This is a genomic window from Afipia clevelandensis ATCC 49720 (genome assembly GCF_000336555.1).
GTDB lineage: Bacteria > Pseudomonadota > Alphaproteobacteria > Rhizobiales > Xanthobacteraceae > Afipia > Afipia clevelandensis.
In genome coordinates, this window is sequence record NZ_KB375281.1 from 3,727,107 (window position 1) to 3,781,816 (window position 54,710).

Sequence of the window (54,710 nt, forward strand, 5' to 3'; positions counted from 1 at the left end):
GGCCGTCGGCGGACGCGGAACGCTGATCGGCGCGGCGCTCGGTGCGGTGGTCGTGAACTACGCCAAGACCGTCTTCACCTCCGGCGTTCTGGCGCCCTACTGGCTGTTCATGCTGGGCGCGCTGTTCATTCTGGTGACGCTGCTGCTGCCGAAGGGCATTGTCGGCACGGTCAAGGACTGGTGGGCCGGGCGGCGGGATCAGCTTGCGGCGGATGAAGCCAGCGCCGCGGCGGAAGACGGCGTGACCAAGCCGGGCCTTAAACCCGGTCTCGCGGAGTAAGGCACATGAACGTCATGGATACCCGCGCCACCTCCGCCATGCTCTATCTCGACGGTGTGCATGTGTCGTTCGACGGCTTTCATGCCATCAACAACCTGTCGCTGACCATTGCACCCGGAGAGATGCGCGCCATCATCGGCCCCAACGGGGCCGGCAAGACCACGATGATGGACATCATCACCGGCAAGACCAGGCCGGACGAGGGTGATGTTCTGTTCGACGGCAAGGTCGATCTGACCCGGCTGGACGAAACGCAGATTGCCGAACTCGGCATCGGCCGAAAATTCCAGAAGCCGACGGTGTTCGAGAGCCAGACGATCGAGGACAATCTCCTGCTGGCGCTGAACGTCGATCACAAGGTGCGCGGTACGCTGTTCTGGCGCGAAACACCGGACGAAAGCGAGCGGATCGAGCGTGTGCTGGAAACCATCCGGTTGAAGGATTCCCGAAACCGTCTCGCGGGCGCGCTGTCGCACGGCCAGAAGCAGTGGTTGGAGATCGGCATGTTGCTGGCACAGGACCCCAAACTCTTGCTGGTCGACGAGCCGGTGGCGGGCATGACCGATGTGGAGACGCATCAGACCGCCGAACTGCTGAAAGAGATCAACAAGGAAAAGACGGTGGTGGTTGTCGAGCACGACATGACATTCGTGCGCGAGCTCGGGGTTCGCGTCACCTGTCTGCATGAAGGCTCGGTTCTGGCGGAAGGCACGCTCGATCAGGTTTCGTCGAACGAGCGCGTCATCGAAGTGTATCTGGGGCGCTAACGCATGATCCCGAAAAGTGGGTACCGGTTTTCGGGCAAGATCATGCGCAGAAAGAAAATGTCATGCTGAGCGTCAACAACATCACTCTCTACTACGGCGCGGCGCAGGCCTTGCGCGGCGTCTCGCTGACCGCGGAGCCGGGCAAGGTGACCTGTGTGCTCGGCCGTAACGGCGTCGGCAAGACGAGCCTGCTTCGCGCCATGGTCGGGCAATATCCGATCAGGGATGGTTCGATCACCTTCGACGGTGCCGACCTCGGTCCCCTGAAGCCTTATGAGCGCGCGCGCAAGGGGATCGGCTTTGTGCCGCAGGGCCGCGAGATCTTTCCGCTGCTGACGGTGGAGGAAAACCTCAAGACCGGTTTCGGTCCCCTCAAGCGCGATGACCGCACCATTCCGGATGACGTGTTCTCGCTGTTTCCGGTGCTGAACACCATGCTGGGGCGGCGCGGCGGCGATCTTTCGGGCGGTCAGCAACAGCAGTTGGCCATCGGCCGCGCGCTGGTGATGCGGCCAAAACTGCTGCTGCTCGACGAGCCGACCGAAGGCATCCAGCCGTCGATCATCAAGGATATCGGCCGCGCCATTTCCTATCTGCGCAGCCTGGGCACGATGGCGATCGTGCTGGTCGAACAATATCTCGACTTTGCCTGCGAGCTCGGCGACAATTTCGCGGTGATGGATCGCGGCGCGGTGAAATATACCTGCGACCGCAGCAATCTCGATCCCGCCGAGATCAGCCGGCAAATGGCGCTCTGACGGGACAACCATCGGCCGGGGCGGATGCAAAGCGGAATCATATCGTCGGCGGAGACCTTCGCGGCCAACCGGGCGGTTGGCGCTGTCAAATTTGACGTCCATCTGAAGGATGGCGCGACGCGGCGGCGCCAGCTTCATGAGTCGGGCTCGCTCCGCGTGCGATTTCCCTCGCCCGAGCAGCAGGGCCTGTCAGCGGTGTTCGTGAACACGGCAGGCGGCGTTGCCGGTGGCGACCGCTTCGATATCGACATCGCCGCGGAAGACGGTGCGCATCTGACGGTCACGACGGCTGCGGCCGAGAAGGTCTATCGCTCGCATGGACCGGAGGCGCAGGTGAATATCGCGCTACGCGCAGGACATGATGCGCGCCTGGCATGGCTGCCGCAGGAAACCATCGTGTTCGATCAGGCCCGCGTCGCGCGCCGGATTGACATTGATCTGTCGTCCTCGGCATCGCTGCTGCTCTGTGAAATCGTGGTGTTTGGCCGCGCCGCCATGGGCGAGGTCATGGCGCGAGGGAGTTTCACCGACCGCTGGCGGATGCGGGTTGGCGGCAAGCTGGCATTCGCGGAAACGGTGCGGCTCACCGGCGATATCGCGGAAAAGCTGGCGCGCCGCGCGGTCGCCAACGGCGGTGTCGCCGTCGGCACGGCGCTGATCGTGCCGGGCGATGAGGCCATTGTTGAGCGTGTTCGCGAAGCATCGGATGCATTCGGTACGGACGTCGGCATCTCCGCGTGGAACGGATTTGCAATGGCGCGCTTCTGCGCACAAGATGCGGCAAAGCTCCGCGCCGATATGATGAAAGTGCTGGAACGTGTGAGTCCGTCGGGCCTGCCAAGGCTGTGGCTCAACTAGTTCTGGTTTAACGAAACTCCGCTCAACTGGACTTCAGACACCGGATAATGCCCGCATGAATTTGTCTCCCCGCGAAAAAGACAAGCTCCTGGTTTCCATGGCCGCCATTGTCGCGCGGCGGCGCCTCGAGCGCGGCGTGAAACTCAACCATCCCGAAGCGATTGCGATCATCTCCGACTTCATCATCGAGGGCGCGCGCGACGGCCGCACGGTCGCCGATCTGATGAAGGCCGGGGCGGAAGTCATCACGCGCGAGCAATGCATGGACGGCATCGCCGAGATGATTCACGACATTCAGGTCGAGGCGACGTTTCCCGATGGAACGAAGCTGGTCACCGTTCACGAACCCATCCGATAAGGACGTTACATGATCCCCGGTGAACTCTTCATCAAGGACGGCGACATCGAACTCAACGCCGGCCGCAAGACGGTGACGCTGACGGTCGCCAATACAGGCGACCGGCCGATTCAGGTTGGCTCGCATTACCATTTCTTCGAGACCAATCCCGCGCTCAAGTTCGACCGCAAGAAAGCGCGCGGCATGCGACTCGACATCGCGGCAGGGACAGCCGTGCGCTTCGAGCCGGGGCAGACGCGCGAGGTCCATCTCGTCGCGCTCGCCGGCAAGCGGACGATCTACGGTTTCCGCGGCGATGTGATGGGCAAGCTGTGAGCGGCATCATTTTCAATTCAGGGGCATTATAATGGCCACCAAAATTTCCCGCTCCGTCTATGCGGACATGTTCGGGCCCACCACGGGCGACAAGGTCCGGCTTGCCGACACCGATCTTATTATCGAGGTGGAGAAAGATTTCACCATCTACGGCGAAGAGGTGAAATTCGGCGGCGGCAAGGTGATCCGCGATGGCATGGGTCAAAGCCAGATCACCAACAGGCAGGGCGCGGCCGATACGGTCATCACCAATGCGCTGATTGTCGATCACTGGGGCATCGTCAAGGCGGACGTTGCCATCAAGGATGGCCTGATTTCGGCAATCGGCAAGGCGGGCAATCCGGATATCCAGCCCGGCGTGACCATCGTGATCGGCCCCGGCACCGACATCATCGCAGGCGAAGGCAAGATTCTCACCGCTGGCGGCTTTGACTCGCACATCCATTTCATCTGTCCGCAGCAGATCGAGCACGCACTGATGAGCGGCGTCACCTCCATGCTCGGCGGCGGCACCGGCCCGTCGCACGGCACCTTCGCCACGACCTGCACGCCGGGGCCATGGCACATCGCCAGGATGATTCAGTCGTTCGATGCGTTTCCGGTCAACCTCGGCATTTCCGGCAAGGGCAACGCCTCGCGGCCCGCCGCGTTGATCGAGATGATCAAGGCCGGCGCCTGCGCGCTGAAGCTGCATGAGGACTGGGGCACGACGCCAGCGGCCATCGACAACTGTCTCTCGGTCGCCGACGATCACGACATTCAGGTGATGCTGCACTCGGACACGCTGAACGAGTCCGGCTTTGTCGAGGATACGATCAAGGCGTTCAAGGGCCGCACCATTCATGCCTTCCACACCGAAGGCGCGGGCGGCGGACATGCGCCGGACATCATCAAGGTCGCGGGCCTGAAGAACGTGCTGCCGTCGTCCACCAATCCAACGCGGCCGTTCACCCGCAACACCATCGACGAGCATCTCGACATGCTGATGGTCTGCCACCATCTCGATCCGTCGATCGCGGAGGATCTGGCGTTTGCCGAAAGCCGCATCCGCAAGGAGACCATCGCGGCGGAGGACATCCTTCACGATCTCGGCGCGCTCTCGATGCTGTCGTCGGATTCGCAGGCGATGGGCCGCCTCGGCGAAGTCATCATCCGCACCTGGCAAACCGCCGACAAGATGAAGAAGCAGCGCGGCGCGTTGCCGGAAGACAAGGGCAAAGATAACGACAACTTCCGCGTGAAGCGCTATATCGCGAAATACACCATCAATCCGGCGATCGCCCATGGCGTGTCGAAGCTGATCGGTTCGGTCGAGAAGGGCAAGATGGCAGACCTCGTATTGTGGTCGCCGGCGTTCTTCGGCGTGAAGCCGGATTGCATCGTCAAGGGTGGGTCGATCGTGGCCGCGCCGATGGGCGATCCGAACGCCTCGATCCCGACTCCGCAGCCGGTGCACTACCAGCCGATGTTCGGCGCTTACGGCAAGGCGCGGACGGCGTCGTCGGTCGTGTTTACGTCCAAGGCTGCTGTCACCTCGGGACTGGGCAAGAAACTCGGCATCGACAAGAAGCTCTATGCTGTTTCAAACACCCGTAGCCGCATTTCCAAGAAAAGCATGATCCATAACGGCGCCACACCGGACATCGAGGTCGATCCCGAGACATACGAGGTGCGCGCCGACGGCGAATTGCTGACCTGCGCGCCCGCCGAGGTGTTGCCCATGGCGCAGCGCTATTTCATGTACTAGGGTCCCCCGACCTCAAGAAACAGCCGGGAGGATATCTTGATTTACGTTGTTGCGACCCTGACCATCAAGCCTGAGACACGCGCGGACATGATTGCCGCGGCGAAAGCCTGCATTGCCGAAACCCGCAAGGAGCCAGGCAATATCGCTTACGATCTGCATGAGAGCGTGACCGATCCGACCAAGCTCGTGTTCGTCGAGCAGTGGGAAAACGCCGAGGCGCTGGTGCCGCATCGCTCCATGGAACACATGAAGACGTTTGGCCGCGTCGTGGTGAAGTGCCTCGCTGCGCCTCCGAAGATCGAAGTCATCACGCCGGCAAATGTGGAAGTGCGATGATCTACGTCGTCGCTACGACCAAGGTGAAGCCTGAGCACCGCGCGGCCTATGTCGCCGGTGCGAAGGACTGCATCGCAGAGACCCGCAAGGAGCCGGGCTGTGTCGCCTACGATCTTCATGGCAGCGTGTCCGATCCGGATACGTTCGTGTTCGTCGAGCGCTGGGAGAGTCACGACCATCTCGCCGCGCACCGCCTGACGCCGCATCTGAAGGCGTGGCGCGCTCTCTCGGGGCCGTTCAAGGCATCGCCAACCAATATCGAAGTCATCATTGGCGGCGAAGTGCAGAAGCTGACATCATGATCCGCGCCACGCAGGTCCGCCCGCAGGTTCGCTGGACCGAGGCCGCCGCCGATACGGTGGTGCTCGACTTCGACGACCGGCATCGCCGCCGCATGGCGATGACCGGCACGCGCGGGCTGGAATTCCTGCTGGACCTGGAAGAAGCTGTCGCGCTGCGCGGCGGCGATGGGCTGGTGCTGGAAGACGGGCGGCTGATCGAAGTGGTCGCCGCGCCCGAGCCTCTGGTGGAAATCCGCGGCGCCGATCTGCATCATCTGGTGCGGATCGCCTGGCATCTCGGCAACCGTCATCTGCCGACACAGATCGTCGGCAAGGGCCTGCGGATTCGCCGCGATCATGTGATCGAGGACATGGTGCGCGGGCTTGGCGCGCGCGTCATCGTCATCGAAGCCCCGTTCGATCCCGAAGGCGGCGCCTATGCCGGTGGCGGTCATGCCGGGCATGGCCATCATGATCACGGTCACGCGCGTCATGGTCACGATCATGCTCACCACGATCATGGTCATGACAAGCATGACCACGATCATCATCACGGTCACAGCCATGCTCATGACCACGGGCACTGATCGCGATCCGCTGGATCTTCACGCCGACGCCGATGAGTCGGCTGCGCTGTTCCGCCTGATGACCTGGCTGTCGCCGTCGTTCCCGGTCGGCGCTTTTTCCTATTCCAGTGGAATCGAGTGGGCCGTCGAGGCCGGCGATATCACCGACGCGATGACGCTGCAGGACTGGCTTGCAGCCATGCTGCTGGACGGCGCCGGTTTCTGCGACGGAACACTGCTGTGCCATGCCTATCGCGCGGCTGCCGATGGGGACGGAAAAGCGCTGACCGATGTTGCGGAACTTGCAGCGGCGTTCGTGCCCTCGCGGGAGCGGCATCTGGAAACCACCGCGCAGGGACGGGCCTTTGTCGACATGGCACGCTCGGCCTGGCATTGCGACGCGCTCGACCTTCTGGCGTCACACGTCACCGGCCCGGTGACTTATCCGGTCGCGGTGGGCGTGACAGCAGCGGGGCACCGGATTCCTGTCGGACCGACGCTGCATGCGTTCTTGCACGCAACGACATCGAACTGGATTTCTGCCGGCGTCCGCCTCATTCCGCTGGGACAGACCGACAGCCAGCGCACGCTGGCGGCGCTGGAGCCTGTTATCGCCGCGACGGCGGAGAAATCGCTGGATGCCTCGCTTGAAGATCTTGGCAGCGCCACGTTCCGCGCCGACCTCGCAAGCATGCGCCACGAGACGCAATACACCCGGCTGTTCCGGTCCTGAGAAAGGTTTTGTGATGAGCACCAGCATGAACGGCCCGCTTCGCGTCGGCATCGGCGGCCCGGTCGGATCGGGCAAGACGGCGCTGATGGATTTGCTCTGCAAGTCGATGCGCGAGCACTACGACATCGCGGCGATCACCAACGATATCTATACCAAATGGGACGCGGAATTCCTGGTCCGCTCCGGCTCGCTGACGCCCGATCGCATCGCGGGCGTCGAAACCGGCGGCTGTCCTCACACCGCGATCCGCGAGGATGCCTCGATGAATCTCGCCGCGGTTGCCGACATGCGGATGAAATTTCCCGATCTCGATCTGGTGCTGATCGAATCCGGCGGCGACAATCTCGCCGCGACCTTCTCGCCCGAACTGGCGGACCTGACCATTTACGTGATCGACGTTGCCGCGGGTGACAAGATTCCCTCCAAGGGCGGCCCCGGCATCACGCGCTCGGATCTTCTCGTCATCAACAAGATTGACCTCGCGCCGCATGTCGGGGCGTCCCTCGAGAAGATGGATACCGATGCCAAGCGGATGCGCGGCGAACGCCCGTTCGTGATGACCAACCTGAAAAAGAATCAGGGACTGGATCGCATCATCAGCTTCATCGAAGCCAAGGGCGGGCTCCGGAGCGCGCGTCCGGCTGCCGCGCGTGGCAAGGCCGGCTGACGGAACCTGGCATCCCGGTATGATTCTCTATGGAGGCAGGCAGGAACGCAGGCCCGGTGAGGGTGTTAGTCCTGCATGAAGCAATCATCGTTCGACACATCAGGCAGGGATTATCCGGGCAGGGATTATAGCGGCGTCTTTCTGGGCGCGATCCTGCTTGGGATTCTGGTGGTGGTAACCAGTCTGGCGATGACCGCGCCATAGGCGTTGGCGGTCGCGCGTGTTTACCATGACCGCCGACAGGTATATTTTCCGGGTCGCGGGAACCATCTCAAGGCATTTACATTAATCCAATCGCGGCGCATTCCGCGCCGGCTGTTGCCCCGACGAACTGGGCAGAAACAGAGTATCATGACCGCCAGTTCGGACGTTGCGTACCGTTCCGATTTCCCCCGCCGCAGGTTCGCAGGCGGGGCTTCATTTTCATCACCCGCCGTTTTCGAGTAAGTGCGTGCTTCGTCTTGGCCTCATCATCGGACTGATGGCGATTATCGGAGTTGTGATCTCCGGTCTCGTCGCCATGAAGGTCTATGATCAGGAACTCTCGATCGGCCGGATCGATCTGGCGCGCTCGGTGGATACCCATGCCAGCTTGGTCCAGGAACGCCTCAGCGAACGGGAACTGCTGGCGCGTGTCGCGGTCGGCCTGTTCCGGTTTCCGTCGGCCAATATGGCGACTGCCCTGCAGCCGCTGCGCTCCTCGATCTACGCCTTCAAGACCGATTTTATTGTCGCAAGCTGGGTCGCGCGCGTTTCCCGGTCGGAATTCGCGCGGGCGCAAAACGATCTGAAGGTGGCCGGCTTCCCCAATCCGGTGCTCCGGAATATCGACGATACATTGCTGAATCCGGCCACGGTGCCCGACCCGGCGGCGATCGTGATGGACGTCGAGCCGCAGAACGACGAGACCAAGGCCTTTGCCGGGCGTGTTCTGGATAATCATCCGGTCATCGCGCCCATGCTCAAGCGCGCCGTGGAAGAGGACAGGCCGGTATCGTCGAATCCCTTTGAACTGCTGCGCGTGGGCGGGCCGATGGGCATCGTTCTGGCGTCTCCGGTCCGGACCGAAACCGGGACCAGCGTCGCGGGCTTCCTGACGATTTCCTACCGCCTTGCGCCGCTGATGCTCGCCAATGACGACCAGTCGCTGTTTTCGGTGGCGCTGCGCGACCCGCGGAACGCTTCGGACAATCTTGTCGCGGACGCGGAGGGCAATGTGACGCCGGTCCGGCTGCAGTCGGATGCGGAAAATCCGCCGCTGGTGAGGGTGGTGACCTTCGGAGCGCGCGACTGGACGCTGATTTATTACGCCAAGACCAACGCCGCGACCCGCGCGCAGGAGCTTGCCGGTATCGTCATGCTGATCGGCGTGGCGTTGACGCTCATCCTGTGTGGCCTGTTCGGCTATGTCTCCTACAACAATCTGCGTCTCAGCCGCGAAATCCAGACCCGCATCGATTTTGAGCGCCGGCTGACGGCGGTGATCGACGAACTGAACCACCGCGTGAAAAACATTCTGGCGGTGATCCAGTCGATCGTGACCCGAACCATGCGCCATGGCGCGGATATCGACATTGCGCGCGATCTTCTGATCGGGCGCATCCACGCCATGTCCCATGTCGTGTCGCTCCTCAGCGAAAGCCAGTGGCAGGGCGTCAAGCTCAGGGGCCTGTTCGAGCCGCGCGCCATTCCCCATGCCGACCGCATCGCGTTGAGCGGGCCCGATGTCACCGTCAGCGCGCGCGCCGCGCAAAGCCTTTCGCTTTTGTTCTTCGAGCTTGCATCCCATGCCGATGAGGGCTTGTCGCTGGTCGGCAAGCATCCGCATATCGTCGCGACCTGGAGCGTGAGTGCGCCGCCGGACTCCGTGTTTCATTTCCGCTGGGAGGAATTCAACACCAGCGCGGCCACCCGAAGGGCTGACAGCGAATTCGGAATTGTCCTTCTGGATCGAGTCGCGCCCGAAGCGCTCGGCGGCACGTCGAAGCGCTATTTCACCGATGTTAGCTATGTCTATGAACTGACAGCGCCGATGGAAACGGTGGTGGACGAGACCGAGAAGGATCGCACCGAGCGCATCGGCAAGCCCGTCAAGAAGCGCTGAGACCACGTCAGGAACAATTTTTCCGGGGCTGCATTGAGCCGCACAGGCTGATGCAAGGAAAGCGATATGGGACGTTATTTGTTGTTGTGGCTGCTCGGAGTGCCGATTCCGATCCTGGTTCTGATCTGGGCCTTTGGCGGCCTGAATTGAATGTTCACGTCATCTAATTACTATAAGAAAGGCGGCCACCTGGGTGGCCGCCTTTTCGCTGTTCGCACTTCGTAAGACAGCGGCTAGCCGCTACCTCCGCCGATCACGGCGCGAATGGTGTTGTCGGGCCCGAAATCCTCGGCGCCCTCGACGTAGAGAAGCGCACTCAGTTTCGAGCGCGCGCGGTTCACGCGGCTCTTGATGGTGCCGACAGCGCATCCGCAGATCGCCGCCGCGTCCTCATAGGAGAACCCCGACGCACCCACGAGGATCAGCGCCTCGCGCTGGTCCTGCGGCAGCTTGTCGAGCGCGACCCGGAATTCCTCGAACTCCAGATGCGAGCCCTGTGCAGGCTGCGACTTCAGCGTCTTGGCGTAATTGCCCTCGGCATCCTCGACCTCACGCCGGCGCTTGCGATAGTCCGAACGGAAAAGGTTGCGCAAGATGGTGAAAAGCCAGGCGGCCAAATTCGATCCCGGCTGAAAGGAATCAATGTGCGCCAGCGCGCGCAGCAAGGTTTCCTGCACCAGATCGTCGGCGCGGTCCGCATTGCCACTGAGTGAGATTGCGAATGCGCGGAGGCTGGGCACGGTCGCAAGAATATCGTCGCGAAGAGAATCCGTGAGGGGCATTAGTCCCTCCCATCTTTTGTCGGGTCTCCAGTGATCTGCGCGGCAGCTTCCTGGGAATCGAGCTGACGGATCAGATCGGCAAAACGGTCCGGCACGCCCTGACGTACGACGTCGTCATACATCGCACGCAACTGGTGCCCGATACGGGATTGGATTTCGGCATTGAGACCACCTTGCTTGCCGGATCCGGTGGACGCCTTACCTTGTGGAGGCTTCAAATCTTTCATTGGCGAGGTCCGTTGTCGTCCCACGTGGGAGCTAGATTAACTAGCTGATTATGCTATGTTTTTTATCTCGTCGAAGCCTTTCAGCCCCATCGTCATGCAGTCGTCAACGAGGGGATAGGCAGAAAGTTCCGGGGGCAAGGAACTTTTCTTGGCTTAAGGCGTAAATAGCTGGAAGCGGGGAACCGGGGTCGCCAGAGTGCGCATCGGCCCGCATGATCCTGATGAAGATTGATGATTGGAGGGGGTATGTCTCGTTCTCAGCTTGTTGCTGAACATCTGCCACTGCTGCGCCGCTATGCCCGTGCGCTCACCGGAAGCCAGGCATCGGGCGACGCCTATGTGGCGGCGATGCTTGAAGCGTTGCTTCAGGATCCCTCTCTGCTTGAAGAAAAGCTTGGGCCGCGGGTCGGGCTGTTCCGGCTGTTCACCCAGATATGGAATTCGGTCTCACTCAACGAGGACTCCGACAAGGGGCCAGCCCCGGCGGGATCTGAACAGCGGTTGTCGAATTTGACCGCGCTGACCCGTCAGGCATTCCTCTTGCTGTCGCTTGAAGGCTTCTCGGAAGAAGAAGTGGCTCATATCCTCGACACTGACGTGGCGAAGGTGCGTGAACTGACGGATGCCGCCGGGCGCGAACTGGCCGCGGAGATCGCGACCGATGTCCTGATCATCGAGGACGAGACCTTCATCGCCATGGACCTCGAAAGCCTGGTGAAGAACCTCGGTCACAACGTGATCGGCGTGGCGCGGACACACACCGACGCCATTGCTCTGGCGAAGGCAAAGCAGCCGGGTCTGATCCTGGCAGATATCCAGCTTGCCGACGGCAGTTCCGGTCTCGATGCGGTGAACGAGCTTTTGAAGTCGTTTGAAGTGCCGGTGGTGTTTATCACCGCTTATCCCGAGCGCTTCCTGACTGGCGAACGGCCTGAACCGGCGTTCCTGATTTCCAAGCCGTTCCAGCCGGCCATGGTGTCAGCCGTGGCCAGCCAGGCCCTGTTTTTCCAGCGCAATTCCAGGAGCAGGCCGAAAGCTGCGGCGTCCTGACCGCGCTGCAGACAGCAGTTTCAAGCCGGAGCCGGTGGCTCCGGCTTTTTTGTTTGGTTCTGCGATCTGAAAGAAAAAAGGGGTGCGGCCGGCATCACCACGGCCACACCCCCGTGAGCCGGTCGATTAGGGGCAGGGGGACTGACCGGCTGTTAATACGACGCGGGCTTCACGAGAATGTTCCTGACGCCGCCGGATTTTTCTTGCCGTCGTCCGTTACCGCGCCGGAACGAAAGCCGCGCCAGCCACGTTGATTTGCAGAGCCGCGAAGGCGGCATGACAAACAAGTAGGGGTGGCAGATGGCTAATCTGGCTTCTGGAACTCTCGGAGTGGTGGCAGGCATGCTGGCACTGGGTGCGGTGCATCTGGAAGTTTCCGCCGGCAACGATCTGCTCGGTCCCATGCAGCAGGGTGGTGCGCAGTTCGCGGCGCCCCGTGCGGAGCCGGTCAAAATCAATGTCGATCGTTCTGCAAAGGGCGATCGTGCCGCGACCGTAACGCCGGTGGGCGGCGTCACGCTCTCGTTCAGGGTGCCGGGAGCGGAGGACTCCTCCGTCATGGTGCGGATGCCATCAGGAGGTGCGGCAGACGCACGCAAGTCACCAGCATCCACGTCCACTGTCGGCAAGGGATCGTCGGCCGGGAGCCGTCCTATCGCCTGTGAGCCGGTGGTAAGCGTGTTGACGGCGGTTGCCAGGCAGCTTGCACCGGGCCGGTGCGTCACCTGACCTCGCACTGTGTTGCTGCAAAAAAAAGAGCGCCTGTCAGGCGCTCTTTTCGTATGTGTGTCACGGAATACGGACAGCTCGTTTATTCCTCAGGCTCGGGCTCGTCCTGAGCCTGCCGCCGGCTCGCCATCACGCCAAGCGCGATGCCGCCAATCGCGACGATTGGGATGATGCGTTTCAATCCAATGGTCCGCACGATCTGAAGGCCGGCCGCCAGCACCATGGGATCACTGAGCGCGGCCTGCATCGTGGATTTCGCGGCCTCGACCGGCCGCTTTTTGATCTGGCGCTTGCGTACCATGTAGGCGATGGCTGCCAGCATGGTCGCGATGAAAAACACACCTGCTCCCGCGAAGCATGCTTGCAGCAGTCCGTATTTTTCCAACACGAAGACAAAAGCTGCAGCGCACAGGAAGCATGTCGTGATGAACAGCAGGACTGCGACGGCGATGGCCAGGGACGTCAGGCGCAGCGCGCTGCCCGTGCTTTCGCGAAAGTCATCCATAAACTTCTGAAGCATCGAAAAATCCGATCAGTATCGGTCAAACGAAAGCCGCCATCGGCTTGCAAGCCGATGGCGCCGGAAATCGGCAAGTCAGCGGCGCCATGTCACGCCGATCAGAAAACCCAATCCGACGGCGAGGCCGACGGCGGCCAGCGGACGCTGGGTGATGGCGTCTTCGAGCGATTCCTCGAGCGTCCCGGCATAATCCTGCGCTGCCTCAAGCGCTTCACTGCCCCGCTGGCTGGCATCCGACATCATGGAGTCGACGTTGGCGCGGGCCTGCTTGTAGGTGCGCCGGGCCTGCTTGCGGGCATCGCCCTTGAAGGCTTCGATGACATCGGAAATCTGGTCGGCGAGTGCGGAGATATCGTTTTTCACGGCTTCTACATCCTTCTGAAGGCGTTCATAGGTGGCTTTGTCGGTCATCTGCCTCATCGCGTCTTCACCGTCGGTGCTCGACATCAAAAACTCCTGCAAAACCTGGGATGGCCGCGTTGCCTGCAGCGGAAACGCACGATTTCCCTGAAGGTTCCATGACTAGTCGCCGGGCAGCCGGGTGTCCTTGACCGGCATCAAGTGCTCTTTGATGACCAGGCCGACAATCAGGATCGGCGACGACAGAAACGCGCCCATCGGCCCCCACAGCCAGGTCCAGAATGCCAGCGCGAGGATGACCGCCAGCGCGTTCAGCGCGAGCCGCCGGCCGATAATGGCCGGAGTGATGAAATGGCCCTCGATAAAGGCCGCGAGGGCGAAGCAGCAGGCGGCGATCAGTCCGCCGGCAAGCGTGGAGGCGGTGATGATGCCGACCGCGGCCAGCACGACGAAGGTGACGATGGGCCCGATGATCGGAATGTAATTGAGCGTCGCCGCCAGGGCGCCAAGGCCTGCGGGATTCGGCATGCCGGTCACCGCGCAGATCAGTCCGGTCGCGATGCCAAGGCCCATGTTTATCATGGTGACGGTGAGCAGGTAGCCGCCGAGATTGCTTTCGATGGCATTGAGGATACGCAGTGTGCGAAGCCGTGAGTCATGATCGGGAAATGTCAGGACGAGGGCGCGGCGCAGATCCGGCCAGCTTGCGATGAAGAGCACCAGGACTGCGAAGAACAGAAGAATTTCGGTAAATGTCGGCGACAGAAATTCGAGCGTCGGTTGAACCCATTCGATTTTCGGCAGCGGAAAACCCGCGTCGGACGGTGTGCCGCCGAACATGCCCTGCACCTGATGCCAGAGCGCGATTGGCCGGTCGAAGATGTGGAATTTTTCCTTCAGCGAAGCCTGAAGCTCCGGAAGCTGCGTGGTCCAGTCCATCACCGGCGCGGAGATCAGCGCAACCATGAAAGCCAGTCCGGCGCAGGTCACTGCCACGATCAATACGGCCGAAACCGAGCGCGGAATTCCATGTCGTTCGAAAAATTTGGCCGCCGGCGACAGCATGGTGCCGACGATCAATGCCGTCACAGCGGGAAGAAAAAAGGCCCGCGCGACGTACAGCACGGCCATGAGGCTGATAAGCAGCAGCGCAAGCAACGAGAACGAGACGATTTCGGCGTGACCGACGCTCCATGCCCGCGGATTTTCGTCCTCCTCCGGTGACAAAGCCACCGGAGGATTTGGTTCGCGCACCTTCCGGCGCAGGTCGGGCACGTCAGATTCTACCGAGCAGCAGCAGGATCACCACGATCACCAGTATGGTGCCGACAATACCCGAAGGGCCGTAACCCCAGTTGCCGCTGTAACCCCAGCTTGGAATGACGCCGAGCAGGATAAGGATCAAAAGAATGACCAGAATTGTGCCAAGAGACATGATGAAGTCCTCAATTTTCTGAACCGGCCCCAGCCGGCCTTCGGCTCCGGTAACCGGCAGCAGCACCCAATGTTCCCGGCCAGCGTATGAACCGGCCCCGTGCTGGCCTGCACAAACATCCGTTGCGAGAGACAGCGCCGGAACCAAAAGCCGTGACGGCGCGTTCGTCTGATGTCCGCATCACACGATGCCTTTCGCAGGAATCGAGGCAGGCCATGACCCATTCGACGCAGCCTTCACGGAATGGACTTCAGACGCTTCGGAATTCCATTGCTCAGATTTTCGTCAATTCCCGCCGGGGATTTGCCGTCGCGGCGATCTTGCTGCCCGCTGGCCTCGCAACGCCCGCATTGTCGCAGACCATGGGCTATGCGGGATATGCCGCCGCGCCTGCGCAGGGCTCGTTCTGGTCGGATCAGAACGCGCTGCCGTCGCCCGGAGCGGTTGAGGATGAAAGCGACAGCGCTGCTGTCCTGCCCGAGCGACTGCAGCGCAAGGTCGTTTCCTATGCGACCCGCGAGGCGCCGGGCACCATCGTGATCGATACCGGCAATACGGTGCTTTACTATGTGCTCGGCCAGGGCCGCGCGATCCGCTACGGCGTGGGTGTCGGACGCGAGGGCTTCACATGGTCTGGCGTGCAGACCGTGAGCCGCAAGGCGTCATGGCCCGACTGGCATCCGCCCGCAGAGATGATCGCGCGCCAGCCCTATCTGCCGCGGTTCGTCGCCGGGGGTCCGGGCAATCCGCTGGGCGCCGCGGCGATGTATCTCGGGTCCAGCGCCTATCGCATTCACGGCACCAACGATCCGTCGACCATCGGAAAATTCGTGTCCAGCGGCTGCATCCGTCTGACCAATGAAGACGTGCAGGATCTGGCCAGCCGCGTGTCCATCGGCGCGAAGGTCGTGGTGCTGCCCAAGAGCGGACGGATCGAGGCCGATGCAAAGCCGCGCATTAACGTTAGCAAGCCAATGCGGATCAGCGCGTCACAAAACATCAAATTGAGCGGACTAAATTGAACTAAAAGTTGCGAAGGCGATGTACCGGATGCGCAAGCTGGAAGAGGGTGTCATGCGTCAGTTCAAGTTGGTTCGTCGATCGGCGGCGATCGCCGTGGTCGCATGCGCCGCGATTGCGGCCGGTACGCCGTCCGCGCACGCCCGCGATTTCTTCTCCACGTTTTTCGGCGGCGTTTTTAACGACAATGTCCGTTCGAGCCCACCGCCGATGCCGTTCGCGGCTCCCGATTTCGGAGACTCGTCGCAGCCGTCCGGCCGGCGCGTGAACATTTACGGTGGCAGTTACGGATCGACCACCTATTGCGTCCGGACCTGCGATGGCCGTTATTTTCCCGTGACCGCGTCCGAAGGGCAAAGCAAGGCTGAAGCCTGCCGGAGTTTCTGTCCGGCGGCCGAGACAAAAATCTTCCACGGCGGTTCGATCGACCATGCCTCGAGCGAAACAGGCAAGTCCTATTCCGATCTTCCGAATGCATTCCGCTATCGCACCGAACTGGTTGCCGGCTGCTCCTGCAATGGCAAGGAAACCGGTGGCCTGGCCTCAATGAAAATTGAGGACGATCCAACCCTGCGCAAGGGTGACATCGTCGCCGGTGCGAACGGTCTGATGATTGCCGGAAGCAGCCGCCGCAGCGCGGCGCTGAATTTTACGCCAGCGCCGAAATCCATCCGCGCGAAATTCGAGCGGCTGCCGGTGGTGGCGTCACAGTAAGCACGGGCTTGCTGTTCCCTGGATGGAACCAACCCTCATGCCGCGGGTTGAAGGTACGGGATGCGGGGCCGACGGTCTCGCACCTGTTTCGATTGCATGAGGGGTTGTCATGTCCTTGCTTATCAGCGTTCTGATTACGTTTCTTGTCGTTATTCTCGTTCTTTATCTGGTGAATCTTCTGCCGATTGACGGCCGCGCCAAGCAGATCGTCCGCGCAATCGTCATCATCATCGGCATCATTTCGATCCTGAAATATCTGGCTGTGTTTTAAGCGTCAGTTTTTCGGTTTACTGAAGTCGTATCGACCTCCGCTCGTCCCCGCGAAAGCGGGGACCCGGATCAGATCGCGGGAATGAGCGGGTGGAGGGTGTTTGGATCAACTCACACTGGCACAGTGCGCGAGACAAACAAAAGCCCCGGCAATGCCGGGGCTTTTTCAGTCTGAACGAGGCGTCGCTTACTTCAGCGTGCCGAACCAGTCGTCGACATCCTTCTTCACCTGGTCCTTGGCATAGCCATAGCGCTGCTGCAGCTTGCCTTCGAGCTGTTCGCGGCGGCCTTCGATGACATTGAGATCGTCATCGGTGAGCTTGCCCCACTTTTCCTTCGCAGCGCCCTTGAACTGCTTCCAGTTGCCTTCAACGCGGTTCCAATCCATCGGTGATCTCCTGTGTGGTGATGCCCGATAACGACGAGATGCGGTGAATGTTCCGCATCAAGCCGCCTTCACGCCGCCGAGGAACACGCGCACCTCGTTGCGCAGTTCGTCCGATTGTTGCGACAGCCGACCGGCTGCCCCGAGTACTTTTTCCGCGGCGGAGCCGGTGTCCGTCGCGGCCTGCCGGACGCCGCCGATATTGGCGGTGACCCCCGCCGTGCCGGCCGAGGCAAGCTGGACGTTCTGCGCGATTTCCTTGGTGGCGACGGATTGTTCTTCCACCGCCGCTGCGATGGCCGACGCGATCTTGCTGATGTCGTCGATTGTGGTGCCGATGTGCTGGACCGCGCCGACAGCATCGCGGGTCGCAACCTGAATCTCGTCCACCAGCGCGGAAATCTCCTCGGTGGCCTTCGCGGTCTGGGTGGCGAGGCTTTTAACTTCCGTCGCCACGACGGCGAAGCCGCGGCCCGCTTCGCCCGCGCGTGCGGCCTCGATGGTGGCGTTGAGGGCGAGCAGGTTGGTCTGCGACGCGATCGTCTGGATCAAGGTGACGACCTCGCCGATTTTCTGTGCGCCTTCGGCCAGCGCCTGCACGGTCTGGTCGGTCCGTCTGGCTTCGGCGACCGCGGTGTTGGCAATGGTGGCCGATTGCGTCACCTGACGGCTGATTTCGCCGATGGATGACGACAGTTCTTCGGCTGCGGCGGCGACGGATTCGACATTAAGCGAGGCCGTTTCAGCGGCGGAGGCGACAGCGGTGGACTGCTGGTTGGTTTCCTCGGCGGTTGCCGACATCGACTGGGCCGTGACCTGCATGTCGTTCGAGGCGGTCGACAGGAGTTGCACCAGATTCCCGACCTTGGCTTCAAACTCTCCGGTCAGCCGTTCCATCTGTGCCGCACGGCGCTCTCTGGCGGATCGCTCGTTGAGCTGTTCGGCTTCCAAGCGCTCGCGCTCGATGCCGTTCTGCTTGAAGACCTGCACGGCGCGGGCCATGTCGCCGATTTCATCCTGCCGTTCGGTGTTCGGCACTTCGGCGGCGTAGTCCTGTTGCGCAAGACGGGTCACGACCGCGCCAAGCTCGGTCAGCGGCGCGACCACGCGGCGCGCGAAAACGAAATACAGGATTGCGATGAATGTGACGGCCGAGAGGATGGTCATGATCTGGGCGATAAGACCCATCCAGCGCGCGCGGGCCTGAGCGCTTTCCGCCTCAAGCCGGGCGCGGGAGTTCATCTGGCTCTGGAATTCATTCAGCGGCTGCACGATCACGGCCTTGTTGCGATCGTAGTCGGCGTCGAACATCAGTTTGCGGGCCTGTTCGAGATCGCCTTTCGCGACGGCGGCCATGGCCGCCTCCTCGGTCTTGATGAGTGCGTCGGAGTTGGCCTTGGCCTTTTCGATCAGATCGAGCTCGGCCTTCGGGGCGCCAAGCTGGGTCAGGCGCTGAACCACGCGGTCGCGGGTCTTGGTTTCTTTGACCTCGCGCCAGTAGGCATCGTAGTGCTTCTTGTCGCCGAAAATGGTGTAGCGGCGCGCTTCGTTGGTCAGCAGGTCGGAGCTGGCGGCAAGATCCGCGCCCAGTTGTTTGAATTCCGCCTGCCGCGTGACGGCCTGCCGTTCGGATTCAGTGCTGGCGTCGGCGATCCAGAGACTTATGCCGGTGACGGCGGCCAGTCCGATGGCTGCGATTGAGGATAGCTTCGTGGCAAGCGATGCACGCATGGAGTTCTTCTTCCTTCGGGGGGCCTGCATTCGCGCAGGAAGGGCGGGTCAATCGTCGAGGTGAATCAGCCTGGAGCTGCCACCGGACCGATCTTTCGCGTGGCCCCGTTAAGACTGCGTAAACCGTAAAAGCGTTCGCACCGCGATACCGCCCAAACAAAAACCCCGGCGCAGGCGCCGGGGTTTTCGTCTTCATATCAATAGTCCGTGGGTCAGCCTGCGGCCTTCGCTTCCTTGCGGCGAGCGTGCAGGATGAACTCGGTGTAGCCGTTCGGCTGTTCGCGGCCCTTAAACACAAGGTCACAAGCCGCCTGGAAGGCGATGCCGTCGAATTTCGGCGCCATCGGCTTGTAGAGCGCGTCACCGGCGTTCTGCTTGTCGACGATCGCCGCCATGCGTTTGAGCGATTCCATCACCTGATCCCTGGTGACGACGCCCTGATGCAACCAGTTGGCCAGATGCTGCGCCGAGATGCGCAGCGTGGCGCGGTCTTCCATCAGGCCGACATCGTGAATGTCCGGCACCTTGGAACAGCCGACGCCCTGATCGATCCAGCGCACCACGTAACCGAGGATGCCCTGGCAGTTGTTGTCGATTTCCTGCTTCACATCGTCCGGCGCCCAGTTCGACTGCGAAACCGGAATGGTGAGGATGTCCGACAGCTTCGCCTTCGCCCGGCTCTTCAGCTCCTTCTGCCGCGCTCCGACATCGACCTGATGATAGTGTAGCGCGTGCAGCGTCGCAGCGGTGGGCGAGGGGACCCAGGCGGTGGACGCACCGGCCTGCACATGCGCGATCTTCTGCGCCAGCATGTCGGCCATCTTGTCGGGAGCGGCCCACATGCCCTTGCCGACCTGGGCGTGACCCGGCAGGCCGTTGGCGAGGCCGGTGTCGACGTTCCAGTCCTCGTAAGCCTTGATCCAGGGCTGCGCCTTCATGTCGTTCTTGCGGATCATCGGGCCCGCTTCCATCGAGGTATGGATTTCGTCGCCGGTGCGGTCGAGGAAGCCGGTGTTGATGAAGCAGATGCGCTGCGCGGCGTTCTGGATACAGGCCTGCAGGTTCACCGTGGTGCGGCGTTCCTCGTCCATGATGCCGACCTTCAGCGTGTTGGCGGGGAGGCCGAGCATTTTTTCCACACGGCCGAAAAGGTCGACCGTGAGCGCGACTTCGTCCGGGCCGTGCATCTTCGGCTTGACGATGTAGACCGACCCCTTGCGGCTGTTCTTCAGCTTGCCCTTGCCTTTCAGATCGTGAATGGCAAGCAGGCCGGTGACGGCGGCATCGAGAATGCCTTCCGGAATTTCCTCACCGTTGCTGTCGAGCACGGCGTCGGTGAACATGTGATGGCCGACATTGCGGATCAGCATCATGCTGCGGCCGTGCAGGGTCAGCGTGCCCTTGCCATCCGCCGTGGTGTAGGTGCGGTCCGCGTTGAGCGCGCGGGTCAGCGTCTTGCCGCCCTTTTCAAAGTCGGCGGACAGCGAGCCGTCCATGATGCCGAGCACGTTGCGATAGACAAGAACCTTGTCCTCGGCGTCGACGGCGGCGACCGAGTCCTCCATGTCCAGAATGGTCGAGACAGCAGACTCAAGGATCATGTCGGCGACACCGGCCGGATCGTCCTTGCCGATTGCGCTGTTGCGGTCGATCACCACGTCGATGTGCAGGCCGTTGTTGACCAGCAGGATCGAGGTCGGCGCGGCGGCATCGCCCTGATAACCGGCGAGCTGCGCCTTGTTCTTCAGCGCGGTGGCGTTGCCGCTCTTGAGCTTGGCGGCGAGCTGGCCGTTCTCGATGTGATAGCCGGTCACGTCGCTGTGGTTGCCGGTGGCGAGCGGTGCGGCCTGATCGAGGAACGCCTTGGCCTTGGCGATCACCTTGTCGCCGCGCGCCTTGTTGTAGCCTTTGCCGCCTTCGCTTGGGTCGTGCGGGATTGCATCGGTGCCGTAGAACGCATCATACAGGCTGCCCCAGCGCGCGTTCGCCGCGTTCAGCGAGTAGCGCGCATTGGTCAGCGGCACCACAAGCTGCGGGCCGAACATGGTGGCGAGTTCTTCGTCGACATTTGCGGTCTGCACATCCTTCGCCGCGGGCTCCGGCTGCAGATAACCGATCTCCTTGAGGAAGGCGGTGTAGGCGTTGATGTCGAATGCCTTGCCCTTGTTGGCCTTGTGCCAGTCGTCGATCTTCGCCTGTAGCGTGTCGCGGGTCGCGAGCAGTTCGCGGGTGCGCGGCGTCAGATCCTTGACGATCCCGGCAAGGCCCGCCCAGAAGGTATCCGGTGCAATGCCGGTGCCGGCGGTCGCTTCCTTGGCAATGAAGTCGGACAGAACAGGAGCGATCTTCAAACCGCTGGCGTCGATACGTTTCATGATAAATCTCGCGGAACACGGCGAAAACGGTGCCGTCCTGGGCTTCAGGATGAGGTGATTGGATACCGCTTAAGGCGGAAAGACTGGCCACTTTTAACGCCAAATCCAAGCAAAAGAGAAGTCCCTTCCCCGGGCCGAACGGGCCCAGGTCCTCGCCGCTGTTTTGGGCAGCCGCGACCGGTGTGCTGCGGGACACGCCTTGGGTTGGCGGCTAATTTCGCTGTGCGAGACAGGCGGCGAGGCGGCCGTGATGACGGCCGCAGTCTTGGAGGTTATGCCTCGGACATCAGATATTGGCCGCGAGGTCGTTGAGATCGCCGAACAGCACGCCGGTCTCGGCCAGCAGCCGCTCGATCGCTTCGGCGCCGTCGGCGACCGAACGTGCCGAGGTGTCGATGATGAGTTCGGCATTGGCCGGAGGCTGATAGTCGTTGGCGATGCCGGTAAAGCTCGGCAGGTCGCCCGCGCGTGCCTTGGCGTAGTGCCCCTTCGGATCGCGGCTTTCGCACACCTCCGCCGGAGTCGCGACATAGACCTCACGGAACAGATCGTCCGCGATACGGCGTGCCTGTGCGCGGTCTTCGCTTGAAGGCGAGACAGCGGCGACAATGGCAATGTGTCCGTTGCGTGCAAGATGGGTCGCGACCTCAGCCAGGCGGCGGATGTTCTCGGCGCGATCCTTCGGCGAGAAGCCGAGATCGCCGTTGAGTCCGGCGCGCAGCGTATCGCCATCGAGCAGTAGCGGCGAGCCGCCACGGCTGAACAGCTTGCGCTCCAGTGCGCGCGCCAGTGTGGATTTTCCGGAGCCGGGCAGGCCGGTCAGCCAGATCACCGCGCCGCCATGGCCGTAACGCGCCGAGCGCTCGTCTGGACGCAATGCGGATTCGACCGGCACGATATCGACCGGAATGGCCCGCTGGCCGGAATCGACGCTCAATACCAGACCGCCGCCCGCGATGCGGCCGTTGACCTCGATCACCAAGCGGCCGGTGCGCGGATTTTCAGTGTAGGGGTCGGTGGCAACCGGCTTCGCCAGCGCGATGTCGATCTCGCCGACATGGTTGCGGCCGATAGCGGCAGAGGCCACGCTTTCAAGCTCGCCGGGATCGACCGCCTTGTCGATGGCGACGATGGTGGCGCGGCTTTCCATGGTGCCGAGACGCACCAGAACCGATGCGCCGGCTTTCAGCGGTGCGTCATGCAGCCAGAAAATGCGGGCGCGCAGGCGGCGTGTGTCGCGCGGCGCGGCCTTGACGTGGGCGATGATGTCGCCACGCTCCAGAAACAGTTCGCGGTCCAGCGTAATGCCGACCGAGCGGCCTGCGCCTTGCCGCACATGAAGCGGCGTCTGCGGCCAGCTCTCGACCGACTTGACCTTCGCGACCTTGCCGGTCGGCATGATCACGATTTCATCGCCGGTGCCGATGTCGCCAGATTCAACGCGGCCCGCCACAATGCGCCGGTCGTCGAACTTGTAGATCGCCTGCACCGGTAAGCGCAGCGCCAGTTCGTCGAGCGGTCGGGCCGGGGTCAGGTGATCAATCGCCTCCACCACGGTCGGGCCTTGATACCAGCCGATATTCGCGGTGCGTTGGGTGACGCCGTCGCCATCACGCGCGGAGATCGGGATCACCGCAGTGGGCGTGACGCCGAGGCCGGTGAGATGTGCCGAGATTTCGTCGCTGATTTCCGCAAAACGCGCCGCGCTGTAATCGACGCGGTCCATCTTGTTGACCACCACGGCAACCTGCTTCACGCCAAGCAGGTGCAGCAGGTAGCCATGACGGCGGGTCTGGTCGCGCACGCCTTCCAGCGCGTCGATAATCAGGATCGCGCCGTCCGCCTGCGAGGCGCCGGTAATCATGTTGCGCAGGAATTCGGCGTGGCCGGGCGCGTCGATCAGCACCACATCGCGCGAGGGCGTGCGGAAACGGATCTGCGTGGTGTCGATGGTGATGCCCTGGTCGCGCTCGGTCTGCAGCGCGTCGAGAAGGAACGACCACTCGAACGGCATGCCGCGCCGTGCGCTGACCGCTTGCAGCATTTCCAGCTTGCCGTCCGGCAGGCTGCCGGTTTCGTGCAACAGGCGGCCGACCAGCGTCGATTTGCCGTGGTCGACATGGCCGACAATGACGATGCGCACCTGCGGGCGGGTAAGCTCGTTCGGCGCGGAAGCGAGGGAAGCCTCGGATTCGATTTTCGATACAGCGATGTTCATCGGGGCGCTCATATGACGTCAGAGGTAACCGGCGACACGCAGCCGCTCGAAGGCATCTTCGGTTTCGTGATCGAGCGCGCGGCCGGCGCGCTCCGGAATTTTCGTGGCTTTCAGCTCGGCCAGGATCTCCTCGATGTTCGAGGCGTCCGACACGACAGGATTGGTGATGTCCTGATCGCCCAGCGAGCGATAGCGCTTGCCGTTGTTCGACAGATAGAGCGGAATGATCGGAATGTTCTCGCGCTGGGTGTAGGCCCAGATGTCTTCCTCGGTCCAATGCAGGATCGGGTGGATGCGCAGGTGCGCGCCCTGCGGCGGCGATGCGTTGAAGTGATCCCAGAATTCGGGCGGCTGATCGCGCACGTCCCAGCCGCCTTCAAGACCGCGCGGTGAAAACACGCGCTCCTTGGCGCGGGTCGCTTCCTCGTCGCGGCGGATGCCGGCGATCAGGCCGTCGAAGCCATATTTGGCAAGAGCGAGCTTGAGGCCTTCGGTCTTGCGTGCGGCGGAGCGGGCCGCGGGCGGCAAGGTGGGATCAATTTCGTCGATGGGCGGGCAGTAATCCACTTTCAGATCGAGGCCCCATTCCTTCGCGTATTGATCGCGGAAGGCATACATCTCGGGGAATTTCTTCTGCGTGTCGACATGCAGCGCGGGGAACGGCACCTTGCCGAAGAACGCCTTGCGCGCGAGCCAGATCATCACATTGGAATCTTTGCCGAGCGACCAGAGCAGCGCCAGTTTCTTCAGCCGGGCGAAGGCTTCGCGGAAAATGTAGATGCTTTGCGCTTCCAGTTCGTCGAGATGATCCATCGACGGCGCGGGCCTGGACACAAGCGAGCCGGGCGCCAGCGCAGCCTCGGGCACAAGAACGGACTTCGGTGCGGAAGACGCTGCCAGAGATGTCGCCGAAGGAGTGGCCATGGGATTACTCCGTCCCGGGCGCGGGCTGTGCCCGCAGGCCGGTGTGAGCGCGGGATGCAACAGCACGCGTGCGGGGCAGGTCGCCGTCCGGATGTGACACGAGAAGATGCATCTCTTTAGCGCGGGGTTCGTGGTACAGATTTCTAAGTTTGCGGCGCAGCGTAGAAGAAATAATTTTCTATTTATGCCGCTTGCAAGATACATAAATAGAAAATAATTTCAGTCAACCCCGTAATTGGGGAGCGGAGTTTCACATGCGGTTTCTGCCCGTCTTTCTCGACCTGCAAGCTGGACCAGTCGTTCTGGTCGGGCAGGGCGAGCTTGCGCAAGCCAAGCTGCGGCTGCTGCTGGCGGCGGATGCGCGCGTGCGCTGGTACGCGACCGACGGCCGTCACGATGTCTCGCGCCTTGATGCGGCCGCGGCGTCTCGCGTCGAGCGCGCCGAGGGCGATCCGCTCACCGCCGACCTTTCCAATGTGATCGCGGTTCTGTGCGCGGGCGCGGGCGAGACCGGTCACGCCATGGCTGCTCGCGCACGTACGCTCGGCGTTCCTGTCAACGTGATGGACGAAGTGGCGCACTCGACCTTCATCTTCCCGGCGATTGTCGATCGCGGTGATGTCGTGGTTGCCGTCGGCACCGGCGGCGCTTCACCTGTTGTCGCGCGCCGGGTGCGCGAGCGCATCGAGGCGATGCTGCCGGCGCGGATCGGCGATCTCGCCTCCTTCGCCGGCCGCTGGCGCGATGCGATCAAGGCTCGGCTTCCCGATGTGGCGATGCGCCGGCTGTTCTGGGAGCGCGTGATTGACGGCCCGATCGGCGCGGATGTGCTGGCCGGTCGCGTCAGCGATGCCAACCGCAAGCTGACAGCCCTTCACGATCCGGTGGCGTTCGCCGCGAGCGGCGGCGAGGGGATTGTCACGCTGGTCGGAGCTGGTCCCGGCGATCCGGATCTTCTCACCGTCAAGGCGCTGCGCGCGTTGCAGGACGCGGATGTGGTTTTCTACGATGATCTGGTGTCGCCCGAAATTCTCGACCGTGCGCGCCGCGATGCCGCGCGTGTGCCGGTGGGCCGCCGGGTCGGCAAGCCCGGCATTGGACAGGACAAGATTCATCGCCTGCTGATCGAGGCCGCTCAGTCCGGAAAGCGTGCTGTGCGGCTGAAGGGCGGCGATCCCTTTATCTTCGGGCGCGGCGGCGAAGAAATCGCGGCGCTGCGCGCGGCGGGCGTCGCTTACGCCGTCATCCCGGGCATCACCGCCGGCCTCGGCGCTGCTTCACAATTCGAGGTGCCGCTGACTTATCGCAAGGAAGCGCTACGGATCACTTTCCTCACCGCGCACAAGGCGGAAGATGCCGGCAATGTCGACTGGTCCGCGCTGACCGACACCAGGATGACCGTCGTTGTCTACATGGGCATGACGGCGGCCCCGGCCATTCGCGACGGCCTGCTCGCCGCGGGGCGTTCGCCGGATACGCCGGTCGGTGTATTCGCGCGCGTGACGCGGACCGATTCGCAAGCCGTGGTCGGCACGCTTCGCGATCTGCCCTCGCTCGCCGATCAGGTGAAGGCCGGTCCCGCCATCCTGATCATTGGCGACGTCGTTTCCCGCTCCGCTCCATGGCGGAACGGACAAGTCCAAGCAACCCCCGATGACCTCATCTCCGACCTGTTAATGGCTGCCGAATGACCTCACCTCTGCAACAGAAAATCAAGATCACCGGTCCCTCCATCGTCACCGCCAATCGGACTCGCGACGGCGCGGTGATCTATCGGACCTCGACCCACGACTGGTCGGTAAAACTCGGCGATGCGGCCATCGTGCGCAACGCCGACGACGCCCGGGCGCTGCTCGCCGAATCCGTCGCCGACGATGTCGGCTCTGTGGGCGCCTATATCGCGCCGGTGGAAATCGGCGAGGACGGGATTCAGCCCGGCAACCTGCGCGAGAAAATCCGTCAGCAGGGCGTGACGATTGATCTTCTCGTCTCGGCCTGAGCCGCGACAGATTCAAGGCAAGTGCAATGTACGCTTACGACGAACTCGACCGGACCATTGTCAACGAACGTGTTTCGGAGTTTCGCGATCAGGTCGCGCGCCGGCTGTCCGGCGAACTGACCGAGGACGAATTCAAGTCGCTGCGGCTGATGAACGGCGTTTATCTGCAATTGCACGCCTACATGCTGCGGATCGCGATTCCCTACGGCACCCTGTCGTCGAAGCAGCTTCGCGCGCTGGCCCATGTCGCGCGCAAGTATGACCGTGGCTATGGCCATTTCACCACGCGGCAGAATATCCAGTACAACTGGATCAAGCTGGCCGAAATTCCCGATGCGCTGGAGCACTTGGCCAAGGTCGGTATTCACGGCATGCAGACTTCCGGCAACTGCATCCGCAACGTCACCTCCGATCAATGGGCCGGCGTCGTCCCGGACGAAGTCGAGGATCCCCGCATCTGGGCGGAAATCCTGCGCCAGTATTCGACGCTGCATCCGGAATTCTCGTTCCTGCCGCGCAAGTTCAAGTTCGCGATCACCGCGAGCGATCATGACCGCGCAGCGATCAAGGTGCATGACATCGGTCTGCGGCTGTACAGGAATGCGGCGGGCGAGGTTGGCTTTGAAGTCATGGTCGGTGGCGGGCTGGGCCGCACCCCGTTCATCGCCAAGACCATCAATGAATTCGTCAGCCGCCGCGACATTCTGAGCTATGTCGAGGCGATCCTGCGCGTCTACAATCAATACGGTCGCCGCGACAACATCTACAAGGCACGCATCAAGATTCTGGTCCACGAGCTTGGCATCGAGAAGTTCAAGCAAGAGGTCGAGGAGGAATGGGTGCAGATGCGCGACGGCGCGCTGGCGCTCGATGAGGCCGAGATCGAGGATATCCGCTCGCGCTTTTTCTATCCCGATTATGCCAAGCTCGAGGATACGCCGCCTGAACTGACCAAGGCGCTGCAGAATCCGAACTTCGAGGCCTGGTACAGGAACTCGGTTGCCCCGCACAAGCAGGCAGGCTACGGCATCGTTACGCTGTCGTTGAAGCCGGTCGGCGGGCCTCCGGGTGATGCCACGGCCGAACAGATGGACGAGATCGCCGATCTCGCGGACAAGTATTCGTTCGGCGAAATTCGCGTCGGTCACGAACAGAACCTGGCTCTGCCGCATGTCGCCAAGCGCGATCTGCCGGCGCTTTGGCGCGCGCTCGACAGGATCGGCGTCGCGACGCCGAATGTGAACCTGGTCACGGACATTATCGCCTGCCCGGGTCTCGACTATTGCTCGCTCGCCAATGCGCGCTCGATTCCGATTGCGCAGGAGATCACGCGGCGGTTCGCCAATATCGACACGGCCAACCTGATCGGCCGGTTGCACATCAATATTTCCGGCTGCATCAATGCCTGCGGTCATCATCACGTTGGCCACATCGGCATTCTCGGTGTCGAGAAGAACGGCGAGGAATTCTACCAGATCACCATCGGCGGCCGAGCCGATGAAGGTGCCACACTTGGACAACTGGTCGGTCCGGCAGTGCCGTTCGATCAGGTCGCCGATGTGATCGAGGATATCGTCGAGGCCTATCTGGCGCTGCGCCAGCGACCGGGCGAGTTGTTTGTCGATACCGTGAAGCGCCTCGGTGTCGAGCCTTTCAAGGAGCGGGTCTATGCCACTCGTTAAGGGCAACACTGTCGTCGCCGACGAATTCACTCACCTTGCCGACGATGCGGAACTCCCGTCCAGCGGTGCGGTGCTCGTGTCTGCGGAGCGCTTCCTAAACGATCCGGAAGCTGCATTGTCGCGTGGCGGCAAGACGGGCGTGATCTGGCCCAACAACCGCGACATCGACGAGTTGCTGCCGTATCTGGGCCGCCTCGCGGTGATCGCGCTGGTCTTTCCGATCTTCCGTGACGGCCGTGCCTATTCGCAGGCCAGGCTGCTGCGTGAGCGTCACACGTTCAAGGGCGAGCTGCGCGCCACCGGGCAAGTTCTGCGCGACCAGTTCCTTTTCATGCTGCGCGCGGGCTTCGACGCCTTCGAGGTGAAGAAGGAGAAGGACGCGCAGGTGTTTGCGGAGGTCGCACACCGCTTCTCGGTGTTCTACCAGCCGACTGGTGACGGCCGTGTCACCGCGTTTCATCGCCGGCTGATGCATCTGCCGGAAGGAGTGCGTTCATGACCACGGTTGCATCCTCGTTTCTGTCGCAAACACCGGACGTTTCTTCGGCGCTGATCGTTGCCGAAGCCGCCGAGCTTGATCGCGCGCTCACCAAGGCGTCGCCGACGGACGTTATCGCGGCTGCGGTCAGGGCTGTGGGCCGTCACCGGCTCGCCGTGGTGTCGTCGTTCGGCACGGAGTCCGCTGCGCTGTTGAAATTCGCAGCCGAGGTCGATCCGGCGATTCCCGTGGTGTTTCTCGACACCGGCTGGCTGTTCGAGGAAACGCTCGCCTATCGCGACACGCTAACGAAGCTGCTCGGCCTGACCGATGTACGCACGATCCATCCGTTGAACGATACACTCGACCGCGAGGACAAGGATCGCGACCTGTGGTTTTCCGATCCCGACCGCTGCTGCTTCATCCGCAAGGTCGAGCCGCTGGCGCGGGCGCTGTCGTCGTTCGATGGCTGGATCAACGGGCGCAAGCGGTTTCAGGGCGGCGATCGTGCGTCCATTCCCGTCGTTGAGGCGGATGGCGCCCGGCTGAAATTCAATCCGCTCGCCAATGTCTCGCAGGACGAATTGAAGGCCTTGTATGCGGCGATGGATCTGCCGCCGCATCCTTTGGTCGCATCCGGATTCACCTCGATCGGGTGTATGCCTTGCACCAGCCGCACGCTTCCCGGCGAGGACGCGCGCGCGGGCCGCTGGCGCGACAGAGGCAAGACGGAGTGCGGCATTCACGTCACCAAAACTCCGTAAAATTCTGCCTTTCTGAAATTCGTGATTTCTTGGAATGTTCGTTCCGCAATTCTGATAAGAATGAAATCCGGTTTCGTTGACAGAGCCTCATGAATTCCAGAGTTTCATGCCTCCTGACGACAACAATGTCGTCATGCCGGATGGAGATTGAAATGGTTCGCAATTTGTTTGTCGGCCGCTTGCTTGTAGCCGGAAGTCTGGTGTGGGCCGGCTCCGCGCTCGCTGCCGACGTGACGCTGCTCAACGTGTCGTACGATCCGACCCGCGAACTCTACGTGGAATTCAACAAGGCCTTCTCCGCTGCCTATCGCAAGGAGACCGGCAAGAGCATCGAGATCAAGCAGTCGCATGGCGGCTCGGGCTCGCAGGCGCGCTCGGTGATCGACGGATTGCAAGCCGACGTAGTGACGCTGGCGCTGGCCTACGACATTGACGCCATCGCCAACAAGGGATTCCTGAAGAAGGATTGGCAGAAGACGCTGCCGCAGAATTCGTCGCCGTATACGTCGACCATCGTGTTTCTGGTGCGCAAGGGTAATCCGAAGGGCATCAAGGATTGGGACGATCTGGTGAAAAGCGGCGTGCAGGTGATCACCCCGAATCCGAAGACGTCCGGCGGGGCGCGCTGGAATTATCTTGCGGCGTGGGGTTACGGCCTGAAGAAATACGGCTCCGAGGACAAGGCCAGGAAGTTCGTCGCCGACATCTACAAGAATGTCCCGGTGCTCGATACGGGCGCGCGCGGCTCGACCGTCACGTTCGTCGAGCGCGGCGTCGGCGACGTGCTGCTGGCATGGGAAAACGAAGCCTTCCTTGCGGTGAAGGAGTTCGGCAAGGACAAGTTCGAGATCGTGGCGCCGCCGCTGTCGATCCTGGCCGAGCCGCCGGTCGCGGTGGTCGATAGCGTCTCCGACAAGAAGGGGACGCGCGCCGCCGCCGAGGCCTACCTGAAATACTGGTACACCAAGGAAGGCCAGGAAATCGCGGCGCGGAATTTCTATCGTCCGCGCGATGCCGCGGTCGGTGAGAAATACGCCGACTCCTTTGCGAAGGTCGAGCTTTTCACCATCGACGATGTGTTTGGCGGCTGGACCAAGGCCCAGAAGGAACACTTCGCCGAAGGCGGCGTTTTCGACCAGATCTACAAGAACTGATCCAGAACGCGGATTGATGGGGGCATCGTGAGCGGAGGGACAGGACGACGAGGAGCATTGCCGGGCTTTGGTCTCACCATGGGACTGACGCTGACATGGCTGTCGATCATCGTGCTGATTCCGCTCGCGGGCCTTTTCATCAAAACGTCCGAACTTAGCCTGCTTCAGTTCTGGGATATTCTCACCGCCCGGCGCACGCTGAATGCGCTAAAGATTTCATTCGGCCTCGCGTTCCTGGCCGCGCTCGTCAATCTCGTGATGGGCATGATCATTGTCTGGGTGCTGGTGCGCTACAAGTTCCCCGGCCGCCGCATCTTCGATGCTATCGTCGATATCCCGTTCGCGTTGCCGACGGCGGTCGCAGGGGTGGCGCTGACGGCGCTGTTTGCACAGAAGGGTTGGCTTGGTGCGCCGCTGGCGGAATGGGGCATCAAGGTCGCCTTCACGCCGATCGGGATTTTCGTTGCGATGATCTTCATCGGATTTCCGTTCGTGGTTCGCACAGTGCAGCCGGTGCTGATTGATCTTGAAATCGAGGTGGAGGAAGCGGCGGCGTCGCTCGGCGCATCGCGCTGGGATGTCATCCGCCGCGTGATCCTGCCGAGCCTGACGCCCGCGATTCTCACGGGCTTTGCGCTGGCCTTTGCTCGCGCCGTAGGCGAATACGGCTCTGTCATCTTTATCGCGGGTAATCTGCCGAACGTGTCGGAAATCGCGCCGCTCCTGATCGTGATCCGGTTGTCGGAATTCCGTTATGCGGACGCGACCGCCATCGCTGTGATCATGCTGGTCGTTTCCTTCCTCATCATCTTCAGCATCAACCGCATTCAGCGCTGGGCGCAGACGCGTGGCGTCGCGGTCCAGGTCTGATCATTGCCATGGTGATCGACAGGCCAAAATCCGCGTCCGCGCATGAAATCCGCACCGAGCCGTTTCTGGTGCGCTGGACACTCATCACCATTGCCGTCCTGTTCTTGACAGTGTTCGTCGTGCTGCCGCTGGTGGTTGTTTTCTCCGAAGCCTTCTCGCGCGGTATCGGAGCCTATCTCGCAGCGCTCTCCGATCCGGAAGCGCTGTCCGCGATCCGGCTGACGCTGACGGTCGCCGCGATTTCGGTGGGCCTCAATCTCGTGTTCGGCGTGATCGCAGCATGGGCGATCGCCAAGTTTGAATTTCGCGGCAAGGTGTTCCTGATCACGCTGATCGACCTGCCGTTCTCGGTGTCGCCGGTGATTTCGGGTCTGGTCTTCGTGCTGCTGTTCGGCGCGCAGGGCTATTTCGGCACCTGGTTGCAGTCTCATGGCATCCAGATCCTGTTCGCGGTCCCGGGCATCGCGCTGGCGACGACCTTTGTGACGTTCCCGTTCGTCGCGCGTGAATTGATCCCGCTGATGCAGGAGCAGGGAACGCAGGAGGAAGAGGCGGCGATCTCGCTCGGCGCCTCGGGCCTGCGCACCTTCGTGCGGGTGACCATTCCCAATATCAAATGGGGCGTTCTTTACGGCGTGCTGCTCTGCAACGCCCGCGCCATGGGCGAATTTGGTGCCGTGTCGGTGGTTTCCGGCCATATTCGCGGCGAGACCAACACCATGCCGCTGCTCGTCGAAATCCTCTATAATGAGTACCAGTTTGTGGCTTCGTTCGCGATTGCGTCGCTGCTCGCATTCCTGGCGCTCGTCACGCTGATCGTGAAAACGATCCTCGAAAGCCATCTCGAAGAAGGACAGTCCGCAAGTGACGATTGAAGTCCGTAACATCGTGAAGCGATACGGCTCCTTCGCCGCGCTCGATCATGTCGATCTCAAGGTCGCGACCGGCGAGCTGGTGGCGCTGCTCGGGCCGTCGGGCTCGGGCAAGACCTCGCTGCTGCGGATCATCGCAGGGCTTGACTGGCCCGACGAAGGTTCGGTGATTTTCGACGGCGAGGATGCGCTGTCGCGCGGCGCCGGCGAGCGTCACGTCGGCTTTGTGTTTCAGCACTATGCGCTGTTCCGTCACATGAGTGTGTTCGAGAATGTCGCGTTCGGATTGCGGGTGCAGCCGCGGGCGATCCGCAAGGACGAAGCGCATATCAGGAAGCGCGTGAAGGAACTGCTCGACCTCGTGCAGCTCGACTGGCTGGCGGACCGCTATCCGAGCCAGTTGTCCGGGGGGCAGCGCCAGCGTATTGCGCTGGCGCGCGCGCTTGCCATCGAGCCGCGCATCCTGCTGCTGGACGAGCCGTTCGGCGCGCTCGATGCCAAGGTGCGCAAGGAACTGCGCCGCTGGCTGCGCCAGTTGCACGACGAGATTCATGTGACCTCGATTTTCGTCACCCACGATCAGGAAGAGGCGCTCGAAGTCGCCAACCGCGTGGTGGTGATGGACAAAGGTAAGATCGAGCAGATCGGCACGCCCGGTGACGTTTACGACAATCCGGCCACCGCCTTCGTTCATGGCTTCATCGGTGAATCTATCGTGCTCCCGGTGCAGGTGTCGGACGGCAAGGTGCGGCTGGGCGAGAAGGTGCTGAACCTCGAGCCGCGCGACGCGGTGTCGGGCCCGTCGAATCTGTTCATTCGCCGCCATGATGTGTCGATCGTCCCGGCGGGCAGCGGCCTTCTGGAAGGCGACGTGAGGCATGTGCGCGCGTTCGGCCCGACCCAGCGCGCCGACGTGGTGCTGCACAATGGCGCGACCGAAACGCTGATTGAAATCGACGCCCCGCGCGACCGCGATCTCAAACCCGGCGATGTGGTCAGCCTTCAGCCCCGGCGCTACCGGCTGTTCCCGGCCGCCTCCTGAGCCTGAAAACCGGTCCCGTGTTCACCTTTCAGCCACGGTTGGTGTGCAACAAACGCCGACCAACGGTTGGGGACTCAAATGATGCGTGTGGCGGGGGCCATTCTGGCGCTGGCAGTACTGACGGGGTGTACCTCCGACAACGGGCCGTCCACCGAGCAGCCGGCCTTCTATGTCAGCATGGCCAGCGCGGGCGCGAAGCTCGATCCGAATGTCGCGGCCTCGATGATTTCCGGCTACCGGCAGAACAATGGCCTTGGCGCGGTGCAGGTCGATCCGTTGTTGATGAAAGCCGCCGAGACGCAGTCCCAGGCGATGGGCGCCCGCAACAAGCTCGATCACAATGTGGCGGGGACGCTGGATAAGCGGATCAAGGCTTCGGGCTTCGATGCCACCAAGGCGGTCGAAAACGTTTCGGCCGGGTATCACACACTGGCGGAGGCTTTTTCGGGCTGGCGGGACTCGCCGCCTCACAAGGCCAATATGCTGGCCAGCGGTGTCACAAAAATGGGCATTTCGGCGGTCTATGTCCCGAACACCAAGTACAAGGTGTTCTGGACGCTGATTCTCGCCGCGCCGGACGCACGATAGGCGCGCCGGGATAAACCTTCTGTGACATCTGGTGGTCCGATTCCAACATTCGCATCCCGGTTCAGCAAGCATTTTGCGAATGTTGGAATCAAAGGACCACTAGCAAATATAGGTTTCTAGTGGAGTTTTGGATTTGACATTCGCATTGTGAACTCGCGGCCGGTGATGCGCGAATGTCAAATCCACTCCACTAGCTCCTTTTCGCCAATTGACGCGGCTGCGAAGTGAGGCCACCGTGCTGCAGCATCGGTTCCCCGCCGATGCTGTGAGTAGCCGACATGGACCAGCTTTCTCCCTCGACAAAATCGGATGCATCCATTCCCTCGAAGGCCCGGCGCGTGCTGGTGCTGCAGGGCGGCGGCGCGCTCGGCTCCTATCAGGCCGGTGCCTATCAGGCGCTGTGCCATCATGATTTCGAGCCGCAATGGATCGCCGGGATTTCCATCGGCGCGATCAATGCGGCGATCATCGCGGGCAATTCGCGCGAGGCGCGCGTCGGCAAGCTGAAGGAATTCTGGGAGATGGTGTCGTCGGCGTCGCCGATGCCGTGGGCGCCGCTGGTCCGGACCGATCAGGTCCGCTCCGTCTTCAACGAAACCAGCGCCGCGCTGATCGCGACCTTCGGCGTGCCGGGTTTCTTCACGCCGCGTTTTCCGCCCGCGCCGGTCTGGCCCGCGGGCACGCCGCAGTCGCAGAGCTATTACGACACCTCGCCACTGCGTGCGACGCTGGAGCGGCTGGTGGATTTCGACCGCATCAACAACGACGGCGTTCGCCTGAGTGTCGGCGCGGTCAACATCAGGACCGGCAATTTCGAGTATTTCGACAATCACGAGTTCAGGAAGCGCGGCAAGACAATCGGCCCCGAGCACATCATGGCCTCGGGCGCGTTGCCGCCGGGCTTTCCGCCGATCGAGATCGAAGGTGAATTTTACTGGGACGGCGGCATCGTTTCCAACACGCCGCTCGATTACGTGCTCGAGCACGAACGGGACGACGATCTGCTGATCTTCCAGGTCGATCTGTTCAGCGCGCGCGGTGAAGTTCCGGCCACCGTGCTCGAGGCGGCCGAGCGGGAAAAGGACATCCGCTATTCCAGCCGCACCCGCATGAACACCGACATGAACAAGAAGATCCACGACGCCAAGAAAGCAGTGCGCGAACTGATCGCGAAGCTGCCGGAGAGTTTCAAGGACGATCCGCTGGTTGCCACATTGAATGAAGCGGCGAAGGAAAACACCGTCACGGTGGTTCACCTGATCTATCGCAGCAAGCTGCACGAGACATCGTCCAAGGATTACGATTTCTCCCGCCTCGGCATGACCGAACACTGGACGGCCGGCGAACGCGATGTCTACGCCTCGATGACTCATCCGGAATGGCTGAACCGGCCGCAGTCGGATGAAACCATGGTCACCTACGATCTGTGCGAGAACGGATCGGACTATATCAAGCGGTAAACAGGAGCGAATAAATGGGTACTCTTTCCGGCAAGACAGCGGTTGTGACCGGCTCGACCAGCGGCATCGGCCTTGCTTATGCGCGCGCTTTTGCCAGCGCTGGCGCCAATGTCGTGATCAACGGGTTCGGCACGCCGGCAGACATCGAAAAGGAGCGGTCGAAGATCGAATCCGATTTCAAGGTCAAGGCCGCCTATTCCCCCGCGGACATGACCAAGCCCGCCGAAATCGCCGGCATGATCGAGCTTGGCGAAAAGACCTTTGGATCGGTCGATATCCTTGTCAATAATGCGGGCATCCAGTTCGTCTCGCCGATCGAGGATTTCCCGATCGAGAAGTGGGATGCGATTATCGCGATCAACCTGTCCTCGGCGTTCCATGCCATTCGTGCCGCGGTGCCGGGCATGAAGAAGCGCGGCTGGGGCCGCATCATCAACACGGCGTCGGCGCACTCGCTGGTGGCTTCGCCCTTCAAGTCGGCTTACGTGTCGGCCAAGCACGGCATCGCTGGCCTGACCAAGACGGTCGCGCTCGAAGTCGCGACCCACAAGATCACCTGCAACTGCATTTCGCCGGGCTATGTCTGGACGCCGCTGGTGGAAAAGCAGATTCCCGACACCATGAAAGCGCGCAACATGACCAAGGAACAGGTCATCAACGACGTGCTGCTCGATGCGCAGCCAACCAAGGAATTCGTGACGGTCGAGCAGGTCGCGGCGCTGGCGCTGTTTCTGTGCGGCGACGATGCGGCGCAGATCACCGGCGCGAACCTGTCCATCGACGGCGGCTGGACGGCGGCGTAATTTTCCCCTCTCCCCTTGTGGGAGAGGTGCCCGAGTGAAACGAGGGCGGGTGAGGGGTCTCGACCAAAACCCTCACCCGCCTCGATTTCGCTTCGCTTAATCTTGCCACCCTCTCCCACAAGGGGAGAGGGAGGATTTAGTGAAACTCAGTCCTTGCGCTTCCCGAACGCCAGAACGTGGAAGCCGAGGCGGGTGCGGGTGATCCAGAACAGCAGGATCGTTTCGAACACCAGTGCGATGGAGGTTGCGGCGGCGGCGCCGTAACCGCCGAAGCGCGGCACAAGCAGCACGCACAGCACAAGGTTGACCAGGAACGCCAGCGCATAGGCCAGCGCGCACATGTTCTGGTGGCCGAGCATGTTGAGCAGGCGTTCCACCGGGCCGATGGCCGAGCGCACGATCAGGCCGATGGCCGCCACGAACATGATGCCGTAACCTGCGGTGAATTGCGGGCCGAACAGCCAGAGCAGCGGCTCGCCCAGCGCCAGCAGCACGGCGGTCGCCGCGACCGACGGCCAGAACGTCCACTTGATGGCGTGAGCGATGTAGGCCTCGAGCCGCTCCTTGTCGCCGGAGGCGTGATATTCGCTGAAACGATGTGCGGTGGTCGCCGACATCGCGTAGTGAATGAACGACACCAGCGCCAGCGTCTTCACCACGGCGAAGTAGACGCCAACCTCTTCCGATGAACGGAATTGCTGCAGCACCAACACGTCGGTGTAGGACAGCAGCAGGTAAAATCCTTCGACCATCATGATCGGAAGCGACACCTTGAGCCAGGCGCGGATCTCATAAGTCTTCGGACCTGGCGCGACGCTGGCATTGAGGCGGCGATTGAGTACGATCAACTGGCCAATCATCGCGATCCAGACCGCGGCGGCGCTGGCGAACATCGCGGCGGTGGCGCCGAGGTTCATGCCGAGCACCACGGCGCCTGCGGTGAAGCCGATAATCAGGGTCTGCCGCACGATGAATTGCGGCATCAAGCCGAGGCGCATCCAGTCGTGGGAGCGCGCGAGGCCGTCCTGCGTATTGGCGACGACGAAGGCGGGCAGGGTGAGGCAGCCGATATAGAGCGGCACGATGGTGTGCGTGTCGATCCACGGCGACAGGAGCTTCACGACGGCTGCGAGCAGCAGCGCCACCGCGCTCGAGGCGGCAAATGTCATCCAGCGGCTGCCGGAGAGAAAGCCGCGCAGCATCGAAAGCTCGCCGCTGGCGCGATATTCCGGAATGATCTTCTGTGCGGAGACAGCGATGCCGAAGTCGAGCACGCTGCCGAGCAGCAGCACCCAGGTCCAGACATAGACATAGATGCCGTAATCCGAGCCGCCCATCCATCGCGCGAGCAGGACCTGCGAGAAATAGGCAAGGCCCGCGCTCAATACGCGGATCAGGAAGACGGTGCCGGCGAGCCGCTTGGTCAGCGAGGCTTCGGAGGTGCCGGTCAGCACGCCACGCAGCCGCGCGATCAGGCTCGCGGGTTTCGTTTCCGACGCGCTTTGAGCTTCCACCACCGCCACGGCATTCCATCCTGCTCCGCCCACATGGCGGCACGATGCGCCTTAGCAAGGATTCGTTAAGATTTGGTTGGGTCGGGCGACAGCGGGCGTCGCAGGCGTCAGCAACTTGTACTCAGGGTCGTCCCCGCGAAGGCGGGGACCCATACTCCCTGAATACAGACTATCAAAGATCGTTTCGGAGAGCATTCTCGGTACAACATATCCCGCCGGTGGCTATGGGTCCCCGCCTTCGCGGGGACGACGATGGGATTATCCCTTGAACCCGCCCTCATCCAGAAACGCCGCTTCTTCCGGTGTTGTCGCGCGCCCCAGCACGGCATTGCGGTGAGGGAAGCGGCCGAACTTGCGGATGATGTCGGCGTGCAGCACCGCCCATTTCAGGCTGTCGGCACCGAGCGGCTCAAACAGCGCGATGCTGCGTTCCTGATCGGCCATGTTTTCGGAATGCTCGAACGGCAGGTACATGAAGCTGCGCATGCCTTGCTCGATCCGCTGGTCGCGGCCTTCGGCAATGGCGCGTGCAGCCACGCTGCGCGCCAGCGCATCGGTGGAGAACGCGCGCGCATCGTTTCGGAACATGTTGCGCGGAAACTGGTCGAGCACGATCAGCAGCGCCAGCGCGCCCTCGTCGCTGTCCTGCCACGCGGTGAGCTTGCCGTCGCGTGCTGCTTCCCATGTGCCCATAAAGCGGTCGCGCAATTCCTGATCGAACGCATCGTCCTTGGCGTACCAGCGGTCATATCCGGCATTGCGCCAGAAGGTGACAATGTCTTGCGGTGTAACGATGGAATTCATGGAGCACGACCTTAAAGACGACAATGGCCGGGCGGAGGCCCGGCCATTGTGCAGGTTGGTTCTCGAAACGATCAGCTCGCCGCAGCGGCCGCCGCTTTCGGCTTTTCGTCGCGCAGTTCGCGGCGCAGGATCTTGCCGACATTGGTCTTCGGCAATTCCGTCCGGAATTCGACGTGCTTGGGCACCTTGTAGCCGGTGAGTTCGGTGGACGCGAACTTGATAACGTCCTGCGCGGTGAGGTTGGGGTCTTTTTTCACCACGAAGGCCTTCACGGCTTCGGTGGACTTCGCATCCGGCACGCCGATCACGGCGCATTCCAGCACGCCCGGATGGCTCGCGATCACTTCCTCGACTTCGTTCGGATAGACGTTGAAGCCCGAAACCAGGATCATGTCCTTCTTGCGGTCCACGATCTTGGTGTAGCCGTCCGGCGACATGATGCCGATATCGCCGGTGCGGAAATAGCCGTCGGCGGTCATCACCTTCGCGGTTTCTTCCGGGCGGTTCCAGTAGCCGGCCATCACCTGCGGACCCTTGGCGCAGATTTCACCGGCTTCGCCGAGCGGCACTTCGTTGCCGTCGTCGTCGCGGATCGAAAGCCAGGTCGAAGGCACCGGAATGCCGATCGAGCCGGAGAACTTGTCGGTGTCCGCGGGGTTGCAGGTCAGGGTCGGCGAGGTCTCGGAGAGGCCGTAGCCTTCCGACAGCGCGACACCGGTCACCTGCGTCCACTTGTCGGCCACCGGCTTCTGCACGGCCATGCCGCCGCCGAAGCAGCTCTTCAGCTTGGAGAAGTCGAGCTTGTCGAAGCCGGGCGTGTTGAGCAGGCCGTTGTAGAGCGTGTTCACCGCCGGGAAGCTGTTGACCTGATACTTCGACAGTTCCTTGACGAAGCCCGCCATGTCGCGCGGATTCGGGATCAGGAGGTTCACGCCCCCGGCACGCACCGCGAGGAGGTAACACGCGGTCAGCGCGAAGATGTGATAGAGCGGCAGCGCGCAGACGATGAAGAGCTGATCGACAACCGGCGGCTTCTTCAGGGCCGGCTGCAGCCAGGCGTCATTCTGCAGCACGTTGGCGAGAATGTTGCGATGGAGCAGCGTCGCGCCCTTGGAGACGCCGGTGGTGCCGCCGGTATACTGCAGGAACGCCACGTCGTCGCCGGTCAGCGCCGGCTTGTTCAGCTTCAGCCTGCGTCCCTGCGCCAGCGCGTCATTGAACGACACTGCGCTCGGGATCGAATAGGCCGGGACCATCTTCTTCACATTGCGCACGACGAAGTTGACGATCACGCCCTTGAAGCCGAGCAGATCGCCCATCGAGCCGATAATGACGGTCTTGACGTTGGTGTTGGGCAGCACCTTCTCCAGCGTGGTGGCGAAGTTTTCCAGCAGCAGGATGGCTTCTGCGCCGGAGTCCTTGAGCTGGTGTTCGAGTTCGCGCGGCGTGTAGAGTGGATTGACGTTCACGACGGTGTAGCCGGCGCGCAGGACCGCGGCGGTGCTGATCGGATTCTGCAGCACGTTCGGCATCATGATGGCGACGCGCGCGCCCTTCTTGAGGCCCTTGCTCTGCAGATAGGCGCCGAGAGCCGCCGACATCTCGTCGAGGTCGCGATAGGTGATCGCCTTGTCCATGCAGATGAAGGACTTGCGGTCGGCGAATTTCTTGAAGCTCTCCTCGAGCAGTTCGACCAGCGACGGATATTGATTGACGTCGATGTCGGCCGGCACGCCAGCCGGATATTGCTTGAGCCAGATACGTTCCATGGTGACTCCCCTCAGATGTTTCCTGGCGGCCCCCGTCTTGAGGCGGGGTGCGCGGTTTGACAGGTATTGGGGGAAGTATTGAGCGAAGCGGCCAGCCATAGCAAGCCTGTGCGCGCTAACGACGCACTTTAGAAAGTTTGTAGGTTACCGCTGCCGTCCGTGCAGGCTTTTGCAAAGCACAATTTTCACAAACTAGCTGCGCGGGGCTGCGTCGGTTTTCTTCTGGGCGGCAGGTTTTGCGCCACCTTTCGCAGAATTGGCAGGTTTCGCGGCGGGGGTGGGTGTTGCGGGCTTTACGGCCGCAGGCTTTGCAGCAGGCTTGGCTGCGGCTGCAGGCTTTTTGTCCGACTTCGGCGTCGCGACTGGCTTTGGCGCTGCGGCCGCGGTCTTGGGCTTCTGGGCTGCCGCCGGCTTTGCCTCGGGCTTTGCGGCGGATTTCTTGTCGGGCTTCGCAGCGTCAGCCTCCGGCTTGGCGGCCACCCTGGAGGCTTTCGCGCCCTTCTTGCGCTTGGCGACATTCGCAGCCTGGGCCGCGGATTCCGCAGCGTCGGCCTCGAACACGGCCGCGCCGGTGCGGGCCGGACCGGTATAGACAATCACCGGCGTCGCCGCCGCGGCCGGCATGGCCAGCAAGTCGGACACTTTCATGGTCGGAGCCTGCAGACCGGCGGTGAACATCGACACGCCGGAGTCGGTGCTGCCGTCGGCGACCACATCCGGATCGTCTTCCTCGTTTTCCGCGGCGGGCCGCTTGCGCCTCGGGCCGCACATCTCGTCGCGCAGGTTGGGCGGCGAGGCGTCGATCGGCGCCAGTGCATCGACGGTGCCAAGCGAAGGCTTGAGCCAGGACAGCTTGTTGCCGTTGAAGCCGCGTTCGAGCAGTTGCGCGGCCTTGAGCGCGCGCTGCGCAGAGGATTGCGCGCCAAGCACGACGGCGATCAGCCGCTTGTTGTTGCGGGTCGCGGTCGCGACGAGATTGAAACCGGATGCGCAGATGAAGCCGGTCTTCATGCCGTCAGCGCCGGGATAGCGGCCGATCAGCTTGTTGAAATTCGCGGTCACCCGGCGGCCGAACTTGATGGCCGGGATGTGCATGAAATATTCGTATTCCGGCAGATCGCGGATGATCGCGCGCGCCAGAATGCCGAGATCGCGCGCCGAGGTGATCTGTCCTTCGGCGGGCAGGCCGTTCGGGTTGACGTAACTGGTCTGCGTCATGCCGAGCCGCTGCGCGGTCTTGTTCATTTCGGCGGAGAAGCCGTCGATTGATCCGCCGACGCCTTCGGCGATGACAACAGCGATGTCGTTCGCCGACTTCACCATCATCATCTTCAGCGCGTTATCGAGCGTCACCTGCGTGCCGGGCTTGAAGCCCATCTTCGACGGCGATTGCGCGGCGGCGGTCGGCGACACGGTCAGCAGCGTGTCGAGCGTCATGCGGCCGTCCTTCACCGCTTTCAGCGCGACATAGGCCGTCATGATCTTGGTGACGGAGGCCGGATACCACGGATAGGTCGCGTTCTCCGCCTGCAGCACCTTGCCGGTGTCGGCCTCGATCAGCAGCAGCGCTTCAGCTTGCGCCGGACGTGGCGCGGTCACGACAAACAGCATCGTTGCCGTAAGCACGAGCAACGATGTGAAACGGAATGAAGCGAAGAGAGCTGCCACTACCGCGATCCGGAGAGTGAGAGCATGCCTGCGGCGAATGAAACCATGGTCTCCTCGGCGTGTTGCATGCGGGTTTCCAAGAACAATCCGGACAACGATCCGGAGCGGCAAATCAGATGTGCTATAAGGCTGACTACTTATACCGGACAGCGCGTTTCCGAACAGGGGTTTCGAGGCTCATTCAAGCATGAAATGGGCCAAAATTCGGCGATGCCCACATGATGATGGGCCATGACCCGATATCTCGCCGATTGCATGTCCGGCTCACGTTATTGTGGCTGCCGTCAGCCCGGAGATGCAGCCGCGCGCGCCTCGTCCTGAACCATGAACTGCGCCCGTGCAAGTTTGGCGAAATAGCCGCCGCTGGCAACCAGCTCATCGAAAGTTCCGCTTTCGATCACCTTGCCCTTGTCGAACACCAGAATGCGTGTGGCATTCCGGATCGTGGACAGACGGTGGGCGATCACAAAGGTGGTGCGGCCCTGCATGACGGTATCGAGTGCCGCATTGACCTTGGCTTCGGTGACCGCGTCGAGCGCGCTGGTCGCTTCATCGAGGATCAGGATCGGGGGATTCTTCAGCAGCGCGCGCGCGATCGACAGGCGCTGGCGCTCGCCGCCGGAGAGCATGCGGCCGCGCTCGCCGGCATTGGTGTCGAACTTGAGATCGCTGCGCTCGATGAAGTCGAGCGCCTGCGCGCCTTCAGCGGCTGCGCGCAGTTCCTCTTCGGTCGCGTCGGGCTTGCCGACCCGCAGGTTCTCGGCGATGGAGCGGTTGAACAGTAGCGCTTCCTGAAACACCACGCCGATGTTCCGGCGCAGCGCCGCCAGCGTCATGCCGCGAATGTCCATGCCGTCGATCCTGATGAAACCGGATTGCGGATCGAACGCGCGATGAAGCAGGGCGATGGCAGTGGATTTGCCGGCGCCGGTTTCGCCGACCAGGGCGAAGGTCTGTCCCGGCAGCGCTGTGAACGAGACGTCTTCGACCGCGGGCCGCTTGCCGTCATAGGAGAACGAAACGTCGTTGAATTCCACAAGGCCGGTGAGGCGGCCGGGATCAATCGCGTCGGGGCGGTCGCGCACGGCGGGGACCGCATCGAGCACGTCGAAGAATTCGCGCAGGCGCGGCGCTTCCATGAAGACGCTGTTGATGAAGCTGACCACCTGTTCGAGTTTCTGGATCAGCATGGTCGCGAACGAGACGAACATCACGATCTCGCCGACGCTCGCCTGACCCTTGCTGTTGAGAATGATGCCGACCACGAAGATGGCGAGAATGGTGATGGTGGTGGAGGCGCGGGTCATCACAGCGACCAGCGCCCACCATGACAGGACGGGCAATTGCGCCGAGAGCAGCTTGTCGGCCACGCCGCGCAGGCCCTGCACTTCGGCCTCGACCCGCACGAAGCTTTGCACCAGCGCGACATTGCCGAGCGCGTCGGAGGCGCGGGCAGCGAGATCGCCGTAATGCTCCTCGACCTCCATCTGCAGGCCGTAGGTTTTGCGGACCACGAGCGTGGTCAGGATGGTGAAGACGACGCACAGGATAAACAGCAGGATTGCCAGCCGCCAGTTGATGTAGAGCGACAGCGGCAGCAGCACCACCAGCGAGACGATGGACGCAAAATGTTCGCGGAAGAAACTCAGCCACAGCCGCCACAGCGCATCGGTGCCTTGCAGCATCACCTTCATCAGGCGGCCGGAATGGGTCCCGGTGTGGAAGGTTAGCGGCAGTTGCATGATGTGCTCGAAATAGCCAGTGAGCACGGCTTGGCGCTGGCGATGGGCCAGGCGGTCCGCCTGCAGGGCGACGAAGGCGCTGCAGATAATGGTGAACAGTCCGAACGCGACCCATGCGCCGAGCAGCGGCCATGGCGAGGTGATCGCGCCAAATAATGTGTCGGTGCTCTGCTTGCCGGACAGCACGTCGATGATGCGCCCGAACAGGACCGGCTCGGCGAATTGCGCCACGGCCAGCGCGAGGTTGGCCACGGCAAGGAACCAGCCGAGACGGGATTCCTTGCCGAGCAGTTCAAGAACGCGAATGTAAAGACGGATCAATGGAATGGCCTTGCGGGTCTGACGTCAGCGAACAGCATCATTCTACCCGTGGATCGCAGCCGAATATAGTGCGCCTCCTGCCTTCCCCCCAACCGACCTCACCACCACGCATCCGATCAATTAGCGATAGCTCAGCCCTGTACTGCGGTGAGCAGTCAGCCGCCCATTTCCGCCCGTGTTGCACGAAGAATGTCGTCCGAGAGTTCGGGATCGTTGACGGCGCGGGCGAGCACAAGCGCTCCGACCATGGAGGCGGCTGCTGCGAGCGCCTTGTCGCGCTGGCGCTGTTTCTTCGCATCCGTCATCCGGCTGCTCAGGAGATCGATCATGCCCCGCACACCGGCTGTGAAGCGCTCTCGCACAGCTTTGCTCTGGCGCGGCATTTCGGAACAAAGGGCTGACAGGATGCAGCCGGTTGCCGGTGTGTCGCGATGCGTCGGCGAAAGATACTCTGACTTGTAGTCGTCGAGTGTAAACACCTCGGGCAGTTCCTGCGCCTTGGCCAATATGGCGTAGGCCACGGCTTCTTCGACGAACCGTTCCTTGGAGCCGAACTGGCTGTACAGGCTGCCGTGAGTCATCCCTGCGGCTTCTGTCAGCGCGTCGACGCCGACGCCGGCGATCCCGCGCTCTCGCATCAGGCCGGAGGCCGCCTTGAGAATACGTTCGCGGTTTTTGGCCGCCTGTTGCTTTGAAACGCGCACGTCGCAGGTCCTTTCTTACCGGTCTTGACAATTATAGTAGCGACCGCCATTAATATCAAATAATTACGTTCGTAATCTAATTGAGGCGGCGGTTTCGTCGGGAGAAATTGATGAATAATATCAATGCGAAGGTTGCGCTGGTGACCGGCGCTTCATCTGGCATCGGCGAAGCAACGGCAGAGCGGCTCGCCAAGGCGGGCTACCGGGTCTACGGCACCAGCAGGCGGGGCGTACAGGCAGGCCAGCGGCCGTTCGAGATGCTGTCCCTCGACGTCACCAGCGATGACTCCGTGGCAGCCGCCGTCAGCGAAGTGATCCGTCGCGAAGGCCGCATCGATCTCTTGGTGAACAACGCTGGCTTCGGCGTTGCGCCGGCCGGAGCCGAAGAGAGTTCGCTCGATCAGGCCCGGGCGATTTTCGATACCAATTTTTTCGGGCTAATCCGGATGACGCGCGCCGTCGTTCCTCACATGCGGCGTCGGGGAAGTGGCCGCATTCTCAACATCGGTTCGGTGCTCGGCTTTGTGCCGATGCCGTATGGCGCGCTCTATGCCGCAACCAAGCACGCCGTCGAAGGCTATTCGGAATCGCTCGACCATGAGTTGCGCACGCGGGGCATCCGGGTCTCGGTCATCGAGCCCGCCTACACCAAGACGCCATTCGACGCGAACCTGATGCAGCCGGATGCGAAGCTCGAGGAATATCGCGAGGCGCGCGAAGGCGTGACCAAGCGCGTGACCGAGGTGATGGCAACCGCCGAGCCGCCAAGTGTCGTGGCCGAAACCATCCTGAAGGCGGCCAGCGCCGCGCATCCGAAACTTCGTTACGCAGCCGGCACCCTCGCCAAGCGGCTGCAATTCCTTCGCAGATTTGCGCCCGCCTTCGCAGTGGACGCCGGGCTTCGAAAGGACCTGCGGCTCGATGTGCCAAAGGCGTCGCGGCCTGCGCGCACCGCCCGCGCATTTTAACCGCGCACGCATTTTAACGGTGTGCGGCCGGTGCAAGCGCCGGTCGTGACAGCCAAACCCATTGGGATTCAGAAAAACATGAAGGCGTTTGTTTTCAGGCGTTACGGCAAGCCGGATCAGGTCGGGTTCGCCGACACGTCACGGCCCGTTCCCAAGCCCGACGAAATTCTCGTTCAGGTCCACGCGGCCGGTTTAAATCCGATCGACACCATGATTCCGAAAGGTACCTTCAAGCCGATGCTCAAGTTCGAGCTGCCGGCGACTCTCGGCAGCGATCTGGCCGGTGTCGTGGTGGAGGTTGGGCATCGCGTAACCCGCTTCAAGCCGGGCGATGCTGTTTTCGCAAGCATCTTCGATCAGGGCACAGGTTCGCTTGCCGAATTCGCTGTCGTGCCCGAGAAAGCCGCAGCACTTAAACCGGCAAATCTGGATTTCGTTCAGGCGTCCTCGATTCCGATGGTCGGACTGACATCGTGGCAGGCGCTAAAGGACCGCATCAAGATCAAGCCGGGCCAGAAGGTGTTCATTCCCGCAGGCTCCGGCGGCATCGGCACATTCGCGATCCAGCTCGCGAAAGTCCTTGGCGCAACGGTCGGGACCACCACCAGCACCGGCAACGTGGATTGGGTGCGGGGTCTCGGCGCGGATGAGGTCGTCGATTACAAGAAGCAGGAATTCGAGACGGTGCTGCGCGACTACGATGCCGTGCTGGGCACCGTGAGGGGCGATGCGCTTTTGAAATCTCTCCGGATTCTAAAGCCCAACAGCACCATCGCCTCGCTGATCGGTCCACCGGACTCAGCCTTCGCGCGGGCGCGCGGCATGAATGCCTTCTTCAGGTTCGTATTCGGATTGCTGAGCCGCAAGATCATCGCTCAGGGCAAGAAGCGCGGCGTCGCGTATTCGTTCCTGTTCGTGCATCCGGACGGCGGCCAGCTCGCGGAGATCGGCAAGCTGATCGAGGCGGGCCGCATCCGGCCGGTGATCGACAAGGTGTTTCCGTTCGCACAGACGAAGGAAGCGCTGGCCTATCTCGCGCAGGGACGCGCCAGGGGCAAGGTCGTTGTCCAGATGCAATAATTGCGCAGTAACGGCATAACGGACCATCAATGCAGACAGAAACTGTATGATAGTGCGGGAGAAGGCGGCGCAGTCCCGTTATGCACGCGTTGATTCTCGCGCGACTTCGCCGCGGCGCACCCGCGGAACCATTCGGATCAGCGCGGTTTGTCGGTGACATCCATAAACCGGAGATCGCCATGAAACGCGCGAACATCGTTCTGGCAGGCGCCGCTGCGCTCACGCTCATCAATTCGCAGGCTTTTGCCCAGCAGGAATTGACGGGACTGGTGACAAAGATCGACCGCATTTGGGGGACCATCGCGATTCAGCCGGAGCAGAGCGGAACGGTCGGATCGAGCGCCGCGGGTGTTGCGCAGGAGCACAAGGTGCAGAACCGCGCGTCGCTGGATACCGTGCATGCGGGCGACAAGGTCACCTATTCCGTGACCGAGGCCGGCGGCGTAAGCGTAATCAAGAAATTGCAGAAGCGATAAGCGCGGCTCAGTTGAGCTTGCGCGCGCTGGCCGGCGGCAGGAAGGCGTCGTCGAAAATATCGCCGGCCGATGGCCGCTTGCGGAATTCGTGGTCGTCCGCGATCTGGCCAATGCTCGCGTCGAAGCGATCGCCGTCGATGCCGCCAAGGCCGTTCTTTTTGGCTTCGTCGGTAACGATGTTGTCATTCAGCACGGCGCGCAGCCGCGCCAGTTCAACGTCGCGCACGCCGCCATTCATCTGCGCGAGCACATCGTCAACCGCGTGCGCCGGATTCTTGATGGTGAGGCGGACGCCTGCGACGGTGGCGCGGATAAAGGCCTTGACCGCTTCCGGATTGGCGCTGGCGAACTTCGGGTTGACGATCAGCGCATGTCCATAGACTTCGCTGCCGAAGTCCGAAAAATGCAGCACGACAAGATCGTTTGCCGGCACGCCGCGATCGCGCAGGTTGATCGCAGACAGAAAGGAAAAGCCGGTGACCGCATCCAGTTGCCCTGCGGACAGCATCGGTTCGCGCACCGCCGGACTGATCTTGTCCACCTTGAGCTTGCCCGGCTTGACGCTGTTGCGGCGGCCCATCGCGGGCCACAGCCGCGCGGCGGGATCGCCGTCCACAAGGCCGAGCGTCTTGCCCTCGATATCCGTCATCGTGACGATGCCACGGCTCCTGCGCGCGACGATCGCATAGGGCGCCTTGTTGTAGAGCACGAACACCGCTTTCACCGGCGCCGCGCCCTCCTTGTCCCGATACCGGATCAGCGCGTTGATATCGGCGAGCGCCATGTCGCTGCTGCCCGAGGCCACGCGCGCGATGGCGTCGGCCGAGCCATTGGCCTGTCCCGTGATGACATTGAGATCTTCGGCGCGGAACAGGCCGCGCGCCGATGCCACCACAAAGGGAGCGGCTACGCCGTCAATCGCACGATCGAGCGAGAAATGCAGGGCGGTGACCGCCAGTCCCGGAGTCGCACCGGCCGCGCAGGCCCACCCCAGCAGCGTCAGCGACAGGAGAGCTCTGCGAAGAAACTGGCGGGAGGTGACTGGCATGGCGCGTTCTTGGTCTTGTCTTGCGAACTGCTGAACGGCTTTTCGGTAGTCGCTGTGGTGGGATGATGACAAGCACACAATCCGGATTTCGTCACCATCCGGCCTGTTCCGCGCCAGTTTGCCGCAATTTTGCCGCTGAGTGTTCAGCTTGCATTCGGGTTCGGGAACCTAATGTAATGATTAGGGTTATCCTCCACTGGCCGGTTCAGGCCAGGGTTGACCCGTGAGGACATTGAAATGCTCATTCGTAAGACTTTGCCTTCGTCCTTCAGCCGAGCCGTGGTTCTGGCGACGGCTGCTGCGCTGGTCTTGACGGTTGCTGTCCCGCCGGTCGCGCAGGCGCAGCCTCTGCCCGCGTCCGCGGCGAAAAGCACCTCCGCCGCGCCTGCCAAGGTCAGCGAGGCCACCGATTTTAGTTCGCGCGCACGCCGCCGGGCGGTTCGCCGCGGCTACAACAACGCCGCCGGCGCCGCCTTCATGGGCATGGCGCTCGGCACCATGGGCGCGATCATCGCCGAACAGCGCCGCCGCGATTACTACCGCGACAACTATTACTACGGTGGCGGCCCGTACTATGGCCGGCGCTACTATGGCGGCCCGGCCTATTATGGTGGCGGGCCGTTCTACACCGTTCCCCACTACTGAGCGTTGCGGGCTCGCCTGCGCCGGTCGCCGGGAGCAATCCCGGCGACGTGCTTTTTCGGCCGTATTTTCAGCCGGTTGGAGCCGCCGTTAACGCACTGGCGAGGGATTTGATCTAGGTTTGGGCCATGAGTGATTCGCTGGAACGGCTTTATCACGCAATTATCGCGGCCAAGGATCTCGATCCGGCGACGTCGCGGACGGCACGGCTGTTTCAGCACGGCCCTGCGAAAATGGCCAAGAAACTCGCCGAGGAAGCCATCGAGGTCGTGATCGACGCGGTCAATGGCAAGTCGGATGCGGTGATCCGGGAAAGCGCCGATCTCCTCTACAATCTGTCCGTACTCTGGGTGGCTGCCGGTGTTCGTCCAGAGGATGTCTGGGCGGAGATGGATCGCCGCGAACGGGCCCAGGGCATCGCCGAGAAACTTCCGAAAGCAGGCGGCGGCAAGCTCCGTTCAAAGATGACCCCCGATCAGCTCAGGGCCATGGTGGTTGCCGGCATCGCGCCCCCGCCGGTCGCCGAGAGTGTTGCGCGGCGGCCAATTGTCGCGCTCCAGAGCGGCCGCCTGAAAAAACGCCGCTGATCAGCGGCCAAATTACACATTTTCACACATGGACAAATCGCCCGGACGGTGGTTCATCGCGCCATGCTGAGACGAATGTATGACTGGTGCATTGCCGCCGCCGACAAGCCCTATGCCCTCTGGCTGATGGGGGCCGTGTCGTTTGCGGAGAGTTCGTTCTTTCCGATCCCGCCGGATGTGATGCTGATCCCGATGTCGCTGGCGCGCCCGCAGAAGGCGTGGCTTTACGCGCTGGTCTGCACGGTCACGTCGGTCGCGGGCGGTGTGGTCGGCTATGCTATCGGCGCGCTTCTATATGACTCTGTTGGGCAGTGGCTGATCAATCTGTACGGCTACGGCGACAAGGTCGAGGCGTTCCGTGCCGGCTATGCCGAATACGGCGCGTGGATCATCCTTCTAAAGGGTCTGACGCCGATCCCCTACAAGCTCGTGACCATCACCTCGGGTTTCGCCAATTACAATCTGCTGCTGTTCGTGGTTTTTTCGATCATCGCGCGCGGCGGCCGGTTCTTCATCGTGGCGATCCTGCTGAACCGGTACGGCACCTGGATTCGCGAGGTGATCGAAAAGCGTCTCGGCCTGTGGGTTGCGATTGCGGCTGGCACGTTGGTGATCGGTTTCATCATCGCGTTCCGGATGTTCTAGAGCGCGGTCGCGGATCCGCTCACGATCAATCTTTTCCTCGTCGCGCAGGCGGGATACGCTGGCGCATGTCCACTCACTTGGCCGACGTGTTCTTAAACCTGCGCGGACGCACAATCCTGATGGTTGCGGCTGTCACGGTGATGTGGGCGACAGCGGCTGTGCCGCAGCAGGCCCAGCCGCAGCTTCAGGTCGCGCCATCGCAGCAGCCCGCACCGCCGGTCCAGCCGGCGCCGCAGCCCACAGATCAGGGCAATCCGGGACTGGTCGAGGAAATCGGCAAGCTGCTGAAGGATTCCGCCTCGGGACTGAAATCGACGCTGTCGGGTTCGGGCCAGGTGCTCGATGGATTGAACTCCGGCGCGAAGGATGCGGCCAGGGGCGCCACAGACGGCCTGAAACGGATCGCGCCGCTCTCCGGCCAGACGGTGGCGACCGGACGCACGCTTTGTCCGCGGGCGGCCAACGGCGCGCCGGATTGCAAACTCGCGGCAGAGCAGCTCTGCAAGGAAAAAGGCTACGGCGCGGGCAGCAGCGTCGATATCGAATCCACTCAGAAATGCTCGGCAAAAGCCTATTTTTCCGGCCACGGCGCATGCCGGACCGAAAATTTCGTGACCCGGGCGATGTGCCAGTAACGTGGCCAGTCAACACGGCCTCTTTCGCGAAATCCCTGTAGCCCCTAAGACCGTGGCGGGTGCTGAGGCCTTATGCCCGCGCGTGTTTCATTCTGCGAAAGAGGATTGTTTCGATGTCGATGCCTGCCCTGTTCAAAGGTCGCCTTTCGATTCCGGCGATCGGGTCGCCACTGTTCATCGTGTCGGGACCGGATCTCGTCATCGCCCAGTGCAAGGCGGGCGTGGTCGGATCGTTTCCGGCATTGAACGCGCGCCCGGCGGCGCTGCTCGACGAATGGCTGCATAGGATCAAGGAAGAACTCGCGGCCCACGACAAGGCGCATCCGGATCGTCCATCCGCGCCATTCGCGGTCAACCAGATCGTTCACAAGTCCAACAACCGTCTCGATCAGGATCTTGCGGTCTGCGAGAAGCACAAGGTGCCGATGGTGATTACGTCGCTGGGCGCGCGTGAGGAACTGAATCAGGCCGTACATGCCTGGGGCGGCATCACCTTCCACGACGTCATCAATCAGAAGTTCGCGCACAAGGCGGTCGAGAAGGGCGCGGACGGTCTTGTGCTGGTCGCGGCCGGCGCAGGCGGTCATGCCGGCGCGATTTCGCCGTTCGCCTTCGTTGCCGAGACGCGGCAGTGGTTCGACGGACCGATCGCGCTGTCGGGCGCGATGGGCAACGGCCGCGCCATCCGCGCGGCGCGCGTGCTGGGCGCCGACTTCGCCTATATCGGCTCGGCCTTCATCGCCACCAATGAAGCCAACGCGCCGGACAACTACAAGAACATGATCGCGGCCTCGTCCGCCGACGACATCGTTTACTCGAATCTGTTCACCGGCGTTCACGGCAATTATCTCAAGCCGTCCATCGTCGCAGCGGGCATGGACCCGGAGAATCTGCCGGTCTCCGATCCGTCGAAGATGAACTTCGGCACCGACGCGAACGGCGAGCGCAACAAGCCGAAGGCCTGGAAGGAAATCTGGGGCAGCGGACAGGGCATCGGCAGCGTCGACAAGGTGATGCCGGTCGCCGAACTGGTGGCGCGCTTCAAGAGCGAATACGAGGCGGCCGCCGACGCGCCGCTCCAGTAAGGAGCCGCGCGCATCATGGAAGCTGTCTTTCGCGTCGACGGCAATCGTGTGGCCACGAGCGAACATGCCGCGGGTCCATGGGATCCGAGCATGCAGCATGGCGGCGCGCCGTCGTCGCTGATCGTGTGGGCCGCCGAGCGCATTCCAACGGCTCAGCCGATGCATATCGCACGGCTGACGGTCGATCTGATGCGCCCGGTGCCGGTGGCGCCGCTCACCATCGCGACCGAGGTGCTGCGCGAGGGCCGCAAGATTCAGCTCTGCATGGTCCGCCTGCTGGCCGAAGGGGTGGAGGTCGCACGCGCCACCGTTCTCAAGATCAGAACCCAGCCCGTGACGTTTCCGGACAAGACCATCGGCGCAGCGCCGCTCGATGTTCCGCTGCCGGAGACCGGTGCAGTCGATGAGGCCGGGAATTCCAGCAAGTTCATTCAGGGTCTGACGCTGCGTGCCGTGCGCGGCGGCTTTCTTCAACCCGGTCCCGGCGCGGTGTGGTTTCGCGCCAACCGCCCGATGGTTGATGGTGCTGTAACGTCGCAGGCGATGCGCGCTGTGCTCGCCGCCGATTGCTCCAATGGCGTGTCCTCGGAACTGGACTTCAAGACCTGGAGTTTCATCAACGCCGACCTCACTGTGACATTCGCGCGCGAGCCGGTCGGTGACTGGATTCTGCTGAACTCGAAGATGACCCTGGGCGCTGACGGTGCCGGCGTCGCCATCTCGCGCCTCGCCGACACGCACGGGTATTTCGGCGAAGCGATCCAGTGTCTTGTGGTCGAACCGCGCTAGCGGGATGAGCCGATGAGCGCGCGCATCGTTTTATCGCTGGTGGTTGCGCTGCTCGGCTTGCCGCTCGCCGCTCAAGGCGCCTTTGCGACCGGCAATCTCGATTGCGCGATCAACGACAAGCAACTGACTTTTGAATTGTTTGCCCTGACCGGCGGCGCTGGCGGCATCGTGCAGGTCAATCAGGGGACGATCGAAATCAAGGTCGGTGACGATAAGGCGCTGCGCGCCAAACGCGCCGTCGAACTCAAGCACATCGAGCAGCAGTGGATCTACGGCAAGGAACTGCGGCTCCGGTTCGGCATTGCGAACGAGAAAGACGAACCTGTCGCCAGCCTGATCCTGATCGGCGCGTATAACGCCGACAAGGACAGCTATGCCGGGCAATATGTTCTCCTGGTGCCGCAGGCCGGCGAGGAAAAACAGTTCAAGGGCAAAATGAAGTGCGGCTGAGATGCCCCTTCGTTTGCAACGCTCAATCGGCGACCCGGGTCAGGACAGCCTTGAACGCAAGGCTGGGAACTTCCGCGGCGGTGCCTTCGCAGATCGCGAACTCGCCCTTGACGGTGCCGTTGAAGCTGATGCGGACCTCGTCGTGCCCGAACACCGAAGGCAAGTTCTGATCGCGGGTGTGGCGAAGGCTGGACACCGTTCCTGTCACCGTCTGGCCGTTCTGGGTATAGGATCCGACATAAGCGAACGCCGAGCTTCCGCCCCGGAGCTTTCCATTCTCCGCATGGATGACGCCCAGCGCCTTGCCGCGCGGCGTCTCGAATTCAACTTTGTATAAACCTTGAAGCAATGCGGTGTCTGCGCCGGTGGCGTGGAAGCCGCCTGCGGTGGGAGCGTTGGCCTGATGGGGCATTGGCTGTCATTCCAGAATTACTTGAGACGTGAAGCTGTCTCGGGCGGACGTCGATAGGCGCGCGTTCGATGTAGAATCAGAGGCGGGTGGGACGTCACCGGAGATGCCTCGCCGATGGCTGGGTCTTGGATAGCTCGGTCTTCGATCGCTTGGTCGTCATCAAGAAGGTTTGGTGCCCCTGGCCGTCATCGCATTCGATCCATATCGCATTGATTTTATGAGTTATTTTATCATGAAAAATTCGCGATACCAACGAGCATACCCACATCTTTTCTGGATGTGGAGAGACACCAATGGACGTCTTTCTAGCCCATTGGCGGTGGTCTTCCAATCGAACGAAAGTTCAGCGCGGAAGCAGTTCGTAACAGTTGCTGCGATGCTGTGAGCCGATGAGTTTTGCGCCCTTGCTGCAGTACTGGATCATCGTTTCAAGCGAGCCTTTGCCTGGATCAAACGGCTCCACTTTGACCTCCCCAAAGCGACGAAGTTGATGCGCTGAACCGGCGACGAGCAGCGGCCTTCTGAAAGCCTGCCCCTCTGGACGTAACGCGACAACCGCATGAACGTGAAGCAAGCCGAACTTCAAGAACTCACTGGCTTCGCGAGCCGACATCATTCCTTTTGAGCCTGGAAAGTCGACGTACGAAACACTGACTGGCTGCTGATAACGCTTACGGCGCATGTTGTTGCCGCATGCTTCGATAACCAGCCTCGTGAACCAATCACGATACTTGGTCAGGTAGTTTGCAGGATCTCGCTTTGATTCGTTCGGGTCAAAGTAAACTGACTCAAACTTCATCGTGACTGCGAACACGTTGTCGACGATAGCTTGATTCAATGCTGCTTCGTTTGAACCGACATGATCACGATAGATCGACTTGATTACGTAGGCGATAGCATCTGGATTGATGAAGTTGCTCAAGATTATGACCTCTTTGTTATTGGTTGTTAGGGGTCATGATAAGAAGCGCATCACGATAGTTTCGTGCGAACGCTTTGAACCGTTACATCGTATAAGCAGTCACCAGCCATCAAACGTCAGCATCGCTGGCGCTGTGTAGGTGGTGACGCTTCTCAGCGCATCTGGCGAGCACAATCATCGTCCAGAATGCGAAACATGATGAATTAGAAGCGTCGATGTGACGGTGG

61 protein-coding genes (1 of these 61 only partly in view) are annotated in these 54,710 nt (G+C 62.0%); 41 read left to right on the top strand and 20 right to left on the bottom strand.

Annotated elements, in window-relative coordinates; genetic code table 11:
• The 14 genes from urtC to HMPREF9696_RS17870 all read left to right on the top strand — a co-directional run.
• Window positions 1-280: the end of an urea ABC transporter permease subunit UrtC gene (gene urtC, locus HMPREF9696_RS17810; protein ID WP_002714438.1), read on the top strand. It extends 899 nt beyond the left edge of the window; the window shows 280 of its 1,179 coding nt (coding positions 900-1,179); the start codon falls outside the window, past its left edge; it ends in the stop codon at window positions 278-280.
• Between the two features lie 5 nt (window positions 281-285).
• The gene (urtD, locus tag HMPREF9696_RS17815) at window positions 286-1,047 is read left to right on the top strand and encodes an urea ABC transporter ATP-binding protein UrtD (RefSeq protein ID WP_002714439.1); all 762 of its coding nucleotides are present in this window, start codon (window positions 286-288) and stop codon (window positions 1,045-1,047) included.
• Window positions 1,048-1,109: 62 nt separating this feature from the next.
• The gene (gene urtE / locus HMPREF9696_RS17820; protein WP_002714440.1) at window positions 1,110-1,805 is read left to right on the top strand and encodes an urea ABC transporter ATP-binding subunit UrtE; all 696 of its coding nucleotides are present in this window, start codon (window positions 1,110-1,112) and stop codon (window positions 1,803-1,805) included.
• 24 nt (window positions 1,806-1,829) lie between these two features.
• The gene (locus tag HMPREF9696_RS17825; protein WP_002714441.1) at window positions 1,830-2,663 is read left to right on the top strand and encodes an urease accessory protein UreD; all 834 of its coding nucleotides are present in this window, start codon (window positions 1,830-1,832) and stop codon (window positions 2,661-2,663) included.
• A 55-nt stretch (window positions 2,664-2,718) separates the two neighbouring features.
• Entirely contained in the window at window positions 2,719-3,021 is a 303-nt protein-coding gene (locus HMPREF9696_RS17830; protein WP_002714442.1) for an urease subunit gamma, read from the top strand.
• Between the two features lie 9 nt (window positions 3,022-3,030).
• Window positions 3,031-3,336 (top strand): urease subunit beta, encoded by a 306-nt coding sequence (locus HMPREF9696_RS17835; protein ID WP_002714443.1) that lies wholly within the window; start codon window positions 3,031-3,033, stop codon window positions 3,334-3,336.
• Between the two features lie 31 nt (window positions 3,337-3,367).
• Window positions 3,368-5,083 (top strand): urease subunit alpha, encoded by a 1,716-nt coding sequence (gene ureC / locus HMPREF9696_RS17840; protein WP_002714444.1) that lies wholly within the window; start codon window positions 3,368-3,370, stop codon window positions 5,081-5,083.
• Window positions 5,084-5,119: 36 nt separating this feature from the next.
• Entirely contained in the window at window positions 5,120-5,419 is a 300-nt protein-coding gene (locus tag HMPREF9696_RS17845; RefSeq protein WP_002714445.1) for a putative quinol monooxygenase, read from the top strand.
• Window positions 5,416-5,721 carry a putative quinol monooxygenase gene (locus HMPREF9696_RS17850; RefSeq protein WP_002714446.1) on the top strand — a complete coding sequence of 102 codons (306 nt, stop codon included), beginning with the start codon at window positions 5,416-5,418 and terminating at the stop codon, window positions 5,719-5,721. The genes HMPREF9696_RS17845 and HMPREF9696_RS17850 overlap by 4 nt, the downstream gene beginning before the upstream one ends.
• The gene (locus tag HMPREF9696_RS17855) at window positions 5,718-6,287 is read left to right on the top strand and encodes an urease accessory protein UreE (protein WP_002714447.1); all 570 of its coding nucleotides are present in this window, start codon (window positions 5,718-5,720) and stop codon (window positions 6,285-6,287) included. Before HMPREF9696_RS17850 ends, HMPREF9696_RS17855 begins: the two co-directional genes overlap by 4 nt.
• The gene (locus HMPREF9696_RS17860) at window positions 6,265-6,999 is read left to right on the top strand and encodes an urease accessory protein UreF (RefSeq protein ID WP_040302151.1); all 735 of its coding nucleotides are present in this window, start codon (window positions 6,265-6,267) and stop codon (window positions 6,997-6,999) included. Before HMPREF9696_RS17855 ends, HMPREF9696_RS17860 begins: the two co-directional genes overlap by 23 nt.
• Window positions 7,000-7,012: 13 nt before the next feature.
• A complete protein-coding gene (ureG, locus tag HMPREF9696_RS17865; protein WP_002714449.1) occupies window positions 7,013-7,666 on the top strand; it encodes an urease accessory protein UreG in 654 nt (217 codons plus the stop codon).
• A gap of 75 nt (window positions 7,667-7,741) precedes the next feature.
• The gene (locus HMPREF9696_RS22145; protein ID WP_009735143.1) at window positions 7,742-7,870 is read left to right on the top strand and encodes a hypothetical protein; all 129 of its coding nucleotides are present in this window, start codon (window positions 7,742-7,744) and stop codon (window positions 7,868-7,870) included.
• Window positions 7,871-8,117: 247 nt separating this feature from the next.
• On the top strand, window positions 8,118-9,770 hold the full coding sequence (locus HMPREF9696_RS17870) for a CHASE domain-containing protein (RefSeq protein WP_002714450.1): 1,653 nt from the start codon (window positions 8,118-8,120) through the stop codon (window positions 9,768-9,770).
• A gap of 233 nt (window positions 9,771-10,003) precedes the next feature.
• On the opposite strand, the gene HMPREF9696_RS17875 is transcribed toward HMPREF9696_RS17870, so the two are convergent.
• Together HMPREF9696_RS17875 and HMPREF9696_RS17880 are read right to left on the bottom strand one after the other, a co-directional pair.
• Window positions 10,004-10,552 carry a sigma-70 family RNA polymerase sigma factor gene (locus tag HMPREF9696_RS17875; protein WP_002714451.1) on the bottom strand — a complete coding sequence of 183 codons (549 nt, stop codon included), beginning with the start codon at window positions 10,550-10,552 and terminating at the stop codon, window positions 10,004-10,006.
• The gene (locus tag HMPREF9696_RS17880) at window positions 10,552-10,779 is read right to left on the bottom strand and encodes a NepR family anti-sigma factor (RefSeq protein WP_002714452.1); all 228 of its coding nucleotides are present in this window, start codon (window positions 10,777-10,779) and stop codon (window positions 10,552-10,554) included. Before HMPREF9696_RS17880 ends, HMPREF9696_RS17875 begins: the two co-directional genes overlap by 1 nt.
• Window positions 10,780-11,025: 246 nt before the next feature.
• Here HMPREF9696_RS17880 and HMPREF9696_RS17885 point away from each other — a divergent pair, with 246 nt between their 5' ends.
• Together HMPREF9696_RS17885 and HMPREF9696_RS17890 are read left to right on the top strand one after the other, a co-directional pair.
• Window positions 11,026-11,829, top strand: coding sequence for a response regulator (locus HMPREF9696_RS17885; RefSeq protein WP_002714453.1), 804 nt, complete (start codon window positions 11,026-11,028; stop codon window positions 11,827-11,829).
• Between the two features lie 300 nt (window positions 11,830-12,129).
• Window positions 12,130-12,558, top strand: coding sequence for a hypothetical protein (locus HMPREF9696_RS17890; RefSeq protein WP_002714454.1), 429 nt, complete (start codon window positions 12,130-12,132; stop codon window positions 12,556-12,558).
• Between the two features lie 82 nt (window positions 12,559-12,640).
• Here HMPREF9696_RS17890 and HMPREF9696_RS17895 read toward each other — a convergent pair whose 3' ends face one another.
• From HMPREF9696_RS17895 to HMPREF9696_RS17910, 4 genes are all read right to left on the bottom strand, one after another.
• Window positions 12,641-13,078, bottom strand: coding sequence for a hypothetical protein (locus HMPREF9696_RS17895; protein WP_002714455.1), 438 nt, complete (start codon window positions 13,076-13,078; stop codon window positions 12,641-12,643).
• Between the two features lie 75 nt (window positions 13,079-13,153).
• Window positions 13,154-13,525: an ElaB/YgaM/YqjD family protein gene (locus HMPREF9696_RS17900; protein ID WP_002714456.1), complete on the bottom strand. Its 372-nt coding sequence runs from the start codon at window positions 13,523-13,525 to the stop codon at window positions 13,154-13,156.
• Window positions 13,526-13,600: 75 nt separating this feature from the next.
• Window positions 13,601-14,713 (bottom strand): AI-2E family transporter, encoded by a 1,113-nt coding sequence (locus HMPREF9696_RS17905; RefSeq protein WP_002714457.1) that lies wholly within the window; start codon window positions 14,711-14,713, stop codon window positions 13,601-13,603.
• A 1-nt stretch (window position 14,714) separates the two neighbouring features.
• Window positions 14,715-14,873, bottom strand: coding sequence for a DUF3309 family protein (locus HMPREF9696_RS17910; protein WP_040302152.1), 159 nt, complete (start codon window positions 14,871-14,873; stop codon window positions 14,715-14,717).
• Window positions 14,874-15,088: 215 nt separating this feature from the next.
• On the opposite strand from HMPREF9696_RS17910, the gene HMPREF9696_RS17915 reads away from it, so the two are divergent.
• The 3 genes from HMPREF9696_RS17915 (at window position 15,089) to HMPREF9696_RS21510 (ending at window position 16,878) form a co-directional block, all read left to right on the top strand.
• Window positions 15,089-15,895: a L,D-transpeptidase gene (locus tag HMPREF9696_RS17915; protein WP_002714459.1), complete on the top strand. Its 807-nt coding sequence runs from the start codon at window positions 15,089-15,091 to the stop codon at window positions 15,893-15,895.
• 52 nt (window positions 15,896-15,947) lie between these two features.
• Window positions 15,948-16,607: a DUF2865 domain-containing protein gene (locus tag HMPREF9696_RS17920; RefSeq protein ID WP_157170039.1), complete on the top strand. Its 660-nt coding sequence runs from the start codon at window positions 15,948-15,950 to the stop codon at window positions 16,605-16,607.
• A 109-nt stretch (window positions 16,608-16,716) separates the two neighbouring features.
• The gene (locus HMPREF9696_RS21510) at window positions 16,717-16,878 is read left to right on the top strand and encodes a Thivi_2564 family membrane protein (protein WP_002714461.1); all 162 of its coding nucleotides are present in this window, start codon (window positions 16,717-16,719) and stop codon (window positions 16,876-16,878) included.
• A gap of 186 nt (window positions 16,879-17,064) precedes the next feature.
• Here HMPREF9696_RS21510 and HMPREF9696_RS17925 read toward each other — a convergent pair whose 3' ends face one another.
• The 5 genes from HMPREF9696_RS17925 to cysD all read right to left on the bottom strand — a co-directional run bounded on the left by HMPREF9696_RS17925 (window position 17,065) and on the right by cysD (window position 24,399).
• The gene (locus HMPREF9696_RS17925) at window positions 17,065-17,265 is read right to left on the bottom strand and encodes a CsbD family protein (RefSeq protein ID WP_002714462.1); all 201 of its coding nucleotides are present in this window, start codon (window positions 17,263-17,265) and stop codon (window positions 17,065-17,067) included.
• Between the two features lie 57 nt (window positions 17,266-17,322).
• A complete protein-coding gene (locus HMPREF9696_RS17930) occupies window positions 17,323-18,993 on the bottom strand; it encodes a methyl-accepting chemotaxis protein (RefSeq protein ID WP_002714463.1) in 1,671 nt (556 codons plus the stop codon).
• A gap of 212 nt (window positions 18,994-19,205) precedes the next feature.
• Window positions 19,206-21,368: a malate synthase G gene (locus tag HMPREF9696_RS17935; RefSeq protein WP_002714464.1), complete on the bottom strand. Its 2,163-nt coding sequence runs from the start codon at window positions 21,366-21,368 to the stop codon at window positions 19,206-19,208.
• A gap of 286 nt (window positions 21,369-21,654) precedes the next feature.
• Entirely contained in the window at window positions 21,655-23,586 is a 1,932-nt protein-coding gene (gene cysC / locus HMPREF9696_RS17940) for an adenylyl-sulfate kinase (RefSeq protein ID WP_002714465.1), read from the bottom strand.
• 18 nt (window positions 23,587-23,604) lie between these two features.
• Window positions 23,605-24,399 (bottom strand): sulfate adenylyltransferase subunit CysD, encoded by a 795-nt coding sequence (cysD, locus tag HMPREF9696_RS17945; RefSeq protein WP_040302155.1) that lies wholly within the window; start codon window positions 24,397-24,399, stop codon window positions 23,605-23,607.
• A gap of 365 nt (window positions 24,400-24,764) precedes the next feature.
• Between cysD and cysG the strand changes: the two genes are divergently transcribed.
• The 12 genes from cysG to HMPREF9696_RS18005 all read left to right on the top strand — a co-directional run bounded on the left by cysG (window position 24,765) and on the right by HMPREF9696_RS18005 (window position 36,222).
• Complete coding sequence (gene cysG, locus HMPREF9696_RS17950) at window positions 24,765-26,201, top strand: siroheme synthase CysG (RefSeq protein ID WP_002714467.1); 1,437 nt, start codon at window positions 24,765-24,767, stop codon at window positions 26,199-26,201.
• Window positions 26,198-26,509, top strand: coding sequence for a DUF2849 domain-containing protein (locus tag HMPREF9696_RS17955; protein WP_002714468.1), 312 nt, complete (start codon window positions 26,198-26,200; stop codon window positions 26,507-26,509). The genes cysG and HMPREF9696_RS17955 overlap by 4 nt, the downstream gene beginning before the upstream one ends.
• Before the next feature lie 26 nt (window positions 26,510-26,535).
• Complete coding sequence (locus HMPREF9696_RS17960; protein ID WP_002714469.1) at window positions 26,536-28,191, top strand: nitrite/sulfite reductase; 1,656 nt, start codon at window positions 26,536-26,538, stop codon at window positions 28,189-28,191.
• Entirely contained in the window at window positions 28,178-28,690 is a 513-nt protein-coding gene (locus HMPREF9696_RS17965; RefSeq protein ID WP_002714470.1) for a DUF934 domain-containing protein, read from the top strand. Before HMPREF9696_RS17960 ends, HMPREF9696_RS17965 begins: the two co-directional genes overlap by 14 nt.
• Entirely contained in the window at window positions 28,687-29,433 is a 747-nt protein-coding gene (locus HMPREF9696_RS17970; protein ID WP_002714471.1) for a phosphoadenylyl-sulfate reductase, read from the top strand. Before HMPREF9696_RS17965 ends, HMPREF9696_RS17970 begins: the two co-directional genes overlap by 4 nt.
• Before the next feature lie 152 nt (window positions 29,434-29,585).
• Window positions 29,586-30,587, top strand: a complete 1,002-nt coding sequence (locus HMPREF9696_RS17975) for a sulfate ABC transporter substrate-binding protein (protein ID WP_002714472.1) — start codon at window positions 29,586-29,588, stop codon at window positions 30,585-30,587.
• A 57-nt stretch (window positions 30,588-30,644) separates the two neighbouring features.
• The gene (gene cysT / locus HMPREF9696_RS17980; protein ID WP_002714473.1) at window positions 30,645-31,457 is read left to right on the top strand and encodes a sulfate ABC transporter permease subunit CysT; all 813 of its coding nucleotides are present in this window, start codon (window positions 30,645-30,647) and stop codon (window positions 31,455-31,457) included.
• Window positions 31,458-31,465: 8 nt separating this feature from the next.
• Window positions 31,466-32,332, top strand: coding sequence for a sulfate ABC transporter permease subunit CysW (gene cysW / locus HMPREF9696_RS17985; protein ID WP_002714474.1), 867 nt, complete (start codon window positions 31,466-31,468; stop codon window positions 32,330-32,332).
• On the top strand, window positions 32,322-33,371 hold the full coding sequence (locus tag HMPREF9696_RS17990; RefSeq protein ID WP_002714475.1) for a sulfate/molybdate ABC transporter ATP-binding protein: 1,050 nt from the start codon (window positions 32,322-32,324) through the stop codon (window positions 33,369-33,371). Before cysW ends, HMPREF9696_RS17990 begins: the two co-directional genes overlap by 11 nt.
• 78 nt (window positions 33,372-33,449) lie before the next feature.
• Window positions 33,450-33,959, top strand: coding sequence for a CAP domain-containing protein (locus tag HMPREF9696_RS17995; RefSeq protein WP_002714476.1), 510 nt, complete (start codon window positions 33,450-33,452; stop codon window positions 33,957-33,959).
• A gap of 278 nt (window positions 33,960-34,237) precedes the next feature.
• A complete protein-coding gene (locus HMPREF9696_RS18000) occupies window positions 34,238-35,419 on the top strand; it encodes a DUF3734 domain-containing protein (protein WP_002714477.1) in 1,182 nt (393 codons plus the stop codon).
• 14 nt (window positions 35,420-35,433) lie between these two features.
• Window positions 35,434-36,222 carry a 3-hydroxybutyrate dehydrogenase gene (locus HMPREF9696_RS18005; protein WP_002714478.1) on the top strand — a complete coding sequence of 263 codons (789 nt, stop codon included), beginning with the start codon at window positions 35,434-35,436 and terminating at the stop codon, window positions 36,220-36,222.
• A 146-nt stretch (window positions 36,223-36,368) separates the two neighbouring features.
• Here HMPREF9696_RS18005 and HMPREF9696_RS18010 read toward each other — a convergent pair whose 3' ends face one another.
• The 6 genes from HMPREF9696_RS18010 to HMPREF9696_RS18035 all read right to left on the bottom strand — a co-directional run bounded on the left by HMPREF9696_RS18010 (window position 36,369) and on the right by HMPREF9696_RS18035 (window position 44,744).
• A complete protein-coding gene (locus tag HMPREF9696_RS18010) occupies window positions 36,369-37,745 on the bottom strand; it encodes a lipopolysaccharide biosynthesis protein (RefSeq protein WP_002714479.1) in 1,377 nt (458 codons plus the stop codon).
• 249 nt (window positions 37,746-37,994) lie between these two features.
• Window positions 37,995-38,540, bottom strand: coding sequence for a DUF924 family protein (locus tag HMPREF9696_RS18015; protein ID WP_002714480.1), 546 nt, complete (start codon window positions 38,538-38,540; stop codon window positions 37,995-37,997).
• Between the two features lie 71 nt (window positions 38,541-38,611).
• Window positions 38,612-40,309, bottom strand: a complete 1,698-nt coding sequence (locus tag HMPREF9696_RS18020; protein ID WP_040301582.1) for a long-chain fatty acid--CoA ligase — start codon at window positions 40,307-40,309, stop codon at window positions 38,612-38,614.
• A gap of 192 nt (window positions 40,310-40,501) precedes the next feature.
• Window positions 40,502-41,920: a D-alanyl-D-alanine carboxypeptidase family protein gene (locus tag HMPREF9696_RS18025; protein WP_002714482.1), complete on the bottom strand. Its 1,419-nt coding sequence runs from the start codon at window positions 41,918-41,920 to the stop codon at window positions 40,502-40,504.
• Between the two features lie 341 nt (window positions 41,921-42,261).
• On the bottom strand, window positions 42,262-44,046 hold the full coding sequence (locus HMPREF9696_RS18030; protein ID WP_040301586.1) for a glucan ABC transporter ATP-binding protein/ permease: 1,785 nt from the start codon (window positions 44,044-44,046) through the stop codon (window positions 42,262-42,264).
• 149 nt (window positions 44,047-44,195) lie between these two features.
• A complete protein-coding gene (locus HMPREF9696_RS18035) occupies window positions 44,196-44,744 on the bottom strand; it encodes a TetR/AcrR family transcriptional regulator (RefSeq protein ID WP_002714485.1) in 549 nt (182 codons plus the stop codon).
• A gap of 110 nt (window positions 44,745-44,854) precedes the next feature.
• On the opposite strand from HMPREF9696_RS18035, the gene HMPREF9696_RS18040 reads away from it, so the two are divergent.
• The 3 genes from HMPREF9696_RS18040 to HMPREF9696_RS18050 all read left to right on the top strand — a co-directional run bounded on the left by HMPREF9696_RS18040 (window position 44,855) and on the right by HMPREF9696_RS18050 (window position 47,268).
• Window positions 44,855-45,712, top strand: coding sequence for an oxidoreductase (locus tag HMPREF9696_RS18040; RefSeq protein ID WP_002714486.1), 858 nt, complete (start codon window positions 44,855-44,857; stop codon window positions 45,710-45,712).
• Between the two features lie 78 nt (window positions 45,713-45,790).
• Complete coding sequence (locus HMPREF9696_RS18045) at window positions 45,791-46,792, top strand: NADP-dependent oxidoreductase (RefSeq protein ID WP_002714487.1); 1,002 nt, start codon at window positions 45,791-45,793, stop codon at window positions 46,790-46,792.
• 179 nt (window positions 46,793-46,971) lie between these two features.
• On the top strand, window positions 46,972-47,268 hold the full coding sequence (locus tag HMPREF9696_RS18050) for a copper-binding protein (protein WP_002714488.1): 297 nt from the start codon (window positions 46,972-46,974) through the stop codon (window positions 47,266-47,268).
• 7 nt (window positions 47,269-47,275) lie between these two features.
• Here the strand turns inward: HMPREF9696_RS18050 and HMPREF9696_RS18055 are convergent, their stop codons facing one another.
• A complete protein-coding gene (locus tag HMPREF9696_RS18055) occupies window positions 47,276-48,316 on the bottom strand; it encodes an ABC transporter substrate-binding protein (RefSeq protein WP_002714489.1) in 1,041 nt (346 codons plus the stop codon).
• Between the two features lie 237 nt (window positions 48,317-48,553).
• On the opposite strand from HMPREF9696_RS18055, the gene HMPREF9696_RS18060 reads away from it, so the two are divergent.
• The 7 genes from HMPREF9696_RS18060 (at window position 48,554) to HMPREF9696_RS18090 (ending at window position 53,149) form a co-directional block, all read left to right on the top strand.
• Complete coding sequence (locus HMPREF9696_RS18060) at window positions 48,554-48,961, top strand: hypothetical protein (protein WP_002714490.1); 408 nt, start codon at window positions 48,554-48,556, stop codon at window positions 48,959-48,961.
• Window positions 48,962-49,086: 125 nt separating this feature from the next.
• Window positions 49,087-49,545, top strand: coding sequence for a phosphoribosyl-ATP diphosphatase (gene hisE, locus HMPREF9696_RS18065; protein ID WP_002714491.1), 459 nt, complete (start codon window positions 49,087-49,089; stop codon window positions 49,543-49,545).
• Window positions 49,546-49,608: 63 nt separating this feature from the next.
• A complete protein-coding gene (locus tag HMPREF9696_RS18070) occupies window positions 49,609-50,190 on the top strand; it encodes a YqaA family protein (RefSeq protein WP_040301587.1) in 582 nt (193 codons plus the stop codon).
• Between the two features lie 65 nt (window positions 50,191-50,255).
• Complete coding sequence (locus HMPREF9696_RS18075; protein ID WP_002714493.1) at window positions 50,256-50,825, top strand: hypothetical protein; 570 nt, start codon at window positions 50,256-50,258, stop codon at window positions 50,823-50,825.
• 113 nt (window positions 50,826-50,938) lie between these two features.
• Window positions 50,939-51,910: an NAD(P)H-dependent flavin oxidoreductase gene (locus tag HMPREF9696_RS18080; protein ID WP_002714494.1), complete on the top strand. Its 972-nt coding sequence runs from the start codon at window positions 50,939-50,941 to the stop codon at window positions 51,908-51,910.
• Window positions 51,911-51,925: 15 nt separating this feature from the next.
• Window positions 51,926-52,699: a thioesterase family protein gene (locus HMPREF9696_RS18085; RefSeq protein WP_002714495.1), complete on the top strand. Its 774-nt coding sequence runs from the start codon at window positions 51,926-51,928 to the stop codon at window positions 52,697-52,699.
• 12 nt (window positions 52,700-52,711) lie between these two features.
• The gene (locus HMPREF9696_RS18090) at window positions 52,712-53,149 is read left to right on the top strand and encodes a hypothetical protein (RefSeq protein WP_002714496.1); all 438 of its coding nucleotides are present in this window, start codon (window positions 52,712-52,714) and stop codon (window positions 53,147-53,149) included.
• 22 nt (window positions 53,150-53,171) lie between these two features.
• Here the strand turns inward: HMPREF9696_RS18090 and HMPREF9696_RS18095 are convergent, their stop codons facing one another.
• Both HMPREF9696_RS18095 and HMPREF9696_RS18100 read right to left on the bottom strand, forming a co-directional pair.
• Window positions 53,172-53,561 (bottom strand): hypothetical protein, encoded by a 390-nt coding sequence (locus HMPREF9696_RS18095; protein WP_002714497.1) that lies wholly within the window; start codon window positions 53,559-53,561, stop codon window positions 53,172-53,174.
• A gap of 343 nt (window positions 53,562-53,904) precedes the next feature.
• Window positions 53,905-54,483 carry a hypothetical protein gene (locus tag HMPREF9696_RS18100; RefSeq protein ID WP_002714498.1) on the bottom strand — a complete coding sequence of 193 codons (579 nt, stop codon included), beginning with the start codon at window positions 54,481-54,483 and terminating at the stop codon, window positions 53,905-53,907.
• Window positions 54,484-54,710 lie beyond the last annotated feature (227 nt).

Excerpts from the sequence above, each read along its gene's own strand:
- urtD (WP_002714439.1), top strand. The coding sequence starts at position 286 with ATGAACGTCATGGATACCCGCGCCACCTCCGCCATGCTCTATCTCGAC.
- urtE (WP_002714440.1), top strand. The coding sequence starts at position 1,110 with ATGCTGAGCGTCAACAACATCACTCTCTACTACGGCGCGGCGCAGGCC.
- HMPREF9696_RS17825 (WP_002714441.1), top strand. The coding sequence starts at position 1,830 with ATGCAAAGCGGAATCATATCGTCGGCGGAGACCTTCGCGGCCAACCGG.
- HMPREF9696_RS17830 (WP_002714442.1), top strand. The coding sequence starts at position 2,719 with ATGAATTTGTCTCCCCGCGAAAAAGACAAGCTCCTGGTTTCCATGGCC.
- HMPREF9696_RS17835 (WP_002714443.1), top strand. The coding sequence starts at position 3,031 with ATGATCCCCGGTGAACTCTTCATCAAGGACGGCGACATCGAACTCAAC.
- ureC (WP_002714444.1), top strand. The coding sequence starts at position 3,368 with ATGGCCACCAAAATTTCCCGCTCCGTCTATGCGGACATGTTCGGGCCC.
- HMPREF9696_RS17850 (WP_002714446.1), top strand. The coding sequence starts at position 5,416 with ATGATCTACGTCGTCGCTACGACCAAGGTGAAGCCTGAGCACCGCGCG.
- HMPREF9696_RS17855 (WP_002714447.1), top strand. The coding sequence starts at position 5,718 with ATGATCCGCGCCACGCAGGTCCGCCCGCAGGTTCGCTGGACCGAGGCC.
- HMPREF9696_RS17860 (WP_040302151.1), top strand. The coding sequence starts at position 6,265 with ATGCTCATGACCACGGGCACTGATCGCGATCCGCTGGATCTTCACGCC.
- ureG (WP_002714449.1), top strand. The coding sequence starts at position 7,013 with ATGAGCACCAGCATGAACGGCCCGCTTCGCGTCGGCATCGGCGGCCCG.
- HMPREF9696_RS22145 (WP_009735143.1), top strand. The coding sequence starts at position 7,742 with ATGAAGCAATCATCGTTCGACACATCAGGCAGGGATTATCCGGGCAGG.
- HMPREF9696_RS17875 (WP_002714451.1), bottom strand. The coding sequence starts at position 10,552 with ATGCCCCTCACGGATTCTCTTCGCGACGATATTCTTGCGACCGTGCCC.
- HMPREF9696_RS17880 (WP_002714452.1), bottom strand. The coding sequence starts at position 10,779 with ATGAAAGATTTGAAGCCTCCACAAGGTAAGGCGTCCACCGGATCCGGC.
- HMPREF9696_RS17885 (WP_002714453.1), top strand. The coding sequence starts at position 11,026 with ATGTCTCGTTCTCAGCTTGTTGCTGAACATCTGCCACTGCTGCGCCGC.
- HMPREF9696_RS17890 (WP_002714454.1), top strand. The coding sequence starts at position 12,130 with ATGGCTAATCTGGCTTCTGGAACTCTCGGAGTGGTGGCAGGCATGCTG.
- HMPREF9696_RS17895 (WP_002714455.1), bottom strand. The coding sequence starts at position 13,078 with ATGCTTCAGAAGTTTATGGATGACTTTCGCGAAAGCACGGGCAGCGCG.
- HMPREF9696_RS17900 (WP_002714456.1), bottom strand. The coding sequence starts at position 13,525 with ATGTCGAGCACCGACGGTGAAGACGCGATGAGGCAGATGACCGACAAA.
- HMPREF9696_RS17910 (WP_040302152.1), bottom strand. The coding sequence starts at position 14,873 with ATGTCTCTTGGCACAATTCTGGTCATTCTTTTGATCCTTATCCTGCTC.
- HMPREF9696_RS17915 (WP_002714459.1), top strand. The coding sequence starts at position 15,089 with ATGACCCATTCGACGCAGCCTTCACGGAATGGACTTCAGACGCTTCGG.
- HMPREF9696_RS17920 (WP_157170039.1), top strand. The coding sequence starts at position 15,948 with ATGCGTCAGTTCAAGTTGGTTCGTCGATCGGCGGCGATCGCCGTGGTC.
- HMPREF9696_RS21510 (WP_002714461.1), top strand. The coding sequence starts at position 16,717 with ATGTCCTTGCTTATCAGCGTTCTGATTACGTTTCTTGTCGTTATTCTC.
- HMPREF9696_RS17925 (WP_002714462.1), bottom strand. The coding sequence starts at position 17,265 with ATGGATTGGAACCGCGTTGAAGGCAACTGGAAGCAGTTCAAGGGCGCT.
- HMPREF9696_RS17930 (WP_002714463.1), bottom strand. The coding sequence starts at position 18,993 with ATGCGTGCATCGCTTGCCACGAAGCTATCCTCAATCGCAGCCATCGGA.
- HMPREF9696_RS17935 (WP_002714464.1), bottom strand. The coding sequence starts at position 21,368 with ATGAAACGTATCGACGCCAGCGGTTTGAAGATCGCTCCTGTTCTGTCC.
- cysC (WP_002714465.1), bottom strand. The coding sequence starts at position 23,586 with ATGAACATCGCTGTATCGAAAATCGAATCCGAGGCTTCCCTCGCTTCC.
- cysD (WP_040302155.1), bottom strand. The coding sequence starts at position 24,399 with ATGGATCATCTCGACGAACTGGAAGCGCAAAGCATCTACATTTTCCGC.
- cysG (WP_002714467.1), top strand. The coding sequence starts at position 24,765 with ATGCGGTTTCTGCCCGTCTTTCTCGACCTGCAAGCTGGACCAGTCGTT.
- HMPREF9696_RS17955 (WP_002714468.1), top strand. The coding sequence starts at position 26,198 with ATGACCTCACCTCTGCAACAGAAAATCAAGATCACCGGTCCCTCCATC.
- HMPREF9696_RS17960 (WP_002714469.1), top strand. The coding sequence starts at position 26,536 with ATGTACGCTTACGACGAACTCGACCGGACCATTGTCAACGAACGTGTT.
- HMPREF9696_RS17965 (WP_002714470.1), top strand. The coding sequence starts at position 28,178 with ATGCCACTCGTTAAGGGCAACACTGTCGTCGCCGACGAATTCACTCAC.
- HMPREF9696_RS17970 (WP_002714471.1), top strand. The coding sequence starts at position 28,687 with ATGACCACGGTTGCATCCTCGTTTCTGTCGCAAACACCGGACGTTTCT.
- HMPREF9696_RS17975 (WP_002714472.1), top strand. The coding sequence starts at position 29,586 with ATGGTTCGCAATTTGTTTGTCGGCCGCTTGCTTGTAGCCGGAAGTCTG.
- cysW (WP_002714474.1), top strand. The coding sequence starts at position 31,466 with ATGGTGATCGACAGGCCAAAATCCGCGTCCGCGCATGAAATCCGCACC.
- HMPREF9696_RS17995 (WP_002714476.1), top strand. The coding sequence starts at position 33,450 with ATGATGCGTGTGGCGGGGGCCATTCTGGCGCTGGCAGTACTGACGGGG.
- HMPREF9696_RS18000 (WP_002714477.1), top strand. The coding sequence starts at position 34,238 with ATGGACCAGCTTTCTCCCTCGACAAAATCGGATGCATCCATTCCCTCG.
- HMPREF9696_RS18005 (WP_002714478.1), top strand. The coding sequence starts at position 35,434 with ATGGGTACTCTTTCCGGCAAGACAGCGGTTGTGACCGGCTCGACCAGC.
- HMPREF9696_RS18015 (WP_002714480.1), bottom strand. The coding sequence starts at position 38,540 with ATGAATTCCATCGTTACACCGCAAGACATTGTCACCTTCTGGCGCAAT.
- HMPREF9696_RS18020 (WP_040301582.1), bottom strand. The coding sequence starts at position 40,309 with ATGGAACGTATCTGGCTCAAGCAATATCCGGCTGGCGTGCCGGCCGAC.
- HMPREF9696_RS18025 (WP_002714482.1), bottom strand. The coding sequence starts at position 41,920 with ATGCTGTTTGTCGTGACCGCGCCACGTCCGGCGCAAGCTGAAGCGCTG.
- HMPREF9696_RS18040 (WP_002714486.1), top strand. The coding sequence starts at position 44,855 with ATGAATAATATCAATGCGAAGGTTGCGCTGGTGACCGGCGCTTCATCT.
- HMPREF9696_RS18045 (WP_002714487.1), top strand. The coding sequence starts at position 45,791 with ATGAAGGCGTTTGTTTTCAGGCGTTACGGCAAGCCGGATCAGGTCGGG.
- HMPREF9696_RS18050 (WP_002714488.1), top strand. The coding sequence starts at position 46,972 with ATGAAACGCGCGAACATCGTTCTGGCAGGCGCCGCTGCGCTCACGCTC.
- HMPREF9696_RS18055 (WP_002714489.1), bottom strand. The coding sequence starts at position 48,316 with ATGCCAGTCACCTCCCGCCAGTTTCTTCGCAGAGCTCTCCTGTCGCTG.
- HMPREF9696_RS18060 (WP_002714490.1), top strand. The coding sequence starts at position 48,554 with ATGCTCATTCGTAAGACTTTGCCTTCGTCCTTCAGCCGAGCCGTGGTT.
- hisE (WP_002714491.1), top strand. The coding sequence starts at position 49,087 with ATGAGTGATTCGCTGGAACGGCTTTATCACGCAATTATCGCGGCCAAG.
- HMPREF9696_RS18070 (WP_040301587.1), top strand. The coding sequence starts at position 49,609 with ATGCTGAGACGAATGTATGACTGGTGCATTGCCGCCGCCGACAAGCCC.
- HMPREF9696_RS18075 (WP_002714493.1), top strand. The coding sequence starts at position 50,256 with ATGTCCACTCACTTGGCCGACGTGTTCTTAAACCTGCGCGGACGCACA.
- HMPREF9696_RS18080 (WP_002714494.1), top strand. The coding sequence starts at position 50,939 with ATGTCGATGCCTGCCCTGTTCAAAGGTCGCCTTTCGATTCCGGCGATC.
- HMPREF9696_RS18085 (WP_002714495.1), top strand. The coding sequence starts at position 51,926 with ATGGAAGCTGTCTTTCGCGTCGACGGCAATCGTGTGGCCACGAGCGAA.
- HMPREF9696_RS18090 (WP_002714496.1), top strand. The coding sequence starts at position 52,712 with ATGAGCGCGCGCATCGTTTTATCGCTGGTGGTTGCGCTGCTCGGCTTG.
- HMPREF9696_RS18095 (WP_002714497.1), bottom strand. The coding sequence starts at position 53,561 with ATGCCCCATCAGGCCAACGCTCCCACCGCAGGCGGCTTCCACGCCACC.